The following is a 57671-nucleotide window of genomic DNA, read 5'->3' on the forward strand; positions in this document are numbered from 1 at the left end:
ACCCCTCCCCGCGGACCGCGCCTGGCAGCGTCTCACCGACTGGCCCCGGCACGCCGACGTCGTCCCGCTGACCCGCGTCACCATCCGCACGCCTCCCCCGACCGGTGAGGGCACGGTGTTCGTGGCCCGCAGCGGTGTCGGCCCGCTCGCCTTCGACGACCCGATGGAGGTCACGCTCTGGCAGCCGCCGGAGGGGGCGGCCGGTGGGAGGTGCCGGCTGGTCAAGCACGGTTCGTTCGTCACCGGGTGGGCCGAGATCGAGGTCCGTCCGCACGGCGCCGGCGCGTGCCGTGCGGTGTGGCGGGAGGACCTGCGGGTGCGCGGGCTGCCGGGCCTCTTCGACCGCCCGCTGGGGCTGGTGGCACGGCGGATGTTCGGGCGGGCGGTGGACGGGCTGCTCGCGTCCGGGGGTCGGCCGGGCTGAGCCTGCGACAGGGCGTCCGGCGACCGGTGTCACGGATCTCGGTCCCGACGTGCGTGTCAGACCCCCCGGCTACTGTCCCGGAGCATGAGCACACACCACCCGCACGCCACCCGGGCGTCGTACGACACGGTCGCCGCCGACTACGAGAGGTTACTGAGGGACGAGTTGGCGAACAGCCCGTTCGAGCGGGCGATGCTGGGCGTGTTCGCCGAGCGGGTGCTGGGCACCGGGGGCGGCCGCGTGGCGGACCTGGGGTGCGGCCCCGGTCGGGTCACCGGGCATCTGGCCTCGCTGGGGCTCGACATCTGCGGGATCGACCTCTCGCCGGAGATGATCACCGTGGCGCGCTGGGGCCATCCTCGGCTGCGCTTCGACGTGGGGACGATGGCCGCGCTCGACTTCGAGGACGGCTCGCTTGCGGGCGCCCTCGCCTGGTACTCGACGGTCCATACCCCGCTCGACGAACTCCCTCCCCTCTTCCGGGAGTTCCATCGCGTCCTCGCGCCAGGCGGCCTCCTCGCGCTGGCGTACAAGGTCGGGGACGAGTCCGTGCACCTCTCGCACGCGTACGGTCACCCCCTCGACCTCGACGTGCACCGGTTCCCGCCCGACCTGGTCGCGGAGCTGCTGACGGGCGCCGGGTTCGTGGAGTCCGCGCGGCTGGTGCGGGAGGCGGACGGGCCGGACACCACGGCGGCCACGCCCCAGGCGTACGTGCTGGCGCGCAAGCCGGGGTGAACCGCCGGGAGGGCTGCGGACCGGGGCCGGGGCCGGTCAGGACGCGCCCGGGTCGCCGTTCCGGCCGGCGGCCAGGCCGTCGCGGCGGTCTCGGTCGCCGTCGCCCGTGGTGGTGAGGAGGGTGTCGCAGATCTCGCGGAGCTTGTCGGTGGCCTGCTTGGAGAACAGTCCGCAGAGCCCGGCGATACCGGAGAAACCGTACGGGTTGGTGGCGCCGGTACCGGAACTGCCCGCGAACAGGCCGCCGCGCAGCAGGAGATACACGAGCAGGGCGAGGGCCACACCGATGCCGGCCCGCAGGAGGTACCACCACAGCCAGCTCGCGTAGAGCCGCCGGTTGCCGACGTAGGTCGCGAAGGAGGTGGCCGCGTGGACGAAGCTGCCGAGCGCGCTGCACACGACCACGGCGAGCAGCATCGCGGTGTCGGCGGTCAGGGCCCAGTCCCCGAGGCCGAAGGGCGACCAGCGCGCGGTGGCCGCCGGCTCGGCCCCGGGCTCGACCGTGGCCAGCACGGCGGGCCAGAGGGTCACGAGGGCTCCGCAGACGAAGACGACGTCGGCGAGGAGGAAGAGGCCGAGCAGGGTCGTCGAGAGGGTGGACAGCCGCCGCTCGTCGGGGGTGGCGTCGGGGTCAGGGACGGCCTCGGGGTCAGGAGTGGCGTTGTCGGCGGGGCCGGCCGGGTCTGCGCCAGGGGCTTCGCCCGATCCGGTGCCGGGGTCGTCGTCTCCGGATCCGGTGCCGGGGCCGTCTCCCGAGTCGGCGCCGTCCTCGTCCGAGTGGGTGCCGGAGCCCTCGTCCGCGCCGTCCTCGGCGGCGGAGGCCGCGTCGCGGTCGGCGGTGCTCTCGCCCGGGGGCCGGCCACCGCCGTTTCCGCTCGCGCCCGCGCTGCCGTCGCCCGCGTCCGCGCGCGGCGTGCCGTCCGGGCCCTGGTCCGCGCCCGCGGCCGGGCGTTCTTCGCCGCTCCCCGTACCCAACTGTCTGCCCCCGTAGTGCTGTTGTCGTACCGCAACGGTCCGCCCTGTCGCCCTGGGGGTCAAGTTGCGGAGCCGGGCCGGGGGTTGGAGGTCAGGAGACCCGCAGGCTCGGCAGCCGCGTGACGTCGGGTGAACCGTCGTGGTGGATCGGGGTGTGCGCGCCGGTCAGGGCGACGCCGCTGCCGCCGCGCCGGGCGGCGATGATCTCGGCGGCGATGGACAGAGCCGTCTCCTCCGGTGTGCGAGCCCCGAGGTCGAGGCCGATCGGGGACCTGAGCCGGGCCAACTCCAACTCGGTGACGCCTACTTGCCGGAGACGTTCGTTGCGGTCGAGGTGGGTGCGGCGGGAGCCCATCGCGCCGACGTAGGCGACGGGGAGCCGTAGGGCGAGCTGAAGGAGCGGGACGTCGAACTTGGCGTCGTGGGTGAGGACGCACAGGACGGTACGGGCGTCCACGGCCGTCCGCTCCAGATATCGGTGGGGCCAGTCGACGACGATCTCGTCCGCCTCCGGGAAGCGGTCACGGGTCGCGAACACGGGACGGGCGTCGCAGACGGTGACGTGATGCCCGAGGAACTTGCCGACACGGACCAGCGCCGACGCGAAGTCGATCGCACCGAAGACGATCATCCGGGGCGGTGGGACGGACGACTCGACGAGGACCGTGAGCGGTGCTCCGCACCGTGAGCCCTGCTCTCCGATCTCCAGGGTGCCCGTGCGGCCGGCGTCGAGGAAGGCGCGGGCCTCGGCGGCGACGGTGCGGTCCAGTTCGGGATGGGCGCCGTAGCCGCCGTCGTACGCGCCGTCCGGGCGGACCAGCAGGGCGCGGCCCCGCAGGTCCGCCGGGCCGGAGACGATCCGGGCCAGTGCCGCCGCCTCCCCGCTCGTGGCGGCGCAGAGCGCGGCGGCGACGACCGGGCGGACCGGGTCGCCGGCCCGCACCGGTGTGACGAGGATGTCGATGACGCCGCCGCAGGTCAGACCGACCGCGAAGGCGTCCTCGTCGCTGTAGCCGAAGCGTTCGAGCACAGGTTCGCCGTCCGCCAGCGCCTGTCGGCACAGCTCGTAGACGGCGCCCTCCACACAACCTCCGGAGACCGAGCCGATCGCGGTGCCCTCGGCGTCCACCGCGAGGGCGGCGCCCGGCTGCCGGGGAGCGCTGCCGCCGACGGCCACCACGGTGGCCACGGCGAAGTCGCGCCCCTGCTCGACCCACCGGTGCAGTTCTTCGGCGATGTCCAGCATGTTCGGTCTCCTTGAAGCGACGGGTGTGCGGACGGTACTCGGCGGCGGGGCCTAGTGCACGCCCAGCCAGCTCTCGATCGGGTCGAGGGCGAAGAAGACGAGGAAGACCGCCGTCAGGCCCCACATGAACGCGCCGATCTCCCGCGCCCGGCCCTGGGCCAGCTTGATGGCGACGTAGGAGACGACTCCGGCGGCGACGCCCGCGGTGATGGAATACGTGAACGGCATGATCACGACGGTCAGGAAGACGGGGATCGCGGTGGCGCGGTCGGACCAGTCGACGTGCCGGGCGTTCATCATCATCATGGCGCCGATGACGACGAGCGCGGCGGCCGCGACCTCGCCGGGCACGATCGCCGTGAGCGGGGTGAAGAAGAACAGGCAGGCCGCGAAGAACAGGCCGGTGACGACGGAGGAGAGCCCCGTGCGGGCGCCCTCGCCGACGCCGGTCGCCGACTCGACGAACACGGTCTGGCCCGAGCCACCGGCCACGCCGCCGATCGCGCCGCCGGCGCCGTCGATGAACAGTGCCTTGGACAGCCCCGGCATCCGGCCCTTGTCGTCGGCGAGCCCGGCCTCGGTCCCCACGCCGATGATGGTGGCCATGGCGTCGAAGAACCCGGCGAGCACGAGCGTGAAGACGATCATGCCGACCGTCATCGCGCCGACGTCGCCCCAGCCGCCGAACTCGACGTGCCCGAGGAGCGAGAAGTCCGGCATCGAGACCGCGGCGCCGTGCAACTCCGGTGCGCCACTGGCCCATTGCTTCGGGTCGACGACGTCGAGGGCGTTGAGGGCGACGGCGAGGACCGTGCCGCCGACGATGCCGAGCAGGATCGCCCCGGGCACGCCGCGGGCCTGGAGCATGAAGATCGCGAGGAGGGTGACCGCGAAGAGGAGGACCGGCCAGCCGGCGAGTTCGCCGGTGGGGCCGAGGCTGACCGGGGTCGCCTTGCCCTGGTGCACGAAGCCGGCCTTGTAGAAGCCGATCAGGGCGACGAAGAGGCCGATACCCATGGTGATGGCGTGCTTCAGCGCGAGCGGGATGGCGTTCATGATCAGCTCCCGGAGGCCGGTGACGACCAGAAGCATGATGATCACGCCGTAGATCACGCACATGCCCATCGCCTGCGGCCAGGTCATCCGGGGGACGACCTGCGAGGCGATGACACCGGAGACGGAGAGGCCGGCGGCGAGGGCGAGCGGCACGCGGCCGACGAAGCCCATGAGGAGGGTGGTGACGGCCGCCGCGAGCGCGGTCGCCGTGATCAGGGCCTTCTGGCCTAGGGTGGCGCCCGTGGCGTCCGGGCCGGACAGGATGAGCGGGTTGAGCAGAAGGATGTACGCCATCGCCATGAAGGTGGTGACGCCGCCGCGGACCTCTCGGGGGACGGTGGAGCCTCGGCGGGTGATGTGGAAGTACCGGTCGAGACGGGACCGGCCTGCCGGGTCGGCGGTGCCTTCGGCGGCCGTCCTCGGCTTCAGCGACTGTTGGGTCATGGGGCCTTCTCCCAAGGTTCACAGGGGCACCCGGCCGTTGCACTGGGCTTCGGCGGGATTTGGGAAGGTGCCCGACCCGGGGGACGGCCCGAGACGAACGTGGTGTGTGCTAATGGGGGTGCGTTGTCGGGTGCGGGTCCGGTGGGGCTTCTCGCGCAGTTCCCCGCGCCCCTGAAGACCACGGCCCTGCGGGCCTGAAAGACCACGGCCCTGCGGGCCTGAAAGACCACGGCCCTGCGGGCCTGAAAGCACGGGGCGCAGCCCCTGCTTTTCAGGGGCGCGGGGAACTGCGCGACCAGCCCCGACCGAACCCGCACCCGCCGACGTACCGAGCCGCCCGAGCGCATGGGCGCATGGGCGCATGGACGCACGGGCGACCCGGCGACCCGGCGACCCGGCGACTACGACGCCGTACCGGTCAGATGCTCCGGCCGTACCGGCGTCCGGTTCAGCTCCAGACCCGTCGCGTTCCGGATCGCCGCGAGGACGGCCGGGGTCGACGACAGGGTGGGGGCCTCGCCGACGCCGCGCAGCCCGTACGGCGCGTGGTCGTCGGCGAGTTCGAGCACGTCGACGGGGATGGTCGGCGTGTCGAGGATCGTGGGGATGAGGTAGTCCGTGAAGGACGGGTTACGGACCTTCGCGGTCTTCGGGTCGACGACGATCTCCTCCATCACCGCGATACCGAGACCCTGGGTCGTACCGCCCTGGATCTGGCCCACCACGGAGAGCGGGTTGAGCGCCTTGCCGACGTCCTGGGCGCAGGCCAGCTCGACGACCTTGACCATGCCCAGCTCGGTGTCGACCTCGACGACCGCGCGGTGTGCGGCGAAGGAGTACTGGACGTGCCCGAACCCCTGCCCGGTCCGCAGGTCGAAGGGTTCGGTCGGCCGGTGCCGCCACTCCGCCTCGACCTCGACGGCCTCGTCCCCGAGGACGTCCACCAGGTCGGCCAGCACCTCACCGGCGTCGGTGACGACCTTGCCGCCCTCCAGGAGGAGTTCGGCGGTGGCCCAGGCCGGGTGGTACGTGCCGAACCTGCGCCGGCCCAGCTCCAGCACCTGCTCCCGGACCAGCTCGCAGCTGTTCTTCACGGCGCCGCCCGTGACGTACGTCTGCCGGGACGCGGAGGTCGAGCCGGCCGAACCCACCCGCGTGTCCGCCGGGTTGATGGTCACCTGCGTGACGCCCAGTTCGGTGCGGGCGATCTGCGCGTGGACGGTGATGCCGCCCTGGCCGACCTCCGCCATGGCCGTGTGGACGGTGGCGACGGGTTCGCCGCCGACGACCTCCATCCGGACGCGGGCGGTCGAGTAGTCGTCGAAGCCCTCGGAGAAGCCCACGTTCTTGATGCCGACCGCGTAGCCGACGCCCCGGACGACGCCCTCGCCGTGCGTGGTGTTGGACAGGCCGCCCGGCAGCTGTCGTACGTCGGCCGCCTCGCCCGCCGCGAGCCACTGGCGCTCCGGCGGCAGGGGCATCGCCTTGACGCGGCGCAGGAGTTCGGCGACCGGCGCCGGGGAGTCGACCGGCTGACCCGTGGGCAGGAGCGTGCCCTGCTCCATGGCGTTGATCTGCCGGAGCTCGACCGGGTCCATACCGAGCTTCGCCGCCAGTTTGTCCATCTGCGCCTCGTAGGCGAAGCACGCCTGGACCGCTCCGAAGCCCCGCATCGCGCCGCAGGGCGGGTTGTTGGTGTAGAGGGCGACCGCCTCGATGTCGACGTCCTCGACGACGTACGGTCCGGCGCCGAGCGAGGCGGCGTTGCCGACCACGGCCGGGGAGGCGGAGGCGTAGGCGCCGCCGTCCAGGACGATGCGGGCCTTGAGGTGGGTGAGCCTGCCGTCGCGCGTCGCCCCGTGCTCGTAGTACAGCTTCGCGGGGTGGCGGTGGACGTGCCCGAAGAAGGATTCGAAGCGGTTGTAGACGATCTTCACCGGCTTGCCGGTGCGCAGGGCCAGCAGGCAGGCGTGGATCTGCATCGACAGGTCCTCGCGGCCGCCGAAGGCACCGCCGACCCCGGCCAGGGTCATCCGGACCTTGTCCTCGGGCAGCCCGAGCACGGGCGCGATCTGCCGCAGGTCGGAGTGGAGCCACTGGGTGGCGATGTAGAGGTCGACACCGCCGTCCTCGGCGGGTACGGCGAGGCCGGACTCGGGGCCGAGGAAGGCCTGGTCCTGCATGCCGAAGACGTACTCGCCCTCGACGATCACATCGGCGCGCGTCCGGGCCGCCGCCACGTCGCCGCGGACGATGGGCTGGCGGTGGAGGATGTTGGGGTGCGCGACATGGCCGATGTGGTGGTCGGTGCGGCCCTCGTGGATCAGGATCGCGTCCGGCGCGGTCGCGGAGGCCTCGTCGGTGACGACCGGCAGTTCGCGGTACTCCACCCTGATCTTGGCGGCGGCGCGGCGCGCGGTCTCCGGATGGTCGGCGGCGACGATCGCGACGGGCTCGCCGTGGTGGCGGACCTTGCCGTGGGCGAGGACCGGGGTGTCCTGGATCTCCAGGCCGTAGTGGCGTACCTCGGTCGGCAGGTCGTCGTAGGTCATGACGGCGTACACGCCGGGGGTGGCGAGGGCCTCGGCCGTGTCGATGGAGACGATCTCGGCGTGGGCGACCGTGGAGCGCAGGATCTGGCCCCAGAGCATGTCCTCGTGCCACATGTCGGACGAGTACGCGAACTCGCCGGTGACCTTGAGGGTGCCGTCCGGGCGGAGCGTGGACTCGCCGATGCCGCCCCTGGTGCGGGAGCCCTGGGTGAGGGTGGTGGGCAGGCCGGTGGTTCCCATGATCAGACCCCTTCGGACTGCCGGGCGGCCGCGAGGCGGACCGCGTCCATGATCTTCTCGTAGCCGGTGCAGCGGCACAGGTTGCCCGACAGCGCCTCGCGGATGTCCGCGTCGCTGGGGTTCGGGGTGCGCTCCAGCATCTCGTCGGCCGCGACGAGCAGACCCGGGGTGCAGAAGCCGCACTGCACGGCGCCGGCGTCGATGAACGCCTGCTGGACCGGGGAGAGTTCGACCCCTTCGCCGGTCTGCGAGTCGGTGCCCCGGGCGGCCCACCGCCGGGCCGAGTCGAGCGAGGTCCCGTCCGCGCCGGACGTACCGCACGCGTTCGTCCCGCAACCGCCGTGCTCGGCGCGCTGCCTGGCGAAGTCCGCCAGTCCCTCGACGGTGACGACCTCGCGGCCCTCCACCTGTCCGGCGGCGACCAGACACGAACACACCGGCACGCCGTCCAGCCGGACGGTGCAGGAGCCGCACTCGCCCTGCTCACAGGCGTTCTTGGAACCCGGGAGGCCCAGCCGCTCCCTCAGCACGTACAGCAGGGACTCGCCCTCCCACACGTCGTCGGCTTCCTGCGGACGGCCGTTGACCGTGAAATTGACGCGCATTACGCAGCTCCCTCGGTGGCGGCGGTGCCGCGGTACGACTCCCAGGTCCACATCAGCGTGCGGCGGGCCATGACGCCGACCGCGTGGCGGCGGTAGCTCGCGGTGCCGCGGACGTCGTCGATCGGGTTGCAGGCGCCGGCGCACAGGTCGGCGAACTGCTTGGCGACCGACGGGGTGATGATCCGGCCGTTGTCCCAGAAGCCGCCCTCGTCGAGCGCCGCGTTCAGGAACTCCTCGGCGGCCCTGGCCCGGACGGGGGTCGGCGCGGCCGAGCCGATACCGGTCCGGACGGTCCGTGAGGCCGGGTGGAGGGCGAACCCGAAGGCGCACACGGCGATGACCATGGCGTTGCGGGTGCCGACCTTGGAGTACTGCTGCGGGCCGTCCGCCTTGTCGATGTGGACGGCGCGGATCAGTTCGTCGGGCGCGAGCGCGTTGCGCTTGACGCCGGTGTAGAAGTCGTCGATGGGGATGAGGCGGGTGCCGCGTACGGACTCGGCCTCGACCTGGGCGCCCGCCGCGAGGAGGGCCGGGTGGGCGTCGCCGGCCGGGGAGGCGGTGCCGAGGTTGCCGCCGACGCCGCCGCGGTTGCGGATCTGTGGGGAGGCGACCGTGTGCGAGGCCAGGGCGAGGCCGGGCAGCTCGGTACGGAGGTTCTCCATGATCCGGGTGTAGGGGACGGACGCGCCGAGGCGGACCGTGTCCTCGCCGACCTCCCACTCGGAGAGTTCGCCGATGCGGTTCAGGTCGAGCAGATGCCCGGGCCGACGGTGGTCGAAGTTGATCTCGACCATCACGTCGGTGCCGCCGGCGATCGGCACAGCGGTGGGGTGCTCGGCCTTCGCGGCGAGCGCCTCCTCCCAGCTGGCGGGGCGAAGGAAGTCCATCTGAACGGCTCTCTTCTTCGTATGTGTCGTTCTCTTCGAGCCAGATCGTGTGCGGCGGGCCCGGCTCGTTCATGGGCTGTCCACGTGTCGTGGGTCTCAGTACACAGCGCCCGCCCGGCACCGGTCAGTCACGGAAAACATGAAGGAGTTGGCTGGCCAGGGGGCGCATCTTGTAGATTCGTATGAACGGAGGCCCTCGGCAACCTCTCCGTTCTCGGCTGGAAACATCCCGCACACACGCGGGGCCTTTGGCCTTCACGACCACCCTCCTCCGGAAGCCTCGGGCACGCTTCCCGGGTGAACCGAACGTTGTTTTCGAGACAGGAACGGCGGCGACGAGAATGCGGCTGCGCGCACTGCTGGACACCGACGCGCTGGGTCTGCGGCTGCTCGGCGGCGGGGACGAGCTGGACCGCACCGTGCGCGGTGTGATGACCACCGACCTCAGGGACCCCAGCCGCTACCTCTCCGGCGGTGAGCTGGTGCTCACGGGCCTGGCCTGGCGCCGGGACGCCGCCGACTCCGAGCCCTTCGTACGGCTCCTGGCAGGCGCCGGGGTCACCGCGCTGGCGGCCGGCGAGGCGGAGCTGGGCGACATCCCGGAGGACCTCGTCGTGGCCTGCGCCCGCCACCGGCTCCCGCTCTTCGCGGTCAACGAGTCGGTGGCCTTCGCGACGATCACCGAGCACGTCGTACGGCAGGTCTCCGGCGAGCGCGCCGGAGACCTGGCGGCCGTGGTGGACCGCCACCGCCGGATGATGACGTCCGGCCCGGCGGGCGGCGGCCCGGACGTGGTCCTGGACCTGCTCGGCTCGGACCTGGACCTGCGCGCCTGGGTGCTCTCCCCCGCCGGCCGGCTCGTCGCGGGCCCCGAGGACGCCGGGCCCGCCCTGCCCGCCGAACTGCGCGCGCGGCTGGCCGCCGAACATCTGGCGGCGACCCGCACCGGACGGCGCGGACCGCACCGCGTGACCGTCGGCACCACCACGTACTCGCTCTTCCCGATCGGCGGCGCGGGCCGCGGCACGGACCCCCTCGCGCGGGACGTGCGCGCGACCGTGCTGTCCGAGTGGCTCCTCGCGGTCGAGGCCGACGCCGGGGACTGGCCCGCCGAACGGCTCGACCTGCTGCAGGGCGTCACCCAGCTGATCGCGGTCGAGCGCGACCGACGCGACGCGGCCCGTACGGTACGGCGAAGACTCGCCCAGGAGGTCCTGGAACTGGTGCAGGCGGGGGCGGCCCCGGCCGAGATCGCGGCCCGGCTGCGGGTGGCCGCGCCGGTCCTGCTGCCCGGTCTCGGGTCGGCACCGCACTGGCAGATCGTCGTGGCCCGGGTCGAGTGGGACGGCGGCGAGACCGACAGCGGTCCGGTCACCCAGGCGCTTCTGGAGGAGATCCTCGTCGATCCCCTGGCGACGGGCCCGGAGCCCTCGGACCGGATCGCCGTAGCCCACGCGGGTGAGGAGGCCATCGCCCTCGTCCCCCTCCCCGCCGTCTCCTCGGGGCCCGACGGCCCGGAGCCGGGCATCCACGCCGACACGCTCCTCACCGCCGTACGGGACCCGCTGACCGCCGGACTCGACGACGACGGGCGGCTCACCCTCGGTGTCAGCGCCGCCGTGCACTCGGCGGAGGGCCTGCGCGGCGCGCTGGAGGAGGCCCGGCACGCCCGCCGGGTGGCCGCCGCCCGCTCCGGCCGGGTCTGCGCGGCGGGCCACCAGGAACTGGCCTCGCACGTGTTGCTCCTGCCCTTCGTCCCCGACGACGTGCGCCGCGCCTTCACGGCCCGGCTCCTGGACCCCCTGCGCGACTACGACCGCCGGCACCGCGCCGAGCTGATCCCCACCCTGGAGGCGTTCCTGGAGTGCGACGGCTCCTGGACGCGCTGCGCCGCCCGGCTTCACCTGCATGTCAACACGCTGCGCTACCGGGTGGGCCGCATCGAGCAGTTGACGAGCCGGGACCTCTCCCGGCTGGAGGACAAGCTGGACTTCTTCCTGGCCCTGCGCATGAGCTGAGGTCATGGGGTGGTGGGCGAAGATCCAAGTGCGCCGTCCGCACCCCATGACTTTGTGAATTCCTTCACCCACCCCCTTGGCCGGGCCACGGAATCCGTGCTGAGATGCGGCCACCACTCAAAGCTCAAGGGCGTGCTCGGGGAGGGCAACGTGGCGCACACCGCCATGTCCGGTAACGGAACGACCGCCGGTGACGATCCACTCCAGACCGCGGTATGGCGGCTGCGCTCACGCGCCTGCTGGGTCGACGCGGCAGCCCTGATCGAGCCCGACACCCCACAGGCCTCGCTGCAGCGGACCGCGCTGCTCGTCGAGCGCTGCCTCTACACCGAGCAGGGCTGGGAGGAGGCCGAGGACGCGCTGCGCACGGCCGAGGCGCAGGCCCGTACCGACGACGAGCGGGGCGCGGCGGCCTGCGAGCGCGGCCAACTGGCGTACGCGGCCACACTGCTCCATGTCCGGGACCGCGCCGACGAGGCGCGGGCCGCGCTCGGCCGGGCGGCGGCCCTGATCGCCCCCGGCGCGCCCGGCCGGGCCCTGCTCGACTTCCGGCGGGGGGTTCTCGCCGAGAACCTCGCGCGCTCCCCGCAGGCCGCGCGTGCCGCCTATCGGCGGGCCCACGCCGGGGCGACCGCGCACGACGACCTGCTCCTGCAGTCGTTCACCTGGCGTCATCTCGCCGGACTCGCCCTGCGGGACGGCGAGTTGGCCGAGGCGCGGCACGGCTTCGCCGAATCCCTGCGCATTCGCGAGGAGTTGGGCTACCTGGTCGGCACCGCCCCGGCTCTCGTCGCCCTCGCGGACACCGAGTCCGAACCGGAGGCGTCGCGGCTGCGCGAGGAGGCGGGGCGGCTGTTCCGGCTGCTGGGCGGTGTACCGACATGGCTGGCCCGGCAGTTGGCACCACCGCCTGCCGCGACGGCGTGACGGGGGCGTGAGTGAGGTCGCGTCGGCGACCTCACTCACGCCCCGAAGTGCTTCTCCACCAGACAGCACGCCGCTTCCAGGTCCTCGGCCAGCAACGCGTCCAGCAACGCGATGTGTTCCGCCGCGTCAGCCATCAGCTCCACGCGCCCCCCACTCCCGACATCCCCCAAGTGCCCGACCCCCAAGGGCAGTTGCGTACGCCGGTGCAGATCGTCCGCGATCTGCAGCAGCTGCTCGTTCCCCGCCAGCCCCAGCACCCCCCGGTGAAAGGCCCGGTCCGCGTCCCCGTACGTGGCCCGGCACCCGGTGGACGCCGCGCGAGCCGTCTCGTCGGCGAGCGGCCGCAGTTCGCCCCAGCGGTCAGCCGGCACCGTACGCGCGAGCCGCATGACCACCGGCACCTGGAGCAGCGCCCGCACCTCCGCCAGCTCGGCCAGCTCCCGGGCGCCCCGCCGTACGACACGGAAGCCCCGGTTGGGCACGACCTCGACCGCGCCCTCGATGGCCAGTTGCTGCATCGCCTCGCGCACGGGGGTCGCGGAGACCCCGAACCGCTCACCCAGCGCGGGCGCCGAGTACACCTCGCCCGGCGTCAGCTCCCCGCCCGCGAGCGCGGCCCGCAGCGCGTCGAGGATCTGCCCCCGTACGGAGGACCGCTGGAGGACGGGTCGCTCCGGCGTGCGCGGCAGTGGGATGGGCGTCTCGCTGTGCGTGTGCTCGCCCCGGACCGCGTCGGTGACGCCGCCGGTGTCGCCGCGCACCGCGGCCGGGCCGCCGCCGTCCACGGTGATACCCCGCGCCCGGTCGACGTCCGCGACTCCGGGCTGCGCGGGCACACGATAGGCCGACGCCGGACGGGCGGCGGCCTCCGGCGCACTCGCGGCGGCCTGACGCGAGCGCGGTCCGGCCTGCTCCACGGGTCCTCCTGCGAGCCGAGTCGTGTGTCGAGTGGGTCGAGCAGCGCGGCCGCCGGGGTACATGGGGGCGCTTAGGTCACTACTGGGGTTGTTACCGGTCGTAAAGCACCATAGGCGCACATGCCCTCAGTTCAAACCTCGACCACCTCGGGTAAGGTAAGCCTTACTTGGCCAGCGATGGTGAAACGGCGGTCCCCGCATGCCCCACTCAGCTCCGGCACCGGCCCTTTCCGCGCGCACGTCGCCCATGACGGCCGCGTACGCCCGCCTGACCGAGGTCCTGCCGATGGTGAGCGTGACGGAACTCTCCCCCATGGATCCGTTGCCCGACGGTGAGGGGTGGGTCCGCGCGGCCGGGCTCGCGGCGGCCGGAGCCGAACTCGACGCGTTCCTCGCCTGGGACGAGGCCCAGATACGGCGGGACCACGGCCGCGAGGGCCGGCCGGACGTGGTGGCGGCCTTCGGACTGCACCGGTACTCCTGGTACGCCTGCCTCCTCTTCACCGTCCCCTGGTTCCTGCAGCGCCGGGTGCCCCGGTTTCCCGCCGGACAGGTGGCGTTCCAGCGGGAGCGGAGCCGGCTGGCGGTGCGCGGCGAGACGTTCAGCTGCCTGCCCGGCGATCCGGCGGCCGCCGAGCCGGGCGCCCGGGTGGTCCCGGACGAGGAGGCGCTGCGGGCCGAGCTGCGGGCGGCCTTCGCCGAGCACATAGAACCGGTCCTCGGCGGCTTCGGCCCCCGGATGCGGCGGCGGGGGCGGGCGCTGTGGGGCATGGCGACCGACGAGATCGTCGAGGGGATCTGGTACGTCGCCGAACTCCTGGGCGCCGACGAGCAGGAGCGCTGCCGGCGCGAGCTGGAGCTGCTGCTGCCGGGCGCGACCCGGCCGTACGTGGGGACCGCGGGCTTCCGTGAACTGACCGGCCCCGGCGGCGAGTCGCTGCCCACCCGGGACCGGGCGAGCTGCTGCATGTTCTACACGCTGGCCCCGGAGGACACCTGCGTCACCTGCCCGCGCACCTGCGAGGCGGACCGGATCGGCAGACTGACGGCAGTCGTCGGCAGTTGACGGACCCTCGGGGGGACGAGGATGCTTCTCGCCCGGGCCACCCCCCGGCGATCGCCCGCGGCATGTGCCGTAAGATCAAATCCGGGTGGGAACCTCGTTTGATTACAGCTGGTTCACAAATTCCTCACTTGTCACAGGAACTTTCCGTGGAACCACTCGAACGGGTAATCTCACTCGCACTCTACTCCCGTCCCTCGCGCGGTAGTTCGAGCAGAATGCCGCCTGGCGTCACTCATTGCACTTCTTTGGCGGTCTCTTGCCCCGAAACCCCCTGAGGGCCGCGAGGATTGGGCCACTATGGCGGGCGTTACGCCCTATCCCAATGCAAGGGACCCCTGATGAGATTGACCGACATATCGCTGAACTGGCTGCTTCCGGGCGCCGTACTGCTCCTGGGGATGCTGGCGGCGGTTGCGGTGCTCGCGCGCGGCAAGCGCTCCGGGGAGCACGCGAAGACCGATGACTCGTGGGAACGCAGCGAGGAGCGCCGCAGGCGCAAGGAGGCCCTCTACGCCACGGCGTCCTACATCCTCCTCTTCTGCTGTGCCGCGGTCGCCGCCGCGCTCTCCTTCCGCGGCCTGGTCGGCTTCGGCGAGCAGAACCTGGGCCTCTCCAACGGGTGGCAGTACCTGGTTCCGTTCGGCCTGGACGGCGCCGCCATGTTCTGCTCGGTGCTCGCCGTGCGCGAGGCCAGCCACGGTGACGCGGCCCTCGGCTCACGGATACTCGTGTGGACGTTCGCCGGTGCGGCGGCCTGGTTCAACTGGGTGCACGCCCCCAGGGGTCTCGGCCACGACGGCGCCCCGCAGTTCTTCGCAGGCATGTCCATGTCCGCCGCGGTGCTGTTCGACCGCGCGCTCAAGCAGACCCGCCGCGCCGCACTGCGCGAGCAGGGCCTGGTACCGCGTCCGTTGCCGCAGATCCGTATCGTCCGCTGGCTGCGGGCCCCGCGCGAGACGTACAAGGCCTGGTCGCTGATGCTCCTGGAGGGCGTGCGCAGCCTGGACGAGGCCGTGGACGAGGTGCGCGAGGACAAGCGGATCAAGGAAGAGACCCGGACGCGCAAGCGGGAGCAGGAGCGTCTGGAGCGCGCCCACCTCAAGGCGATCAGCCGGGGCCACCGGGGTCTGCCCGGTCGTGGCGGCGGTGGCGGCGGTGGCGGGCGCCAGGTGGACACCACGGTGGAGCGCGTACCGGCGGCCCAGGTGGCCTCGGAGCCCGCCATATCGACGCCGGAGCAGCTGCCCGTGCGCTCGCGTCCCTCCCTGCAGCCCGTGCGCAACGCTGACAAGTCGCTCACCGTCGACCTCACCGCCGAGGACGACACCATGGCCCTGCCGCGACTCGACTCCCTGGAGCGCAAGCTCAAGGATCTGGAGCAGCAGTTCGGCTGAGGACGGCCGGCGGCTCGGACTGAGCCACACATCGGACAGGGGCGCGGCACGAGCCGCGCCCCTGTCCGTTTCACGTCGAGGGGGCCGCCAGACCGCCGTCGAGGTCGAACCAGACCGCCTTGCCCACCCCGTGCGGCCGTACCCCCCAGGCGTCGGCCAGGGCCTGCACGAGGAAGAGGCCGCGTCCGTTGGTGCTGTCGTCGGCGGTCTGCACCCTGGGTCTGGGCCTGCGTCCCACGAAGTCCCGGACCTCCACGTGGAGTCCGCGCGGTGAGACGGTCGCGGTCAGTACCGCGTCGTGGTCGGTGTGGATGAGCGCGTTGGTGACCAGCTCGCTCGTCAGCAGTTCCGCTATCTCCGATCGTTCCGGCCGCCCCCATTGCCGCAGCAGCTCCCGCAGGGCCCTGCGGGCCTCGGGCACCGCCTTCAGGTCCGCCCGCCCCAGTGTGCGTTCCAGCTGTTCCGCGTCGGCCCTGTCCGTCGGGTCGCCGACCGCTTCCTCCACCACCTCTGCCGAGGAGGCCCCTGTCGCCACGGGACCACTCCCTCGCGCCTGCCTCTTCATGACCCCCGCCCACGCGCCGATGACGATTCCCCCTGTTCCGAACACGTACACGGGGATCCATGCCCCGTCCGGATCGCGGCACTCATGTCGAATCGTCAACGACCCTCCGTACGCTTTCAAACGCACAGGGTCAAGCCAGCCGTCGCCACCGCGGGAGAGCGCTTCCCCTCCCCCGAAACCACCGCACGGCCCGCCGGACCCGTCCGCCCACCGCGCCCGCGGCACCCCCACCCCAGGCCGAGGACGGGCGCAACTGCGCATGCGGGGCCCCGGATCCGGCCACATCCCACCCGCGGACGGCCGTCCCGCGCGCACCGCGATCCCGGCCCGGGCCGGCGGCCCGGCTCGATGATGTTGATTGGCCGGAAACCTTCGCTGGTACAGGCCAACCCGCGGCTGATTGACGCCCTTGCGCGTCCTGTGGGGCGGGGTCTCAGGCCTCCCACACGGCGGCGGCCGTACGGTCGTCCGCGTAGCCCTTGACCCTGACCTGGGCATCGGCGAGGAAGGCGGCGAGACCGGGCGGCTCGCCGGCCCCCCAGCGCGACGCCAGATGCTCGGCGAGCGGGGCCTCCCCGCGCAGCGGTTCGGCCAGACCGCTGCTGCACAGGAGCAGGACGTCCTCCTCCCGAGCCACGGAGGCGCGGAAGCGGAAGGGTTCGCGGGGCGGCGCGGGGGCGGGTTCGTACGGGCTCGGGGGTGTCGCGATGTTGAGGTCCATGGTGAGACGGTCGCCGTCGGGGGTCTCGTGGGGCAGCGAGCCATAGCCGAGCACCGGTGCGCCGGCCGTGTCGGCGATCCGGGGCTCTATGTCCTGCCACTCCCCGTCCCGCAGCCGGAACAGTCCGCCGGCGCCCACCCCGAAGAAGACGCGTGTACGGCACCGGGGGTCGGCCGGGATCAGCAGGCAGCGCAGGCTCGCCGTGTACTCCTCCGGGTCGAGCCCCTGCTCGACCGCGCCGGCGCGCAGTTTGCCGAGGCTGCGGTCGGTGAGCCGGTGCAGCCCGGACTTGAGGTCGCCGCGCCGGGCCGCGCGGATGTCCTCCACCAGCCGTGCGTGGCTCAGCCCGACGGCCCGCCCGATCCACCGGCACGCCTCCGCCGCCGCGCGGTGTGCGCCCGGTGTGGCGCGGGCGCCGGTCGCCACGGCCACCAGCAGGAGCGCCTGTTCGCCGAGGCCGAAGCGGGCGGTGAGGAGCGCGTCGCGGCGCGGCTCGCCCCGGTAGCGCGCCGAGTCACCGCGCAGCGACGCGGCGCGCAGCGTGCACGCCCCGTAGCGCGCGCCGTCCAGCACCGTGTCCGCGACCAGGTCACCCAGATCCTCCGGGTCCGCCGGCGGCAGCGCGGTCGGTTCCGCGTCGTACGTGGGCGGCCCGGACCCCACGTACTCGACCCGCACTCGCCTGCTCCCGGTGACCAGGGTGACCTCCTGTGCCTGGAGCGTGGGGGGCGGGGCGTCGGACGGTTCGGTGGCCGGGGAGGGTGCGGGGGTGCCATCGCGGGACGGATCCCCGGGGTGCCCGCCGCCGCCCTCGGGCGGCACGTCCGCCGGGGGGCTCACGACGGGCACGCCACCCGGGGACCGCTGCGCGGGCGCACGCCGCCAGGGCGCGACCGCGCGGAAGCCGGGCGGGGTGGGCCCGGACGGAAAGGTCACCGGCCCGGACGCCTGGGCCACCGGCGGCTCCCAGGGCGCCCGCTGCGAAACGAGCCCGCGGCGGGGGTCCGCGGCGGGGCCGGGGGCGGGCGGAAGGGTGGGGGCCGGGGGCGGAGGGGCGTGGTCGGGCACCGGAGGGGTGCGGTCGGGGGGCGAGGACGGAGGGGTGTGGTCCGGCGGAGGCGGGATGCGGTCCGGCGGAGGAGGGGTGCGGTCGGATGCGGGCGGGGGGCCGTTGTACGGAGTGGTGCCGGTGGGCGGGGCGGGGGGCGCGGGGGGTACCGGCGGGTGACCCGGCCGGTCGCCAGCGTCGCTCTGCCGGGGGCCGCCGGGCGCGCCCTGCGGCGGCACCCTGTCCGTGTAGGGGCCCGGGGCGTGGCCGGGGGGCGGCGGCACCGCGTCGGTCGGCGGACTCGGCGGGTTCGGGCCGGTGCCCGTGCCGCCCCGTCGTCCGTCGGGCTCGCCCCGTGACGTGGCCCTGGTGGCCGATGTGCCCGGCACGGCCGCCCAGGCGCCGGAGGTGCCCGGTACGGCCCCCCAGGCGCCCGGCGGACTCGACGTCCTCGGCCGACTCGGCGTACTCGCCGGGACGGGCGCGTCCGGCGCGTTCGGCGCTTCCGGCGCGGTCGGCGCGGTCGGCGCTTCCGGCGCGGTCGGCACTTCCGGCGGATCCGGCGCATCCAGTCCGTCCGGCGCACTCGCCGGAGTCGTCCGCGGCTTCCCGACCGTGTCCGCCGCCGAGGCGAAGCGGTCGTCGAGGGAATCGGCCGCGACCGAGGGGCCCGTGTCCCCGTTGGTGTCGTCGTCGTACAACTGCCGCCACCAGTCGTCCTCGTGACCGGTGGGCCTCTCCCCCTGCTGGCTCATCCCCTAATTGTCCACCTCAGGAGCCGTATGAAAACGGGGCATCCGGAAAATCGGTCCGCAGAGCCGACGACGTCACGGCGTGTCGGACTACACGTCGAACTCCGGTGCGAGGCAAGGGAGTCGGGGAAAGTCGAGGGATCACAGGGATCCGGGCACGCGGCGGCGGGCGGGTGGCGGTCGGCCCGAGTGTGCGGCACGTTCCTGGGATCCCGCCGTGAGGCCTCGCCTCGTCGACCGCCCCGGCACGACACCCCGACCGCGGCCGGGAGGGGCCGGGCCGGCACGCGTACGAGCCGGCCCGTGTATCTGGACCGACATCTCTGACCTGCGCTTTCGCGCGCGGTCCTGCACCCTGGGCAGATGGGAGCGTGGGAACTCCTGCTGGTCGCGGTGGTGCTCCTGCTCGGCCTGTGCGGAGTGCTGGTGCCCGGCGTGCCGGGGTCCTGGCTGGTGTGGGCCGGGGTCATGTGGTGGGCTCTGGAGGATCCCCGGCCCGCCGCCTGGTGGGTGCTGGTCGGGGCCACCGTCGTGCTGCTCGTGTCCTGGGCGGTCCGCTGGGGCCTGCCACCCCGGCGCCTGACGGAGAGCGGCGCCACCCCCCGCATGGGCGTGTACGCGGGCTCCGGCGCCTTCCTCGGCTTCGTGCTGCTCCCCGTGCTCGGCGCGATCCCGGGCTTCGTCGGCGGTATCTACCTCTCCGAGCGGCTCCGCCTCGGCCGTCACGACGCGGCGAAGGCCGCCACCCGCACGGCGATGCGCTCGGGCGGGTCGAACGTGCTGGCGGAACTCTTCGCGTGCCTGCTGGTGGCGGGAGCGTGGGTGGGTGTGGTGTTCGGCGGCTGAGACCGGCCCACGCCGTCCGGCACCACCGCGCGCCCCCACGCCGCGCGCCCCCACGCCGCGCGCCCCCACGCCGCGCGCCCCCACATCGCGCGGCAGCACACCGCGAGGCAGTACACCGCGAGCCACGCGCTAGAGCACGCCCTCCAGGCCGAGGAGGAGACGCTTGCGGCCGAGGCCGCCGGCGTACCCCGTGAGGGTGCCGTTCGCGCCGATCACCCGGTGGCAGGGGCGGAGGATGAGGAGGGGGTTGGCGCCGATCGCCCCGCCCACGGCCCGTACGGCGGCCCGGGGCGCCCCGATACGGGCGGCGACGGCACCGTACGTCGTGGTCGCGCCGTAGGGGACGTCGTCGAGCGCGGCCCAGACCCGCCGCCGGAAGTCGGTGCCCTCGCCGCGCAACTCCAGCCGGAACTGCGTGAGTTCCCCGGCGAAGTAGGCGGCGAGCTGCTCCTCGGCCGCCCGGAACGGCCCCCGGTCGCGTACCCAGCCAGGCAGCGGGACCCGCCCGCCCTTCTGGTCCGGCACGGAGAGGGAGGTGAGGGCGCCGGAGCCGTCGGCGGTGAGGAGGAGTGGCCCGGTGGGGCTGTCGACGACGGTGTAGAGGGTGTCCTGCTCGGTGCTCACGACTGAACTCCTTGTCCCAGAGCCTTTTCCTGTGCCTGTGCCTGTGCCCGTGTCTTTCGTCGTGCCTGCGGCTTCGTCCGCGTCCGCGTCTGCCGCCGTGCGGCCGTGACCGGCTCCCGCTCGTCCGCCGAGCCGAGGTGCTGGAGGGCGTACGAGCGCCAGGGCCGCCAGGCGTCCGGCAGGGTCTCGTCCGGGGGTGCCGCGTCCGGGTCGCCGAGGGCGCGGGCGCGGATCGCCGCGACGGTACGGGCGCGCAGACCGGGCAGGGCGAGCAGGGCCGCCTCGGTGGCGTCCCGGTCCGCCCCCACGTCGAGGCGGACGGTGCCGTCGGCCAGGGCGGCGGCGAGGGCTCCGAGCGGGCCGGTCTCGCCGGTCAGTGCGGCCGGTTCGGGGAACAGGTGGGTCAGCGTCCCGTGCGGGGCGTCCAGGGTCTTGCCGTACGCCTGTACGAGGCGTGCCGCCTCCTCGCGGCCCACGAGCGCCCGTACCGCGAACTCCTCCGGATCGGCCGTGCCCGGCGAGCGCAGCCCCGGCCTCGCGGCGACGAGCGGGGCGAGGCGCGCGTCCTCGGCGAGACGCGCGTCCACGGCGTACGGGTCGGCGTCCAGATCGAACAGCCGCCGCAGCCGCTGCACGGCGGTGGTGAGGTCCCGGGGGTCGGTGAGACGCAGCCGGGCGTCGAGCCAGCCGCCGGGGTGCGGGGCCGCGGACGGGGCCGGGGGCGGCGGTGTGCGCGGCCGACCGCTCACCGGCCGTTCGCCTACCTCGGCGATGGCGGTGCCGTACGGGAGGCGGAGGGTGCGCCGGTAGGTGCGCCGGCCGCGTCCGCCGGTCATCTCCTCGACGCCGGTGACGGCCTCGGCGGCGAGGACGTCGAAGAGCGCGGTGGACTGGTACGGGCCCCGGTGAGCGAGCCGGAGCGGGATACCGGCGCTCGGCGAGGACGCGGAGCGCCGGGGTGCGCCGGCGCGAAGGCCACTGGGAGTCAGGGCGTACACGGCCCTGATCGTGTCGTTGAACTGGCGCACGCTGGCGAAACCGGACGCGAAGGCGATCTCGGTGACCGGCAGGGCGGTGGTCTGCAGGAGCACGCGGGCGGTGTGCGCCCGCTGGGCGCGGGCCAGGGCGACGGGCCCGGCGCCGACCTCGGCGGTGAGCTGGCGCTGGACCTGGCGCGCGCTGTATCCCAGCCGTACGGCCAGCCCGGCGACGCCCTCCCGGTCGACCACACCGTCCCCGATGAGCCGCATGGCCCGCCCCACGGCGTCCGCGCGGACGTTCCACTCGGCCGAGCCGGGGACGGCGTCCGGCCGGCACCGCCGGCAGGCACGGAAGCCCGCGCCCTGGGCGGCGGCGGCCGACGCGTAGAAGCGGACGTTCTCCCGTTTCGGCGTGACCGCCGGGCAGCTCGGCCGGCAGTAGATTCCGGTCGTCCCGACGGCGAAGAAGAACTCGCCGTCGAACCGCCCGTCCCTGCTGCGTACGGCCTCGTACCTGGTGTCCTCGTCCCTCATGACATCAAGTGTCGACGACGGCGACGAGCGGGGCTGGCGGGATTCGGACACGACGCTGAGTGCCCCGGGGGACCGGGAAGGGAAGCAGGGGCGCGCGGCCCCGCTCCCCCCGGGGTCGTGTCGCGCGGAACCACGCGACACGACCCCACCCGCGGGCGCCGGGATCAGCGCCGGCCGCCCCTCTTCGCCTCCATCGCCGCGCGGCCCTCCGCGCCGCGCCGCTTCCACTCCTTGCGGATCTCGGCCCGCACCCGCGCGTCGCTCTTGGCGACGATTCGCTGGTTCTCCCGGAGCAGCTTGCGGTAGCTGTCGAGGCGTCGCTCGGGCAGTTCACCGGACTCGACCGCGCCGAGGACCGCGCAGCCAGGCTCGGCGATGTGCGCGCAGTCGTGGAAACGGCAGTCGGCGGCGAGTGCCTCGATCTCCGCGAAGACCTGTCCGACCCCGCTCTCGGCGTCCCAGAGGCCGACGCCGCGCAGGCCCGGGGTGTCGATGAGGACCCCGCCGCCGGGCAGGGCGAGGAGGTTGCGGGTGGTCGTGGTGTGCCGTCCCTTGCCGTCCACGTCACGGATGGCCTGGACGTCCATCACGTCGTCGCCGAGCAGCGCGTTGGCGAGGGTCGACTTGCCGGCGCCGGACTGCCCGAGCAGTACGGAGGTGCCGCCGGAGAGCACCGCGGCGAGGACGTCGAGGCCCTCGCCGAGCGCGGAACTGACCGTCAGCACGGCGACGCCGGGCGCGACGGTCTCCACGTCCTGCACGAGATGCGCCAGTGTGGCGGCGTCCGGCACGAGGTCGGCCTTGGTGAGCACGACCACCGGTTGCGCCCCGGACTCCCAGGCCAGCGCGAGGAACCGTTCGACACGGCCGAGGTCGAGTTCCAGGGCGAGCGACACGGCGACGACCGCGTGATCGACGTTGGCCGCGAGGATCTGTCCCTCGGCGCGCTTGGAGGAGGTGGAGCGCACGAAGGCGCTGCGGCGGGGCAGGTAGGTGCGGACGTAGCGGGGGTCGCCCGCGGGTTCCACGGCCACCCAGTCGCCCGTGCACACCACCCGCAGCGGGTCGTGGGGGGTGACGAACGCGGTGTCGGCCCGCAGCAGGCCGTCCGAGGTGATGACGTCGCACTGGCCCCGGTCGACCCGGACGACACGGCCGGACAGGAGACCCTGCTCGGCGTGGACGGCGAACTCCGCTTCCCAGCCGTCGTCCCAGCCGTACACGGCGAGAGGGTGCGGGGAAGTCGAAGAGGCCGAAAGGGAAAGGAGGTTCAAGGGAAACCCTTCACAAGGGCGGCCCCGGCGGCACGCGAGTGCGCGCTGTGTGGGAAAGGTCAGCCGGAGGCCACGGAGGTGGAGTGGATGATCTTCTGGTTGCGGGCAGCGCCCATCACAGAGACAGCCATCGGTCACACCTCCCGTTTCTCCGTACGACTGACGTACTTCCGCGTACTGGTTCGTACTACCGACACACGACTGACAGCGGCAGCCCTGAGCCACCGCGTGAAGCCCCCTCAGGATAGGAACACCCGGCGGCGGACGCCAACCGATTTCTCACGGGCTTCGAACGGCTGCCGCACCCACAGAGTGGCGCGGAACCGACGCCCGGGTTCCCCCGGCCGTCGGTCCCGTACGGGTCACTTCCCGAGGAAGGCGAGGAGCGCGGTGTTGACCTCCTCCGCGTGGGTCCACAGCAGGCCGTGCGGGGCGCCCTCGATCTCGACGTAGTCGGCGGAGGGGAGCGCCTTGTGGAACGGGCGGGCGGTGCCCTCCACCGGCAGGATCCGGTCGCCCGTACCGTGCAGGATCAGGGCCGGCACGTCGATGGCCGGGATGTCCGCCCGGAAGTCGGTGTACCAGGTCGACGGCGCGGCGGCGGCGGCGAAGAACCCGCCGCCCGCCGCGACGTCCCAGCTGTGGCGGACCGCTTCCTCGCTGATCCTGGTGCCGAGGTTCTCGTCCAGGTTGTAGAAGTCCTTGTAGAAGTCGGTGTAGTAGGCGTACCGGTCCGCCTTCACGGCCGCGACGACGCCGTCGAAGAACTCCTTCGGGGCGACCCCGTCCGGGTTGTCGTCGGACTTCAGCAGGCAGGGCTCCAGCGACGCGAGGAACGCCACCTTGGCGACCCGCTCCGTGCCGTGGACGGACACGTACCGGGCGACCTCGCCCGTGCCCATCGAGAACCCGACCAGGACGGCGTCACGCAGGTCGAGGGTCTCCATCACCGTGTTCAGGTCGGCGGCGAAGGTGTCGTAGTCGTAGCCGGTCGTCGGCTGGCCGGACTGTCCGAAACCGCGGCGGTCGTACGTGATGACCCGGTACCCCGCCTCCAGGAGTACGGCGCTCTGCCGCTCCCAGAAGTGCCCGTCGAGCGGGAAGCCGTGGATGAGGACGACCGGCTGCCCGGTCCCGTGGTCCTCGTAGTAGAGGTCGATGGTGGTCGAGTTCTCCTGACCCACGGTGATGTACGGCATGGGGTTCGTTCCTTCGTTCGCGGATGACCGGCGTCCGGCTGAGCGGTACGCACGGCGGGAATGCGACGACCATAGAAACGATCATCCGCTGTCGATCGTCCACGAGTGCACCGGTTCTTGCCCGGCAGCGCAAGGGTGGAGCCGCGGTTCGCGTTCGCGGAGCCCCGCCGGCCGTCCGCGACGGTGCGCCGCGACGGGCGCCACCGCACGCGCCGCGGGGCAGGGCGCGCGCCCCGGGCGGGCTCTCGCCCTCCGGGACGCGGCGCGTTCACTTCCCCGTCGCGCAGGGACTCCCGTCGAGCGTGAACTTCACGGGGTCGGGGTTGTCGAAGCCCTGCCAGATGCCGAGGAAGCCGACGCCGAAGGTGCCGCCCGCGGTCACGGACTTGTTGTAGTCGGCGGCGGTGACGCTGACCTGCGAGCCCTCCTGGTCGAAGGTGCCGTCCCACATCTGGGTGACGCGCTGGTCGCCCGCGTAGGTCCAGCCGAGGCGCCAGCCGTCGAGGGCCTTCTTGGAGGTGACGGTGACGGTGGCCTGGAAGCCGCCGGGCCATTCGTTGACGAGCTGGTAGCGGACGTGGCAGGTGGCCTTGGGCGACTTGCCGGGGTCGACCGGCTTGTGGGAGACGCGGGCCGGCGACGAGGAGTCGCCCTGGGGCTCCTCGTTGCTGTTGCCGCCCTTGTCCTTGTCGTCGCCCTTGTCGTCCTTGTCGCCGGAACCGGTCGGCCCGGGCCGGGTCGTGCTCTGCAGTTCGGAGCCCTCCCCGGACGGGGCCGGGGACACCGGGAACCTCGGGTCCTGCTGGACCACCGGTGAGTCGTCGGCGGACGGGCCGCCCGCGACCGTGTCGTCCTCGCCGAAGGGCATGAGGGAGACAGCGAGCGCCAGCACGGAGACCAGGCCGGCGGCGACGAGCAGCCCGTTGCGGCCGAACCGGGGCCCCGGCTCCCGGCCCGGTGAGAGCCCGCGGTCGGCACCGGTGGCGTCGGCGCGCCCGGGGAGCAGCCCGGCGTCGGCCGCGCGGCGGCGGCGCTCCAGGTAGGCGAGTCCGCTCCAGCCGATCACGCCGCCGGCGAGCGCGGCGGGCAGACCCCCGCCGTGCAGGCCGAGACAGGCCGCGGCCTCGGCGCACTCCACGCAGGTGGCGAGGTGGCGCGAGAGGTCGTCGGGGGTGTCGGTGCCGGGCGAGCGGGTGACCGCGTCCAGCAGCCGGGCGTAGCTGCGGCAGTCGGGGTTCATGGGCGTGTCGAGCTGACTGCGGGCGCAGCGATCCCTGAACAGCGCACGCACCTGGTCGAGTTCGGACCGGGCGACCTCCGGGTCCAGGCCGAGGCGGCGGGCCACCGAGCCCAGCGGCAGCGACTCGACCTCGGCGAGCCACAGCAGGGCCGCGTCGGGTTCCTGCATGTCACGCAGGGCGCGCAGGGCGAGGGGGCGGTGCAGGGGCGGGCCGGTGTAACGGGCGGCCTTGTCCGAGTTGAGCCACAGGCGCAGGTCGGGGTCGAGCCGGTGGCCCTGGCCGCCCGTCTCCCAGGTCGCGGCGGTGGTCCTGACCCAGGTCAGGAGGAAGGGTATGCGTGGCAGCCGCAGGGCACGCCGTCCGGCACCGCGGTCGGCCCATATGTCGAACTCCAGGGCGCGGGCCTCGTGCATGCCGTGCGTGAAGGCGTCGGTGGCCAGTTGGGTCGCCGCCGTCGAACCGGACGTGCACAGGTCGGCGTACGACAGGACCGCGTCCCAGCACTCCGAGAACAGCGCGGCCTCGGCGGCGTCCTGGGGCTTCGGCAGGTCGGGCATGGGTCTCCTGCATCCACAGAGCGAGGGGGGAAGTTCGCAAAAGCGGTCAACTACCCTTTGCTTCAAGGGAGTTGGGGGGACCACCTTGCGGGTGGCCCAGAGCTTTTCACGGTTTCCGCACAACTGACAAGCCGCGTCTTCAAATGCCGTCACCAGCGGTCACGCTTGTGGAGTTGTACGTACGCCGGGCCCGATCGACTCAACCGTCACAGGAGTTACCGACTGGAAACCTCGTCGGCACTCTCCGTGTCGGCCCCCTTCTCCCCCCTCTAGCCCTTGGGCGTCTCCCCGGCCGCCTCCTTGGGCGCCCCTTCGGTCTCCTCGACGGCCGGGAGGCTGTCCATGAAGGAGCTGACGGAGAAGACGGCGTTACCGGGTCCGGGCGGGCCGTAGCCGGGCGGCGAGGACAGCCCGAACTCGTCCATCGTGGCGCGGTAGGCCTGCAGCAGCCGGATGTGGTACTCCAGCGGCGCGCCCTGCGGGTTGGCCTTGCCGAGCGGGGTCGTGGGCTCCGGGCACCAGGTGGTGAAGCGGGGCGTGATGCCGTGCGACATGAAGAAGCGCAGGCCCTCGGTGGTCGAGGCGATGGCCTCGTCGACCGTGGTGAACCCGAACGGCTCGGCCATCTCCACGCCCGCCACGAAGTTGGGGATCACGTTGCGCGCGCCGAAGACGCCCGCCGAGTCCAGGATCCGCTTGTGCCACTCGTCGCGGCCGACGTAGCGCTCCTTGCCGGGGCAGTACATCTTGAAGAGGTACTCGTCCCACACCTCGTAGTTGGGGTGGTAGATCTTGACGCCGTAGTCGTGGAAGCGCTTGACGTCGTCCAGCGGCAGCGCCTGGGCGACGACCTTGCCGATCCAGCGGTCGGGGAAGCGCTCCTCGATGGCCTTGGCGTAGTGGCCGTAGAAGTCGGCCTCGTCCCGGCCGGAGACCGTCTTGGTGATGGCGCCGCCGGTGAGCGTGTACGCGGTGGAGGTCTTCGCCGTGTCGTACCGGTCGATGATCTCCAGTGCCTCCAGGACCTCGTCGACGTCCTTCACACCGGTGTACGGCCGGCCCGCCGCCTTGTGCTGTCGCCAGTTGTGGTTGATGTCGCAGTACTGGCACTCCTCCTTCGCGCCGAAGTACTGGCAGACCCGGAAGACGGTGAGGTAGATCAGGTAGCCCCACTGGATGGTGGGGGCCACCTCCATCACGGACTTCCCGTTGGAGAGGGTGTGCCGGTAGTACTCGGGCATGGGCGGCACGCCGACGTCGGCGATGCGCCGGCCGTCGAGGTAGAGGCCGAGGAGGCCCTCCTCGTCGGAGGCCACCCGGTAGGGAGACGCGGGGTTGACCCGTACGGAGACGACCGTACGCCGCAGGTCGTACGGGCCGCCGGTGAGGATGATCTCCTCCGGCGGGCGGCGCAGCGCGGCCTCGCCCAGCTCGGGGAGGGTGCCGTGGTCGAAGGAGAAGATGAAGTACGACTTCGGCTTGACCTCGCCCTTCTCGTTGTCGCTCAGCGCGGAGGCGTCGAACGCCACTCCACCCCTGAGCAGGTCCTCCTTGAAGACGGCTTCCCGTGGCACGTGCGGGAACCTCTCCATCAGGTCCTCCACCAGTGCGGTGCGGCTGCCCATCCCGTTCTCCTCGCTCCCGACGTCACGCAAGAGGTCGTCCGTCGTCGTTGTTCGCCACCTCACGGTATGCCTCCGCGGGCGGGGAGGTGGGAGCGGGGGCCCTCGGCGGTGCGGGGGTGACGACGGTCACCGGTTTCCTCGTGCGCGCGCCGCGCGGGCACCGGCCGCCGGGAGCGGCCCGGGGGCAGCGGCTGCTCCCGGTGCCGGGGCCGGTCGATGTGTCCGGGCGCCTCGTGGCGTGGGCCGTCACGGCGGCGGTGCCGGGTTCACGCCATGCGTTCCAGCGTCGTGCGGTCCAGGGCGTGGGCCAGTTCCCGGCCCGTGGTGAGGCGTTCGGCCTCTTCCGTGACCGCGAGACCGAGGCGGGCGACCTCGTTTCCCTGGGAGCCGGCCAGGTGGGGGGTGACGAAGGCGTTCGGCAGGTCGAGGAGGGGGGAGTCGGCGGGCAGGGGTTCGGGGTCGGTGACGTCGAGGACCGCGGAGAGCCGGCCGGCGCGCAGCTCGTCGACGAGGGCGTCGTGGTCGACGAGGGCGCCGCGCGCGGTGTTGACCAGGACGGCCCCGTCGGGCATGAGGGCGAGTGCGCGGCGGTCGAGGAGCCGGTGGGTCTCGGGGGTGTCCGGGGCGTGCACGGTGACGATGTCGCAGGTGCGCAGCAGGTCGTCGAGCGGCAGCAGGGGTACGCCGAGGGCGGCGGCCCCGGACTCGTCGACGTAGGGGTCGGTGAGGCTCACCCGGAGGTCGAAGGGGCGCAGCAGTTCGATGACGCGGCGGCCGATGCGGGAGGCGCCGATGACACCGACGCGGCGGCCGTGGTTGCCGATGCCGGGGACGAAGCCCCAGCCCGGCGAGACGCGCTCGGTCCGCAGGCGTTCACGGCGGCCGAGGATGTCCTTGCCGGCGAGCAGGATCATGGCGAGCGTGTACTCGGCGACGGGCACGGCATTGGCGGCGGCGGCCGTGGAGACGGCGATCCCCCGCTCCCAGACGGCGGGGGTGACGAACCCCTTCACCGAGCCCGCCGAGTGCAGCACCGCCCGCAGCCGGGGCGCGGCGTCCAGGACCGCCCGGTCGATACGGGGGCAGCCCCAGCCCGTGACCAGCACCTCGGCCTCGGCCAGCACCTTCCGGACCCGAGGGTCGGCGAAGTCCTCGGCGACCAGGGCGGGATCGATCTCGACGGTCTCGCGCAGCCGGGACAGCACCTCCGGCGGAAAGACCTGCGGAACGTTCTCTGCCGTCATGGCGAACAGGGCGAGCGGACGCTCGGGCAAGGAAGGACCTTCCGACTGGGGAGACGGGCGACAGCAACCGCTCTCTACGGTAGGCAGGCGCCCGCCGGAGGGTCAATGAACGGGCGTGGGACCGGGGCGGAGAAGATGACCCTCGACAGCGACGGCTCATGGAGCGCGGAGGACATCCAGCATGACGGCGGAGACCCTGACCAACTGGGCCGGGAACATCACGTACAGCGTGCAGGAGCTGCACCGGCCGCGCACCGTCGACGCGCTGCGGGCCCTGGTCGCGGGCAGCGAGCGCGTGCGGGTGCTGGGCAGCGGGCACTCGTTCAACGAGATCGCGGAGCCCGGCCCCGAGGGCGTTCTGCTCTCCCTGACCGGCCTGCCACCGGCGATCGACGTGGACACGGCGGCCCGTACGGTCCGGGTCGGCGGCGGTGTCCGGTACGCGGAGCTGGCCCGCGCGGTGCACGCCCACGGTCTCGCCCTGCACAACATGGCCTCCCTCCCGCACATCTCCGTCGCCGGCTCGGTGGCCACCGGCACCCACGGCTCCGGCGACGGCAACGGTCCGCTCGCGGCGGCGGTGCGCGAGGTCGAGCTGGTCACGGCGGACGGGTCGGCGCTGACGCTCACGCGGGGCGACGACCGCTTCGGCGCGGCGGTCACCTCGCTCGGCGCCCTCGGCGTGGTCACCGCGCTCACCCTCGACCTGGAGCCCGCCTTCGAGGTGACCCAGCACGTCTTCGGTGAACTCCCCCTGGACGGGCTGGACTTCGACGCCGTGTCGGCGTCGGCGTACAGCGTGAGCCTCTTCACCCGCTGGCAGCACGCCGGCTTCGACCAGGTGTGGGTCAAGCGGCGTCGGGACCGGCCGACGACGGACTTCCCGTGGGCCGCGCCCGCGACCGAGGCGATGCATCCGGTGCCGGGGATGCCGGCGGTGAACTGCACCGAGCAGTTCGGGGTGCCCGGCCCCTGGCACGAGCGGCTGCCGCACTTCCGGGCGGAGTTCACGCCGAGCAGCGGGGAGGAGCTGCAGTCGGAGTATCTGCTGCCGCGCCCGTTCGCCCTGGACGCCCTGCGCGCGGTCGACGGGATCCGGCACGTCGTGGCACCGGTGCTGCAGGTCTGCGAGGTCCGGACGATGGCCGCCGACGAGCAGTGGATCGGCCCCGCCGAGGGCCGGGACACGGTCGCGCTGCACTTCACGTGGATCGCGGACGCGGCGCCGGTCCTGCCGGTGGTGCGACGGGTGGAGGAGGTGCTCGCGCCGTTCGAGGCCCGGCCGCACTGGGGCAAGGTGTTCACCGTGCCGGCGGCCGAACTGGGGCGGCTGTACCCCCGGCTGGGTGATTTCCGGCGGGTGGCCGACGGCCTGGACCCGGCGGGCAAGTTCCGCAACACCTTCGTACAGGAGGTCCTCGGCGCCTGAGCGCCCACGTCGTTCTCCGGCCACGGTCGGCGGTTCGCCGGCCGACTTCGTAAACCCCCTTTCCTAACCCCTTGTAGAAAGCCCCTTCGGCGCCATAGCCTTCGACCGCGCCGGGGCAACAGGCCTCGTCATGGCCTGGAGGGATCGAGGGGATCATGTCGTCGGTGAAGCGCACCTCACGCGACATTCGCACCGCGAACCGCTACGAAGTGCTCCGCCAGATCATCGCCAAGTCTCCCACCTCCCGGCAGGAGCTGGCGGCGGCGACCGGGCTGAGCCTGGCCACGGTCGCCACGCTCGTCGGCGAACTGCTCGACCTCCGCATGATCACCGAGGTCGGGTTCGAGGACTCGGCCGGGGGTCGCCCCCGGGGACTGGTGGCCGTCAACGCGTCGGGGGGCGCGTTGATCGGCGTCGACATCGCGGAGACGTACGTCCATGTCGAGCTGTTCGACCTGGCGCTGAACGTGCTGGCCCGGGCCGAGGAGGACGTCCGGCCCGGCGAGAATCTGCCCGAGCAGATGGTGGGGCACGTGGCCGCCGCCGTCGGCTCGGTGGTCGCGCAGGCCGGCATCGAGGGCGCGCGGGTGCTCGGCGTCGGGGTGAGCGTGCCGGGGCAGGTGGACCGCGCCACCGGCATCTCGGAGTACGCGCCGAACTGGGACTGGCACGACGTACCGCTGCTCGACCTGCTGACCGAGCACATCGCCTACCCCCTGTACCTGGACAATCCGCTGCGCGCCGTCGCGGTGGCCGAACTGTGGTTCGGGGCCGCGCGGGGGCGCGGTGACGCCGTGATCGTCAACCTCGGGACCGGCGTGGGAGCCGGGCTCGTCCTGGGCGGCGGGCTGCACCGGGGCGTGAGCAACAGCGCCGGGGAGTGGGGCCACACCACGATCGTGCTGGACGGCCGATTGTGCCACTGCGGCAACCACGGGTGCGTGGAGACGTATGTGGGCGCCCCGGGGATCATGCTGAACCTCCGGGAGCTGAGTCCGCGCAGCACGCTGCTGCATCCCGAGGACCAGACGGCCACCATCGCCGCGCTCGCGCGGGGGGTGGCCCGGCAGGACCCGGTGGCGGTCAAGGTGGTGCGGAACACCGCCCGCTATCTGGGTGCGGGCATCGCCGACCTGGTCAATCTCTTCAATCCCGAAGTGGTCGTGCTGAGCAGCTGGGTCGCGGCCGCCCTCGGCGAGCCCCTGGTCGCGGAGGTGCGCGAGGCCGTCGCCCGGCACGCGTTGCCGCGTCCGATGGCCGCCACCGACATCGTCCTCTCCCTGATCCCCACCGACCCGGCGTGCCTCGGCGCGGCGACGTTCGCGCTGGAGGGCGCGCTCCAGTCGGTCGGGCAGAAACCGGGCAGGCGCGCCGCCCCGGACAAGCCCGCCGTACGCCGTCGAGGGCGCCTCGACGAGCGCGAACGGCTACACCCACACCCCTGAGCCGAGGGCCGCCGGCCCCTGACCCGGCGGCCCTCACCCCCCACGTCAAAACCATTGCACCGCACGGACGTTCGGAACACCGAACCGAATACAACGCTTCGAACAGACTTCGTCCAACCCCTTGCCGAAGCCTTAGCCGAAGGTTAACGTCCCGCACCGCAAGCCTCTTTGAGCCACTGAGTCAACAGGCACTGAGCCGCAGAGCCTTCAGGCACAGCGCCACAGCCGTACTCGAGACAAGGACGTCAGCATGTCGGCAATGAGCAACAGCAACTTCGACCGCCGCTCCGTACTGCGGGCCGCCATGGGTCTGGCCGCCGCCGGCGGTCTGGCCGCATGCGGCAGCAACACCGGCCGGAGCAACGGCGGGGGGTCGGGCGCCGGTCTCACGCAGTACTTCCACGCGTACGGCGAGGCGGGCACCGAGCAGGCGATCAAGAAGTACGCGAAGGCCTACAAGGGCGGAAACGTCACCACGCAGTGGATCACCGGCTCCAACTTCGAGAGCAAGCTCTTCGCTTCGCTGCTCACGGACAAGGCCCCCGACTGCTTCGAGTTCCACCCGCAGCTGCAGATGATCGAGAGCGGTCAGGTCGCCGACCTCAGCGACCTGATCAACCCCGTCAAGGACGACTTCAACCCGGCCGACATCGCCTCGCACACGGTCGACGGGAAGATATACGGCATCCGGATGATCGACGACCCGCAGTTCTTCTTCTACCGCAAGTCGCTGTTCGAGAAGGCCGGTGTCGAGGTCCCGCAGACGCTGGAGGAGCTGGCCGAAGCCGCCGCCAAGCTGACCACCAGCAAGGTCAAGGGCGCCTACCTCGGCAACACCCTGCACTCGATGGTCAACCCGCTGATCTGGTCGGCCGGCGCGCAGCACCTCGACGACAAGAACCAGATCGCCTACCACACGGACGCTGTCGTCGACGGCTTCAAGCAGCTGCGCAAGCTGTTCACCAGCGGTGACCTGCTGCTCGACGCCCCGACCGACTTCTGGGACCCGTCGGCGCTCAACCAGGGCCTGACCGCCATGCAGTGGTGCGGCATGTGGGCGATGCCCCAGATGCAGGAAGCGCTCGGCGACGACCTCGGCATCTTCCCGTTCCCGAAGGTCGGCGACGCGGGCAAGCTCTCCGTCTACAACGGCGGCTGGTCGATGTTCATCAACGCCAAGGGCAAGAACGTCGACGAGACCAAGGAATACGTGAAGTGGCTGTGGATCGACCAGAAGGAGTACCAGGAGGACTGGGCGCTCTCGTACGGCTTCCACATCCCGCCGCGCACCTCCATCGCGCAGTCGGCCGAGAAGCTGAAGTCGGGTCTGCCGGCTGAGGGCGTCAAGCTCTTCACCGACTACGGCCACTTCGACAACATCGGCTGGACCCAGGCGAGCATCACCGCCCTGGAGGACGTCCTCGCCAACTCCGTGCGCAAGGGCGGCGACCCGGACAAGGAACTCACCAAGGCCGACGCGAAGGTCAACAAGGAGCTGAAGAAGCTCTTCGGATAGACCGGCGGACAGGTACTCACGACATGTCGACCATCACCAAGGACGGCGTCTCCAGCCCCGCCCCGGCCAAGGCCTCTCCGGCCAAGCCGCGGCGGGGGCTGCGGGGCTCCCCCACCTTCAACTTCTGGCTCTTCACCGGGCCGTTCCTGATCGGCCTGGCGATCTTCGTCTATCTGCCGATCCTGTGGAGCCTGTATCTGTCGTTCTTCGAGGCCCGCTTCACGGTCACCCCGAGCACGTTCGTCGGCGTCGACAACTACGTGACGATGCTGACCGACGAGGACTTCATAGGCTCTCTCGTCACCTTCACCGTCTTCGCCGTCTTCATCGTGCCGATCACCTGGGCGACCTCGCTGGGGCTGGCGCTCATGGTGAACCGGCTGCGGTTCATGCGGGCGTTCTTCCGGTCGGTGTTCTTCCTGCCCACGGCGGTCAGCTATGTCGCCGCCTCGCTGGTGTGGAAGATGTCCATCTTCAACGGTGTCCGCTTCGGTCTCGCGAACACCTTCCTGGGCCTGTTCGGCATCGACAACACCGCCTGGCTGGCCAGCCCCGACCCGCCGTGGTACTGGCTGGTCATCCTGAGCGTCCGACTCTGGCTCCAGGCCGGCTTCTACATGATCCTCTTCATCGCGGCCCTGCAGAACATCCCGCAGGAGCTGTACGAGGCCGCCTCGATCGACGGTGCGAAGCCCGGCTGGCAGACCTTCTGGCACATCACCCTGCCGCAGCTGCGGGCGACCTCCACCGCCGTGATCCTGCTGCTGCTCGTGGCGGCGTACCAGGCCTTCGACGAGTTCTTCAACCTGCTGTCGAAGACCACCTGGGGCAGGCCGCCCCTGGTCGAGCTGTACTACAAGGCGCTCGGTGACAGCCAGGACTACGGCGCGGGCAGTGCGGGCGCGCTGATCCTCACCGTACTGATCTGCCTGGTCACCCTGCTCCAGGGCAGGTTCATGGGATTCGGAAGGGGTGAGGAGTCCAAGTGACCACCACCACGACACCTCCGGCGGACCGGGTGGACGTATCGGCCAAGCCGCGTCGCGTCCGGACCGGCAGCGTGATCGGCTCGACCGGGCTGTACGTCGCCACCGGCTTCGCCGCGTTCCTCTTCCTGATCCCGTTCTATCTGATCCTCCGCAACGCGCTGATGACGGACCCGGAGATCACGGGCGAGGAATGGAAGTGGTTCCCCACCGACATCCAGTGGGGCAACATCAGCGAGCCGTTCGACGATCCGTCGGTCGACTTCGCGCGCTCGCTGTGGAACTCGGCGGTCGTCGGCGTCCTGCACACCGTGGGTACGCTGCTCGTCTGCTCGCTGGCCGGCTACGGTCTGGCCCGCATCCCGTACAAGCACGCCAACAAGATCTTCTACGCGGTCCTGGGCACCCTGATGGTCCCCACCGCCGTGACCTTCGTGCCCAGCTTCGTGCTGGTGTCCTCCCTCGGCTGGATCGACACCTACCGGGGCCTCATCATTCCGGGCCTCTTCAGTGGTTTCACCTGCTTCCTGTTCCGGCAGTACTTCCTGGGGTTCCCCAAGGAACTGGAGGAGGCGGCACGTGTGGACGGGCTCGGTTACATGGGCGCGTACTGGCGGGTCGTCGTACCCAACTCGCTGAACTTCTTCGCCGCGATGGCGACGATCACGTTCATCAGCGGGTGGAACTCCTTCCTGTGGCCCCTGGTCATCGGTCAGGACCCGAGCGCGTGGACCGTCCAGGTCGCGCTCTCGAACTACATGACCGGCCAGACCGTCAACTTCCACCTGATCTTCATGGCCACAGCCATCTCCATCCTGCCCCTGGTGTTCGTCTTCCTCTTCCTCCAGCGCTGGCTGGTTCAGGGCATCGCGCAGACTGGGATCAAGGGCTAGGGAAAACCAGCAAGGAGACCGATGTCTTTCCGCACCACCGGCACCACCGCCACCACCTCCTCCACCGGCACATCCGTCGACTACGTCGAGGACGTCTCGCCGGGCAGCGGGGCCCTGCCGCCCCGTGCCTGGTACGCGTCCTCCGACGCCCGGTCGCTGTCGCTCAACGGGAGCTGGCGCTTCCGCCTCTCCCCCACCGCCGACGCCGAGGACGACTCGTTCGCGGCGCAGGGGTACGACGCCGGGGGCTGGGCGGAGGTGGCGGTGCCGGGTCACTGGGTGCTGCAGGGGGACGGGGCCTTCGGGGCGCCGATCTACACCAACCACCTGTACCCCTTCCCGGTGGACCCGCCGCGGGTGCCGACGGAGAACCCGACCGGCGACCACCTGCGGTTCTTCGACCTGCCGCAGGAGTGGCCCGCTCTCGACGAGGGCGGGGCGGTGCTGCGGTTCGACGGTGTGGAGTCCTGTGCCCGGGTGTGGCTGAACGGCACGGACATCGGTGAGTTCAAGGGGTCCCGGCTGCCGCACGAGTTCGCGGTCGGGCACCTGCTGAAGCCTGCGGGGAACGTGCTCGCCGTCCGGGTCCACCAGTGGTCGGCGGGCTCCTACCTGGAGGACCAGGACCAGTGGTGGCTGCCCGGCATCTTCCGGGACGTCACCCTGCTGCATCGCCCGGCGGGCAGCGCCCTCGACTTCTTCGTACACGCCTCCTACGACCATGTGGGCGGCATCGGGACCCTGCGGGTCGACTCCGACGTCGACGGCCGGGTCCTCGTGCCCGCCCTCGACATCGATGTCGCGACCGGCGAGCCGGTGACGGTCCCGGTCGAGCCGTGGACCGCCGAGACCCCGAAGCTGTACGACGGTGAGCTTGTCACCGAGGGCGAGCGCGTCCCGCTGCGGATCGGCTTCCGCACGGTCGTGCTGGAGGACGGCCTGCTCAAGGTCAACGGGAAGGCGATCCTCTTCAAGGGCGTCAACCGGCACGAGTGGCACCCGCGGACGGGCCGCGCCCTGGACCTGGAGACGATGCGCGAGGACGTGCTGCTGATGAAGCGGCACAACCTCAACGCGGTCCGCACCTCGCACTACCCGCCGCACCCGGCCTTCCTCGACCTCTGCGACGAGTACGGCCTCTGGGTGATCGACGAGTGCGACCTGGAGACCCACGGCTTCACCGAGCAGAACTGGCGGGACAACCCCGTCGACGACGACCGCTGGACCCCGGCCCTCCTGGACCGCGCGGCCAGGATGGTCGAGCGCGACAAGAACCACCCCTCGGTGGTCATCTGGTCGCTCGGCAACGAGGCCGGCACCGGCCGCGGCCTCACCGCCATGGCCGAGTGGATCCACGGCCGCGACGGCTCCCGTCTCGTGCACTACGAGGGCGACTGGGACTGCCGCGACACCGACATCTACTCCCGGATGTACGCCGACCACGCCGAGACCGAGCGCATCGGCCAGGGTCTGGACGGCGGCACCCACAAGCGCCGCGGGCTCCCCTTCATCCAGTGCGAGTACGGCCACGCCATGGGCAACGGCCCCGGCGGCATCGCCGACTACCAGCGCCTCTTCGAGGCCCACGACCGCATCCAGGGCGGCTTCATCTGGGAGTGGATCGACCACGGCGTCACCCACCCGGAGCTGGGCTACGCCTACGGCGGCGACTTCGGCGAGGAGCTGCACGACGCCAACTTCGTCTGCGACGGCCTGATCTTCCCCGACCGGACGCCGTCCCCGGGCCTGATCGAGTTCAAGAAGGTCATCGAGCCGGTCCGTATCGACGGCGACGGTACGGCCGGGACGGTCCGGGTGCGCAACGCGTTCGACTTCGCGGATCTGTCGGAGCTGGCCTTCGAGTGGGCGTACGAGGTCGACGGGAAGACGGTGGAGGCGGGCACCCTGGCGGTGCCGGGCCTGCAGCCCGGCGAGTCGGCCGAGGTGAAGCTGCCGCAGCCGCCGTCCGGCGGACCGGCGGGCGAGGCGCTGTGGACCGTACGGGCGCTGCTGGCCGAGGACACCGCCTGGGGCAGGAAGGACCACCAGGTCGCATGGGCCCAACTGCCCGCCGTCGAGCGGCCGTTGCCGTCCGTCGCGCCGAGCGACCGGCCCACGGCGAGCGAGCGGCTGATCCACCTCGGCCCGGCCTCCTTCGACGTCCGCACGGGCGCGCTGAAGACCATCGGCGAAGTCGACGTGACCGGGCTGCGCCTGGACGTGTGGCGGGCGCCGACGGACAACGACGCCGCCGATCCCTGGCACCCGGTCCCGCCGTACGCCCGGCTGTGGCGCAAGTTGGGCCTCCACCGGATGCGCCACCGCCTCGACGGGGTGGAGTTGGGCGAGGACGCGCTGACCGTGCGGACGCGGGTGGCGCCGGCCGCCGCGGAGGTCGGCCTGCGCACGGCCTATCGGTGGACCTCCGACGGCACCCGGCTGAAGCTGACCGTGTCGGTGGCCCCGGAGGGCGACTGGACCGTCCCGCTCCCGAGGCTCGGCATCCGCTTCGGCCTGCCGTCGGCGAACGCGGTGACGTGGTACGGCGGCGGCCCCGGTGAGGGCTACCCCGACACCAGGTCGGCGTCCATGGTGAGCCGTCACCACTCCACGGTCGATGAGCTGCAGACCCCGTACCTGCGCCCGCAGGAGAACGGCGCCCGTCCCGATGTCCGCTGGGCGGAGCTGGGCGGTCTGCGCATTGACGGCGACCCGGAGTTCTGGTTCACGGCCCGCCGCTGGACCACCGAACAGCTGGACGCCGCCGAGCACCTCACCGACCTGCGGGCCGGTGACACGGTGTGGGTCAACCTCGACCACGGCCAGATGGGTATCGGCTCCCAGTCCTGCGGTCCGGGCCCCCTGCCGCAGCACCAGTTGCTCGCCGGACCGGCGGAGTTCTCGTTCGTGTTCTCGACGACGAGGTCGTGAGGAGCAGGGAGTAGGTTCGGCGCGGAACGGCCGGTCGGCGATCAAGCCGACCGGCCGCTCTCGCGTACGGCCTCACGGGCGGGGGCCGGGGGGCGTCGGGTCACGGGCAGCTGACGCGCGTGTCCCCGGGGTCCGTGGTGCAGGTGTCGGTGCCCGTACCGCCGTTGGCGGTGTCGTTGGCGGAGACGTTGTCGACGGTGTTGAGGCGGTCGTTGCCCGCGTTGCCGATCAGGTTGTCGCTGCCGGGGCCGCCGTGGAGGGTGTCGTTGCCGCCGGCGCCGTCGACGCGGTCGTTGCCGAAGTCGCCGTAGGCGGTGTCCGTGCCGAGGCCGGCGTTGACGGTGTCGGCACCGCCGAGGCCGCAGATGACGTCGTTGCCGCTGGTGCCGGTCAGGGTGTCGTCGCCGCTGGTGCCGATGCGGGTGCAGCCCCGGGCGTTGTCGACCGCGGTGGTGGCCGTGGCGGTGTTGTCGCCCGGGTCCGGGTCGGTCTGGGCCGCGCTCACGGTGGCGCGGTCGGTGAGGGTGCCCGTGGCCCTGGGTTCGACGACGATCGTCACCGTGGTGCTCGCGCCGGCGGCGAGGGTGCCGAGGGCGCAGGTCGCGCCGGTGGCCGAGGTGGTGCAGGTGCCCTGGCCCGGGGTGGCCGAGACGACGGTGGCGGCGGGGCCGGTGACGGTGTCGGTGAGGCCGATGCCGGTGGCCGAGGTCGTGGCGGCGGTGTTGGTGACCGTCACGGTGTAGGTGGCGCGGTCGCCGATGCTCACGGTGCCGGTGCCGGTCTTGGTGACGGCCAGGTCGACGCCGGTGGGCTGCGGGGCGCCCTCGCCGCCGAGGTAGCGGGCCAGACCGCGCACGCCGTCGGCGTTGCTGCCGAAGGCGACGGTTTTGCCGTCGGGCTGGAGGGCGAGGCCGTACGCGCTGTCGCCGGTGCCGAAGTCGGTGGTGGTGCGGCCGTTGGTGCCGAAGCCGGTGTCGAGGGTGCCGTTCGCGTGGAAGCGGGCCAGCGCGAAGTCGCCGCCCGCGGTGCCGCCGGCCACGATCCGGTCGTCGGGCTGGACCACGAGGTCGTTCACGGCTGAGCCGGTGCCGAAGTCGGTGGTCGCCACGCCGGCGGTGCCGAAGCCGCTGTCGAGGCTCCCGTCGAGGTGGTAGCGCACGAGCGTGAAGCGACCCCCGGTCCATCCGGAGGCGACGATCTTCCCGCTCGACTGCACGACCACCGCCTCGCCCCAGTTGTATCCGCCCAGGTCCGTGGTGACCTTGCCGTCGCCGCCGAAGGTGGTGTCGAGGCTGCCGTCGGGGTTGTAGCGGGCCAGGGCGAAGTCGAAGGAGGTCTGGCCCACGTCGCCGATCATGACGATCTTGCCGTTGGGCTGGAGCGCCAGGTCGCGCGGGGTCGCGCCGACGTCGGGCGCGTCGGAGACGGCGGTGGTGACCACGCCGTCACCGCCGCCGAAGGCGGTGTCGGGGCTGCCGTCGGGCAGGTACTGGACGAGCCCGAACAGGCCCCCGGCCCGGGCACCGGCGACGATCCTGCCGTCGGGCCGCACCGCGACCCCGGCCGCGTCCTCGGCGCCGCCGGCCAGGCCGGGGCTGACCCAGCCGTCGCCGCCGCCGAAGGTGGTGTCGAGGCTGCCGCCGGCGGTGTAGCGGGCCACCGTGAACCAGCAGCAGCCCGCGAACTCGTCGTCGGTCTCCTGGTGGCGGCCGACCACGACGATCTTGCCGTCGGGCTGTACGGCCACCCCCTGGGCCACGTCGTCGCCGCCCTCGAAGTCGGTCAGCACCTCGCCGCCGGCTCCTCCGCCGGTACCGCCGAAGGATGTGTCGACACTGCCGTCGGCGTTGTGCCGCAGCACGGCGAACTCGGCGTCCTGGTTGACCGGGTCCTGTTCGAAACCGACCGAGACGATCTTGCCGTCGGCCTGGACCGCCACGTCCCGGCCGTCGGCGAAGGAGGGAGTGGAGACAGTGACTTTTCCGCCGGTGCCGAACGTGGTGTCCAGGTCACCGGGTGCGGCGAAGGCGCCGTGGGGCACGGCGACGACACACGCCAGTGCCGTGGCCAGGACGGACACGGCACGCAGGGGTCCCCGTAGGGAAGCAAGGATGGACATGCCGTCAGCGTCCGGACGTGCCCTCGGCACCCGGGGACGGCTGGCCAGCGGATCGGCTCACTGGGCCGCAGAGTTCCACCTGCCGGGTGAACGATCTGCCGGTGCGCGCCCCCGCCCCGCGCCCCCGACGGGAGGACGGGACGGGCACGGTGTCAGTGGTCCGCGCAGCACGGTGTCGGTTCGGGGACCTCGAAGGGGACGAGGGTGCCGCCGACGGCCGGCATGGCGGTGAGGACCAGTTCGCCCTCGTGCCAGTACGGCCGAACATGGTCGCAGGTCACCAGCGGTGTGTCCGGCGACGGCCGGCCGGGTGGGCCGAGGACGCTCACGCGGGAGATCGCGGAGCGGTCGAGTACGTCCGCGATCGTCAGCGTGCCGGTCAGGGCCGTGACGCCGGGATAGATCACGGCCCGGCCCATGGCGTCCGGGATGCCGGGCGCCCCCTTGAGGTCACGGGCCGCGAGCCGCTCCTGGACGGTGCTCAGAAGCGGCTCGGACGGCACCGCGAGGGACAGGGCGACCCGGGGCCGGTCACCCCGCACCAGATGGGTGCAGCCGAACGCGCCCTCGGGGAGGGCGAGTTCGGCGGCGAGCGTGTGGAGGAGCCGATCGGCGGCGCGCAGGTCCCTGACCTCGGCGTCCACGGTGAGCGCGTACATCGTCACGCTCATGAGGGAAGGACCCGCACCGGGTCGTCGCCGGCGCGCCGAGGGAGGTGCAAGGGGCGGCCGGCCCCGCGTCCGTGCCCATGGTCGTGGTGGTGACGGCCGTGCCCATGCCCATGCCCGTGCCCCATGAAGCGCCTCCCGGTTGCCGTTGCCGTCCGCGGTGCCTCCGCGGCACGACCGCGCCCGCCTGTGGAGGATCGAGGGGGCACGTGAACGTCGAACAATCATGGGATGTCCGCCGGGTGCCATGGATACGACGGATCACCTCGTCCCTCACTGTTTCCTCAACTGACCTTGCACGTCACACTGATTGCGTCAAATCTGAGCACCGCTCATCTTCCCCACGCCCCCGGAGAGCCCCCATGATTTCCACGAACCCCCCGCGCCCGATGCGAAGACTGCTCGGCACCCTCGCCGCCGGCGCGCTGGCCGTCACCGGTCTCGCCACCACCGGCGCGACCCCCGCGGCGGCCGCCACCAGCGGCACGTTCAACGTGCTGACGTACAACGTCGCCGGTCTGCCGGAAGGACTCAGCTCGGGCAAGCCCGCGACGAACACCCCGCTGATCTCGCCGCGTATCGGGGCGTACGACATCGTCAACGTGCAGGAGGACTTCAACTACCACGCGGCCCTGTACGCGGGCGACAACCACCCCTACCGCACGGCGACCAGCGGCGGGGTGCCCTTCGGCGACGGCCTCAACACCCTCTCGGACTACGCGTTCGACGACTTCGAGCGGGTGAAGTGGAACACCTGCACCGGCACCAACTGCCTCACCCCGAAGGGCTTCTCACTCGCCCGTGTGCGGCTCGACGAAGGGGTCTACGTCGACCTCTACAACGTGCACACGAACGCCGACTCCGACGACGCCGCCCTGGCCGCGCGCCGCGCCAACGTCACCCAGCTCTCGGAGTTCATCAAGGCGAACTCGGCGGGCAACGCGGTGATCGTCATGGGCGACACCAACACCCGCTACACACGCACCGGCGACAACATCCGCAGCCTGGCCGGCGAGAACGGCCTCACCGACCCCTGGGTGCAGCTGGTCAAGGGCGGAGTCGCCCCCGCCCTGGGCAGTGACGCGCTGGTCTGCCCGACCACGGCCCCGACCAACGACTGCGAGGTCGTCGACAAGGTCTTCTACCGGGACAGCAACGTGGTCGACCTGACCGCGAGCCGCTACAACAACGAGTGGGCGAAATTCCTCGACTCGGCGGGCGGCAACCTCTCCGACCACTTCCCGCACACGGTCGACTTCTCCTGGAAGCTCAACCCGCGCCTGCGGGCCAGCGACTTCGCCGGCGGCCCGCACGGCACCGCGTTCACCGACGCGGACAACCTGCCCTCGACGGTCTCGCCCCGCACCCTGACCCTGCGCGGCGCCGCCCGCCTCGACGGGCTCTCGCTCACGCACGACGGCGGTACGACCCTGACCCACGGCGGTACGGGCGGCACGGCGACCTCCCTCACCCTGGCCGCCGGCGAGCACCTCACCTCGGTCAAGCTGACGCAGGGCCAGAAGGACGGCCGTACCCGGATCTTCTCCGCCGCCTTCGGCACGGACAAGGGCCGCACCCTCGCCTCCGGCACGGCCACCTCCGACGCCAGGACCTTCACCGCCCCCGCCGGCTGGCAGATCGCCGGCTTCACCGGCCGCGCGGGCGACGAGATCGACAAGCTGGGCGTGCTGTACGCACCGATCGGCTGAGCACCCGACGGAACGACACCGCTCCCCTGACTGCGAGCCCCACCCCGACCACCACGGGGTGGGGCCGGCGGGTGGGGCCGGCCGGCGGGGTCCGGGTCGCAGAGGTCGCCGCCGACGCGTCCGGGTACGGCGCAGGGGCGGGCGGACCTTAACCTAGGGCCCCTAGGTTCCCGTCCCGTCCAGAGGTGGCCCATGCCCCGAGCCGGTCTCACCCCCGACCGCGTCACCGCGGCCGCCGCCGATCTCGCCGACGAGGTCGGCTTCGAGAACGTGTCGCTGTCCGCCCTGGCCCGCCACTTCGGGGTCAAGGACGCGAGCCTGTACTCGCACGTGCGGAACCTCCAGGACCTGCGCGGCCGAATGGCCCTGCTGGCCGGTGGCGAGATGATCGACCAGATCGCGGCGGCCGTCGCCGGACGGGCCGGCAAGGACGCGCTCGCCGCCTTCGCCGGGGCCTATCGCGAGTACGCCCTGCGGCACCCCGGCCGGTACGCGGCCACCCAGCTCCCGCTCGACCAGATCCCCGTCACCGACTCCCCCGCCCTGCGCCGCACCACCGAGATCACCTACGGCATGCTCCGCGCCTACGGCCTCGACGAACCCGATTCCACGGACGCCGTACGGCTGTTGCGCAGCACCTTCCACGGTTTCTGCGCCCTGGAGGCCGGCGGCGGCTTCGGCGCGCCCCGCGACGTACGCAGGTCCTGGGACCGGTGCGTCGAGGCGCTGCACCTGGCACTCACGCACTGGCCCCGCGAGAACCCCGAGAGGGCGTGATCCGGCCGGAGCCGCCCGTGCGGTCCTGTGGTCCCACGCAATCTCCGGCCAGGCGGCGGCAACCTTCCACCGCCCCGGGGACGACCACAGGACATGACACCTGCAACACCCTCCCCCTCCGCCCCGCCCCGCCACCGCCGTCGCCACCTCTCGCGGGGGCCGGTCATCGGCTCGCTCGTGGCCGCGTCCGTGCTGGCGGGCGCCTGGTACGCGACCGCCGGGGCGGCGCCCTCGGCCCCCGCCGCGGCCGGTGGTCCCACCGTCACGAACACGACCGTGACCCTGCCGGCGAAGTTCCCCTACCTCTCGGCGGGCTACAACAACAGCCGCGAGTGGACGCGGACGGCGACGGCCGCGGCGCCGAACGGCACGCTGCGGGTCGCCTGGCCCGCGTCGGACGGCATCCATGTCACCCCGCTGACGGCGGCCGGGAAGCGGTCGGGCGCCGACACGGTCGTCAAGGGCACGAAGGAGGTCGGCGGGCTCGTCGCGCACAACGACGGGTTCGCGCTGCTGACCCGCGTCGCCGACACCAACAAATGGAAGGAGACGGCCGCCGCGCTCATCCGCTACCAGAACGGCAAGCAGACCTGGCGGACCAAGCTCACCGGCACCTCCTCCCACGACACGGCCCCGCTGCTCGACGGCCAACTCGCCTGGAACGGCAAGAAGTACGGGGCCTACTTCGTCGTGCACGGGGCGGGCGGCTTCGCCGACGGCCACTTCGGCGACAAGCTGTCCTATGTGGGCCCGAAGGGCAAGAGGCTCGGCGGCGGCTGGGGCTGGGGCTGCTCCCACAACGAGGGCATAGCCCTGCGCGCCGAGACCAGCGGCGACTTCGCCTCCCTCTGCTTCGACGACTGGCGCTCCGGCCTGTTCGTCTCCACCGGCATCGCCGCCCCGGACGACGCGCCGGTCGTGCAGCGCGAGCAGTGCTGGGCCGGCTACTGCGGCGGCACCTTCGCGGGCCGCACCGGCGACCTGGTGAAGTCCTCCACCGGCCGCTACGCCACCGCCTTCGCCTCGCGCGGCGCCGCCTCCGCCAAGAAGAACCCGGACGACTCCAGCGGCCGGGGCTGGACGGTCGAGCCGAGGACGAGCACGCACCAGGTCGCCCTGGCCTTCCTCAAGAACCGCACCACGCCCGCGGGCAAGCCGGTGTACCTCACCTCCGCCAAGGGCACCGAGCACGTCAACGTGCGCGTCGCCCCGTACGGCAAGGACCGGCTCCTCGTCTCCTACGAGACCCTGAAGAACGCCACGTGCGCGAGCGGCACCTGCACCGGCACCTTCACGGGCACCCACATCCGCCTCGTCGACTGGAACGGGAAGCTCCAGGGAGCCGACAAGGTCGTGAAGGCCCGCATCTCCGGGGACATCGCGGTCCTGAAGGACGGGACCCTGACCTGGGCCTACGCCCCCGTCACCCCGTCCTACGCGACCGCCCTCAACGGGGCGTCACCGACCACGAAGACGCTGAAGGTAGCCCGTCTGACGCCGTGAACACGAACTGGGCCCGCTCACCGTGGGCCCAGTGCACGGACACCTCGTACGCGCCCCCCACCTCCACCGAGACCAGCTCCGGCAGGGGCTGGGGGTCGGCGTCGGCGGTGAGGCGGGCGAGGGCGACGAAGAGGGTCGCGTCCGCGTGGGCCGTCTCACCGGTCAGGCCCGGCCCGGCGACGGCGCCCGACAGGCCGTACGCGGGGTGGAGTGCGCACCGCACGCCCTCCGCCTCGGCCCAGCCCGTCACCCGCACCGGCGTACCGGGGGCCGCGCCCGCCACCAGATGGGCGCGGACCTCCACCGCCCCCCGGGCCGCCACCAGGCTCGTGACCCGGACACCGCCCTCGCCGACCGTGTGCCGGGAGGCCGCCCAGCCCTCGCCCACCCCCAGCGGCTCGATGTCCGTGCGGCTCGCGTCGCCGCCGACGATCACGCTGTTGTCGTACGACTCGGCGGGCTCCGCCAGGGGTACGGGCCGCGTCACCGTCGAGTAGGCGAGACGGGTGTAGAAGGGGTCGTAGCGGACGTCCTCGCTGCCGTGGTTGTGGAGGCGGACCAGGCCGTCCGAACGCGTGGACTGCAGCAGCCAGTTGGGCGGGCCGACGGGACGCAGCTCGTCCTCGCTCTCCACCGGGCCCGGCTCCTCCGTCGCGGTCCACACCTCGTGGTCCGGGGGCAGCAGGAGGCCGAGGAAGCCCTTGCTGGCCCAGTACGGGGAGGCGGGGCCCGAGTAGCCCTGCAGGACGGTGGAGTCGGGGCCGTGCCAACCGAGGGACAGCAGGCCGTGCTCGTCGACCGCGCCCCGGTCGAGGAAGTACTTCAGCGCGCCCGACGCCAGCCGCCGTGTCTGCCCCGGCGACAGCGGCGTACGGCCCGTGAGGGCGCCCAGCCACAGCGGAACGGTCGTCGCGAAGCGGTACGTGAGGGAGCGGCCCTGGTGCAGGGGGGCGCCGTCGCCGCCGAACAGCCGGGCGTAGTCGTCGAGATGGGTCGAGAGGCGGTCGCCGTAGTGGGCGAGGAGGCGGTCGTCCTGGGCGAGCCAGGCGTGCAGGACCGGGTAGAGGTGCATGGCCCAGCCGTTGTAGTAGTCGAACTTGCGGCCGTCGCCGTCGGTGTACCAGCCGTCGCCGAGGTACCACTGTTCGATGCGGTCGAGGCGCTGGTCGATGACACGGCGGGCCGTCTCCGGTTCGTGGCCGATCTCTTCGAGGAAGCCGCCGACCGTCACCGGGAACAACTCCCAGTTGCAGGGCCAGGGTTCGGCGGTGAGCGCGTCGCCGAGCCAGGCGGCCGCGCGTTGCTGGACGGCGTCGTCGAGGCGGTCCCAGAGCAGGTCCCGGGTCACCCGCAGGGCGAAGGCGATCGACGCGGCCTCGACGAGGGGCTGTGTGCGGTCCTCGATGCGGGGCCAGACGCCCGCGACTCCGGCCGCGAGGCCGTCCGCGTAGCGCGCGAGCGCCTTCTCGTCCCGGCGGAAGGCGGCGAGCAGGAGGGTACGGGCGTATCCCTCCAGCCCGTCGGAGAGCCGGCCCGTCCAGCTGGCCCGGTCGCCGGGCAGCTGGTAGAGCGCGCCGTCAGCACTCGCGTACGGCTCCACGGAGGCCAGCAGCGCGTCGGCGGCGGCCTCCCAGTGGGCGCGGGTGTAGCCGGTGTACGGGCTGAGGGTGTGGTCTTCCTGCGGCTGGGAGGGCATGTGACGTGCGCTTTCTGACGGGGGCCGGGACGGGGCGGTTCGGGGTGGCGGGTGCGTCGACGGGTGCGGGTGAGTGGGGCTTCTCGCGCAGTTCCCCGCGCCCCTAAGAGATCAGGCCCTACGGGCCTTGCTGGGGGCGTAGCCCCTGTTTCCAGGGGCGCGGGGAACCGCGCGGGACGCTTCGGGCGGCCGTGGTCGTCGGCGTACGCCACGCCACCCGCCCCCTCTCGCGCGCGGACCTGAGGCGCCCCGGTTCCGGTCGGGACGCCCCAGGGGTCTTATCCCACCCTGGTCTTACCCTCGGGCACCAGACCCTGGGCGACCAGTTCGTCACGGACGAGGCCGGCGTAGACGGTCGCACCGTGCGTCGACGTGTGGGTGTTGTCCCGCTTCTCGTTGTAGAGGTACAGGGCCTTGGAGCCTTCCGTGCCCAACGACTCCACCAGCGCCTTCGTCTTCGCGGTGAGGTCGATCAGGGGCACACCGTGGGCGGCGGCGACCGCGCGGGTGACCGCCGGATGGTCGACGCCGAGGCCGTTGACCAGCAGGGCGGTGCCGTTGTTGAGGGTGCCGTCGGAGTTGAACCAGCGGCGCACGATCGGGGTGACCAGCACCGGCTTCCCGCCCTTCTCGCGGACGCCCGCGACCAGGCTTTCCAGGTTGGCCCGGTAGGTGGCCTCGTCGGTCTGCTTGTCGTTGTGGGCCAGCTGGATCAGCACCAGGTCGCCCCGCCCGATCCGCGGCTGGACGGTGGCCCACAGCCGCGGGTCGGCGAGGTAGGACACCGTGCTCTCCCCGGAGTCGGCGTAGTTGGCGACCGACAGCCGCTTCGTCAGGTACTGCGGGAGCTGTTGCCCCCAGCCGGAGTACGGCTCGCCCGGCTGGTCGCAGACCGTGGAGTCGCCGACGAGGAAGATCTGGCGGGCCCGCTTGGCGGGGGTCACCCGGATGTCGGCGAGGGCCGGCGCCGAACCACCGATGACGAGGTCGAGGCCGGGGCTGCCCTCGGGCCCGGTCGGCTCGCCCTCCGGGGTGCGGACGTCGACGGTGAAGCTGCGCCGGACCGTCGCACCGGCGCCGGTGGCCGTCTCCGCCAGGAGTGTGCGGCGCGTCTCGCCGGTGATCTTCGTGCTGGCCGCCGTGTCACCGCCCAGCCGGACCCGCACGTCGTAGGTGCCGGCGGGGACGTCGAAGTGGCAGACGTTCGCGGCGCAGCTCTCCGGACCCAGCACGGGCCGGCCCTGGTGCGCCTCGGCCGGTACGGCCGTCACGGCGGCGCCCAGGGTCGTCGCCACCGTCAGCGCGGCGATGGTGAAACGTCTCATTGCGGTTCCTCCGAGGAGTGACAAGGCCCGGCGGCTGGACGGTACATCGTTCGACAAGCGCTTTCTAGAGCTGTGCCAGCATTCACATGATTGCCAACTTCCACCCCGTGAAAGCCCTTTCGCGAAAACGATTCAACTGTCACCCTTCCGAATCACCGCACTCCCCCCACAGCACCCGAGGAGGATCCCCATGTCCGAATCCACGCCCGCGGCCACGTCCGCGGCGGCCTCCGACACACCACCCACCCCGTCCGGCCCGAGCCGCCGCGCCCTCGTCGTCGGCGCCGCCGCCACGGCGGCCGGTGCCGCGCTCGCCGGACCGCTGGCCGGCACCGCCCGCGCCGCCGCCTTCGGCTACACCGACGACGGCACCCACTACGTGATCGACACCGGCGCGAACCTCGTGTTCAAGGTCCGCAAGAGCAACGGCGACCTGACCTCGCTCGTGTACCGGGGCACGGAGTACCAGGGCTACGGCGGCATGAACTCGCACATCGAGTCCGGCCTCGGCAGCTCGACCGTCACCATCACCCAGTCCGGCTCGACGATCCTCGTCTCCGTCACCTACGGCACGCTGAAGCACTACTACGCGGCCCGCAGCGGCGAGAACAACGTCTACCTGTGGACCAACAAGGCCGACACCTCGGTCTCGGCGACCCGCTACATCCTGCGCGTGAAGGCGGGCCTGTTCCTCAACGACGAGCCCGACTCGTACACCTACACGAACAGCACCATCGAGGCCTCGGACGTGTTCCGGAAGTCCGACGGCCAGACCCGCTCCAAGCACTACTCCAAACTCCGCGTGACGGACTACGACTACATCGGCTGGAAGACCGGCAGCGTCGGCCTGTGGATGGTCCGCAGCAACCACGAGAAGGCCTCCGGCGGCCCCTTCTACCGCTCCCTGCTGCGCCACCAGAGCGCGGACGGCGGCGGCCTCTACGAGATCCTGTACTACGGCCAGAACCAGACCGAGGAGCAGCGGTTCGGTCTCCAGGGCCCGTACGTCATCGCGTTCACGGACGGCGGGGCCCCCTCCTCGTCGCTGTTCCCGGGCACCCTGAGCACGCCGTGGGCGGACTCGCTCGGCCTGTCCGGGTACGTCCCCGCGAGCGGCCGGGGCCGGGTCGCGGGTGTCGGCATCACCGGCCGGAACACGTCGTACGCCTACACGGTCGGGCTCGCCAACTCGGCGGCACAGTACTGGGGTTCGGCTCGGGCCTCGGACGGCTACTTCTCCGTCCCGGGCGTGCTGCCGGGGACGTACACGCTGACGGTCTTCAAGGGTGAGCTGGCGGTGTACACCACCTCGGTGTCGGTCACCGCGGGCGGGACGACGACGCTGAACTCGATCGCGATCCCGTCCACCAACGACCCGTCCAACGCGGGCGCGATCTGGCGGATCAACGACTGGAACGGCACGCCGAGCGGCTTCAAGAACGCCGACCTGATGACGTACGCGCATCCGTCGGACGTCCGGGCCGCCGCCTGGACCGGCAACGTGGTCGTCGGAAGCGGCACCGAGACCTCGGGCTTCCCCTGCTACCTCTGGAAGGACGTCAACAGCGGTCTGCTCGTGTACTTCCGGCTGACCGCCGCGCAGGCCGCCGCCGCCCACACCCTGCGCATCGGCGTGACGACGGCCTACGCGAACGGCCGGCCGCAGGTCGTCGTCAACGACACCTGGACCTCGGCGATCCCCTCACCGCCCACCCAGCCGAACACCCGGTCGCTGACGAACGGGTCCTACCGGGGCAACAACCACACGTTCACCTACAGCGTCCCGGCGTCGGCCTGGCAGACCGACACGAGTCAGTACAACGTGCTGCGGATCAACGTGGTGAGCGGGTCGGGGACGACCTCCTACCTCAGTGCGGGGACGTCGGTCGACGCGATCGACCTGTTGAACTGACGTCTCGTCATGTCCCGCGCGTCCACTGCTGGTTGGTGCCGCTGCCGCACGCGTACGTGATGATGGCGGCACCGTCGGCGGTGGACGCGCCGCTGACGTCCAGGCACTTGCCGGTCGCGCGGGACTTGACGTTCACATAGGAGCCGGTGGTGGTCAGCGACCACTGCTGGGCCGTGGACGAGGAGTCGCAGTTCTCCTGGGTGACCGTGCCGGCGTTCTCCCGCACGCACAGGGAGCTGTGCCGGGTCGTCAGCTGGTAGTAGCCGCTGCCGACGGACTTGAACCAGTACTTCTGGTTGTTGCCGCCGTTGCAGGTGTACTGCTTGATCTGGGCTCCCGGCCACTGCGACTGGCTGGTAACGTCGGCGCACTTGGACGAGTGGCGGGCGATCAGCGTGTTGTACGTGGCGCTGGTGCCGCTGACCGTGCCGGTGGCCGTGTCGATCGTCAGCTCGGGCGTCCACGACATGGACATCGTGGTGGAGGTCGGGAAGGTCAGCGGCAGCCAGACGTAGCGGGAGTCGTTGACCGTGCCGCCGATGGAGTTGCCCCAGCGGTCGCCCAGGTACAGGTACGACGTGGTCGAGGTGCCCTGCACGGGCAGCACGTACGCGGTCTGCGAGCCGAAGGTCGTGGCGTCGCCGACGTTGGTCATGGCGGTCCAGGGGCCCGCGATGCTGGTGGCGGTCGCGTACTGCTGCTGGTTGGGGTTCCAGCCCGTGGCGCCCGAGGTGAGCATGAAGTAGACGCCGTTGCGCTTGAACAGGGCCGGGGCCTCACGGTGGCCGCCGTGCCAGGGGTCGGCGACGAGGGCGGCGATGCCGGTGTAGTCGGCGGTGAGCCGGTAGATCTGCAGGTCGTAGTTCTCGCGGGCAGCCGAGATCATGTAACCGGTGCCGTCGGTGTCCACGAAGACGGTGATGTCACGGGACATGTGGGTGCCGAGCGGGCGGAAGCTGCCCTGCCAGGTGTAGTTGCCGTCGACGGTGTCGGAGACGGCGACGGCCGCGCGGGCCTCGCCGTAGTCCGTGCCGTTCTCCTTGTGCATCCACATCACGAACTTGCCGGTGGCCGCGTTGTACATGACCTTGGGCCGCTCGATATTGGCGGTCGCCAGTTCCGGGGCGGTGGACTGGGTCAGGACGTTGTTGCGGAACTCCCAGTTCTTCAGGTCCGTCGAGCGGTACGCCGAGACGTACTTGAAGGTGTTGTCGGCGTTGCGGTTCTCGCCGAACCAGTAGTAGTAGGTGCCGACCTTGATGACCCCGCCGCCGTGGGCGTGCAGGGGGTTGCCCGAAGTGTCCTTGAACTGGACACCGTTGGGAATCGTCTGCGGCGCCGCCTGGGCGGGGCCGGCCGTGACGAGGGCGCCTGCCAGCGCCAGACAGAGCGCGAGGAGTGTCGCGTACGCACGTCTCATCTCAGCTGTCCTTACCGGGTGCTCGGGGTGGGTGCATCGGCGACGGGGACGCCGAAGTCGGGGGTGCCGTCGGGCTTCCAGCGCAGGCGCTGGACGCGGGTGTGCCGGTTGGGGTCGTTGAGCGGGTCGCCGACGATGTCCTTGTACTGGCGTGCGTGGTAGACGAGGACGTCGGTGCGTCCGTCCTCGGCGACGGTGAAGCTGTTGTGGCCCGGCCCGTACTGTTTGGTGGTGTCGTTGCTGGTGAAGACCGGCGTCGGGGACTTCGACCAGTTGGCGGGGTCCATGAGGTCGGCGTCCGCGTCGACGGTCAGCAGGCCCATGCAGTAGTTGAAGTCGGTCGCGCTCGCCGAGTACGTCATGAAGAGACGGCCGTTGCGCGTGATGACCGACGGCCCCTCGTTGACCTTGAAGCCGATGACCTCCCAGTCCAACTCCGGTGTCGTCAGCCGTACCTGAGGTCCCGTCAGGGTCAGGGGGTCGGCCATCCTCGAGAGCCAGACAGCGGTGTTGTTGTTCATGCCGGGCTCGTGCTGCGCCCACGCCAGGTAGCGGGAGCCCCGGTGGGTGAAGGTGGTGGCGTCCAGGGAGAAGGTCTCCCAGGCCGTCTTCAGCTGCCCGCGCTCGACCCAGGTGCCCTTGAACGGGTCTCGATGGGAGTTCTCCAGGACCCAGATGCGGATCGCCCAGATGTCCTCGGCCGGCGCGGAGGCGAAGTAGATGTACCACTTGCCGTCGATCCGGTGGATCTCGGGCGCCCAGATGTGCGCGCCCATCGCACCCGACTCGTGCTTGCGCCAGATCACGGACTCGGCGGCCGTCGACAGCCCGCGCAGGGTGCGGGATCTGCGCAGGATGATCCGGTCGTACTCGGGTGCGGTCGCGGTGAAGTAGTAGAAGCCGTCGGTGTGCCGATTGATGTGCGGGTCGGCGCGGTTGCGGACCAGCGGATTGACGTACGCCGGTCGGGAGGTGGCCGCCGGGGGCGTGGCCGCCCGGGCGGTGGTGGCGGGCAGGGCGGTCAGGGCGCCGGCGGCCAGGGCGCCCTTGAGGAGCAGCCTGCGGTCGGGGGGATCGGGGAGTTCGTGCTCGCGGCTCATGCGGTCCGCCTCTCTGCGGGGTTCTGCACGTGGGGGGGAGGTTGGGGGGCAGGAGGAGCAAGGGAGGGACACAAAAGAGAACAGATTCGTTCGACATTTCGCACAAGATCAGTCATGGCGAACGGCGAAAAGGTAAGGGCGTGTTACGTCCAGGTCAACGGGTCGGGCGAGACGAACACATGAGCACAGGAACGAACCGATGCGCGGAAGCCGGACTTCACGAAGTTTCTGTTATCGGGGTGAGCCCCGGACCGTCTCCGACGTCGTGCACAGCCAAACCCACAAGACAGCGGCCGCCGCCGGAGCCCTGGCGGTCACCGCCCTGATGCTCGGCGCCCCCACCGCGACCGCCGCCGGCCCCCGCGACGCGACCTCCGAGGTGCTGGCCGGGCGCGATGTCACGCTCGCCGGGGACACGGTGGTGACCGTGCCGTCGGGGACGACCACGTACGGCGGTGTGTTCAGCGGCACCGGCACGCTCACCGTGCGCGGCACCGGAACACTGATCCTCACCAGGGACAGCGACTTCACCCTGCCGAAGTCCCGGCAGCGGCAGAGCGTACGGATCCTCGGCGGCAACCACCCCTACGTCACCGTCACCCGCCCGGACCCGCCGGCCGTGACCGTCGAGCGGGGCGCGACCCTCCAGTACGGCGACAGCGGCTCGACCGGCGTGATCGGCCACTACCCGTACGGCACCCCGGCGTTCCGGCTCAACCAGAACAACATCCGGGTCGACGGCACCCTGCGGCTCGCCCTGAAGGACGTGGCGTACAACCTGGGGACCATCAGCGGCTCCGGGCTGGTCAGCCAGCCGCGGTTCCTGTGGGCCACCTGGGACCTGTCGGGCACCCATCCCTTCAGCGGTGTGATCGACAACGGCACCCAGGTGAACGCCGGACGCCCGGAGTACGCGACCTCCCTGCCGAACGCGCGCAAGGTCCTCAACCAGGGCACCTGGACCGTGGACACCCCGCTCGGCCGGACCGTCACCCAGGGCATGGACTTCTACCAGCGCGAGTACGGCAGCGACATCAACGTGCAGTCGCGGCCCGGCGGCAAGGTGATCCTCACCGGGCAGTACAGCTGGTCCGACCGGGGCGGCGACACCGACCCCTCGCTCAGCGACCCCGCCCTGAACTGGACACCCGCGCGCAAACACGTCAACAAGCGCGGCACCAACATCAAGGGTGCCGACGTCCAGTGGGGCGACGGCACCACGAACAGGATCTTCATGCCGGGCACCGCCGAGACGGTCTACATCAACCTTCTCGCCGCCCGCTCCCGTTCCCGGCTCACCTTCGACTACGACGGGCCGGTGACCCTGGGCGCCCCCATCGGCGGCGGCCGCTTCCACGACACGCTCTCCGCGCCCGGCGCCGGGGACATCGTCGTCAAGGGGACCAAGGGCAACGACGTCACCTTCGCCGCCGTCCAGTACTACAACGGGTCGACGACGGTCGAGAAGGGCGCGGTGCTGCGGCTGGGCAGTGGCAGGTCCGGCGGCGACGGCGGACTGTACACCGAGGGCGACCTCTCCGAGGTGGTCGACAACGGCTCGCTGATCGTCCGCAACACCGCCAGGCCCGTGACACTGTCGCGGATCGGCGGCAGCGGCTCGCTCACCCAGTCGGGTGCGGCCACCACCACGCTGACCGGCGGTGCGGTGACGTACACCGGGCCGACGACCGTCACCAAGGGCACGCTGGCCCTGCGTTCGGGGGCGACCCTGGCCCACAGCCGTACCGTCCGGCTCACCACGGCCGGGGCCACGCTCGACGTGGGCACGGCAGGGCTGACGGTGACCAGGTCGCTGTCCGGCAGGGGCACGGTGAAGGGAGCGGTGACCAACGCGGGCGCGGTCGTGACCGGTCTCACGGTGACGGGCGGCTACACCCAGACGAAGAAGGGCCAACTGGTCCTGCGTGCCAAGCCGTTGAAGGTCACCGGCGCGGTGAGGCTGGCCGGCGGTCTGGACCTCGCGGCACCGGCCGCCGCCGGCGGGCCCGGCGCGAAGGTCACCGTGATCGACCACCGGGGCAAGGGCCGGAACACCGGGTCGTTCACCGGGCTCCGCGAGGGCGCCGAGGTGAAGCTGGCCGACCACACGTACCGGATCACCTACCGGGGCGGCGACGGCAACGACGTCGTCCTCACCCGGGCGAAGGCGAACCGTTCACCGGCGGTGAAGGCCGCCGCGGGCTCCGGCTCCGGTGCCCCGGAGACCCGTACGCGGAACGCGAGTGCCTCCGCCGACACCGGCTTCGGCTGGTGGCCGTACGCGCTCTTCGTCGGCTGCCTCTCCGGGCTGCTGGTGCCGGTGACCCGAAGCCGCAGGAACAAGCGCCACCGCGGCGGCGGCCGCCACGCGGCCACGGGCTGAGCCGCGGATGGGGGCCGGATGATCGGGCCGGCCCCCGCGGTACGGCGCGCGCGGTCGTACCGTGCGGCTCAGACCCCGGCCCCGGCGACCGCGTCCGCCTCGTCCTGGGCGCCCTCCTGCCGGCCCCGCAGCCACACGTAGACCGGGATGCCCGCGAACAGGAACAGGGCGCCCTGGTAGACGGCCGCGTAGCCGGCTCCGGCGATCAGCCAGAAGGAGAAGGCGAAGGAGAGGGCGGCGACGATCAGGTCGCGGACCAGGCCGGCGGGGCGGACCCGCTCGCGGGTGCCCCTGGCCAGCCAGTACAGCTGGGCCGCGGCGGACAGCAGGTACGGGACGCAGCCGGTGAACGTGGTGACGAGGACGAGGACGCGGAAGGCGGTGTCCGGGTCGTCCGCGTAGTTGACGACGATGAGGAGCGTGCCGAGGACGGCGGTGGCGAGGACGCCGAAGCCGGGCACACCGCCCTTGCCGAGCCGGGCGAAGGGCTTCGGGAAGAGGCCGTCGCGGGCGGCGGCGTACGGCATCTGCGCGCTGAGCAGGACCCAGCCGTTGAGGCAGCCGACGATCGAGGCGACGGCGACCAGTGCGATCACCGTGCCGCCCCAGCTGCCGCCGGCCATCGCGTTCACCGCGTCGGCGAACGGCGCCCCGGACTCCACCAGTTCCTTGTGCGGGACCAGGCCGAACACCGCGACCGTGCCGAGGATGTAGACCAGCGCGGAGGCGAGCGTGCCGAGGACGCTGGCCCGGCCCACGGTGCGCTCGGGGTCCTTGACCTCGCCCGCGCTGACGGCGGCCGACTCGACGCCCAGGAAGCTGTAGAGAAGGAGTGCCGCGGCGGCGGCGATGGCGCCGGGCGTGCTCTCGCCGGAGGCGTTGAAGGGACCGTAGTTGTCGGTGTCGACGTAGAACAGACCGATGGTGGCGACCAGCAGCAGTGGCACGAACTTCAGCACGGTGGAGACGACCTGCACCGCGCCCACGTAGCGGGTGCCCGCGAAGTTCGCGGCGGCCGGCAGCCACAGGGCGGCCAGGGCCACCAGCGCCGGGACGGCCTTGCCGTCGCCCAGGGGTATCAGCACGTCCACGTAACCGACCACGCCGACGGCGAGCGCGGCGATGCTGACCCAGCACATCGTCCAGTACGACCAGGCCGACAGGAAACCCGCGAAGGGGCCGAAGGCGTCGCGCGGGTAGACGTAGAGGCCACCGGTGACCGGGCTGCGCCGGGCCAGCTTCCCGAAGAGCAGCGCCAGCAGGACGGCGGCCACGGAGAGGATGCCGAAGGCGAGCAGACTGACCGTGCCGTACGGGGCGACGGCGGCGGGGAGCGTGAAGATGCCGCCGCCGATGATGTTGCCCATGACGAGGGCGGTGGCCGCGACGACGCCGAACTTGCGGCCCGGGGCGGTCGCGCCCGCGCCGGGTCCGGCGGCCGGGGTCGCCCCGGCGTCGCCGGCCGGGCTCGGTTCGGGCTCGGTGGCCTCGGGGGTGCTGGTGGTGGTCATGGCGGTTCCCGGGGGAGGGGGTGGGGACGGGGGAGGGCGTGATCGTACCCCGCAGTCCACATGGTGGTCGATCTGTTCACAGACTGGACATACTCGGGAGTCCGCCCTCGGGGCTCGGTTACCGTCGTCGGCATGACCAGCAACGCACCCGGCAGCCTCTCCCCCTCCCCCGGCCCTCCCGTCGGCCCCTTCGCCGCGGCCCTCGCCGCCGATGTACTCGTCCTCGACGGCGGTATGTCCAACCAGCTGGAGTCCGCCGGGCACGACCTGAGCGACGAGCTGTGGTCGGCGCGGCTGCTCGCGGAGCAGCCCGAGGCGCTCACCGAGGCCCATCTCGCCTACTTCGAGGCGGGCGCCGACGTGGCGATCACGGCCAGCTACCAGGCCACCTTCGAGGGCTTCGCCAAGCGCGGCATCGACGGCGACCGGGCGGCCGAACTCATGGCCCTGAGCGTCGAGTCGGCCGTGGACGCGGCGGTGGAGGCGAAGACACGGGGCCGCTCGGGCCCGCTGCTGGTGGCCGCCTCGGTCGGCCCGTACGGGGCCATGCTCGCGGACGGTTCCGAGTACCGGGGCCTGTACGGGCTGAGCGTGGCGGAGCTGGAACGGTTCCACCGGCCCCGGCTGGAGGTGCTGGCCGCCGCCCGTCCCGACGTCCTGGCCCTGGAGACGATCCCGGACACCGACGAGGCCGAGGCCCTGCTGCGGGCGGTCCGCGGTCTGGGCGTGCCCGCCTGGCTGTCGTACACCGTCGCCGGCGACCGCACGCGCGCCGGGCAGCCGCTGGAGGAGGCCTTCGCCCTCGCCGCCGACTCCGAGGAGGTCGTCGCCGTCGGCGTGAACTGCTGCGCCTCCGACGACGTGGACGGCGCGATCGAGACAGCCGTCAGGGTCACCGGCAAACCGGTCGTCGTGTACCCGAACAGCGGGGAGACCTGGGACGCGTCGGCCCGGGCCTGGACCGGGCGGTCCACGTTCACCACCGAGCAGGTGGAGGGGTGGCGGGCGGCCGGGGCCCGGCTCGTCGGCGGATGCTGCCGGGTGGGACCGGAGGCCATCGCGGCCATCGCGCGGACACTGGGCTGAGGACCCGCCACGCGACCGGCGCTTGCCCGCGTGGCCGATCGCGACAGGTCCCCGCGCCCCTTGCGGGGCCCGGGGACCTGAGTCGCGGATCCGGTGGTCACGGCGTCACTTCGGGTCGCTGTTGAACCTGGCGGCCGACCAGAAGTAGCCGAGTACCGCGAGGCCCAGGCACCAGGCGAGGGCGAGCCAGCCGTTGTGGCCGATCTCGGTGCCGAGGAGCAGACCGCGCAGGGTCTCGATGGCCGGGGTGAAGGGCTGGTACTCGGCGATCGGCTGGAACCAGCCCGGCATGGTGTCGGCCGGGATGAAGGCGCTGGAGACGAGCGGCAGGAGGACCAGCGGCTGTGCGCTGTTGGCGGCCGCCTCGGCGTTGGGGCTGACCAGGCCCATGCCGACCGCGATCCAGGTGAGCGCCAGCGAGAACAGGGCGAGCAGCCCGAACGCGGCCAGCCATTCCAGGGGGGTGGCGTCGACGGAGCGGAAGCCGATGGCCACACCGACCGCGCCGACGAGGACCACACTGGCGACACATTGCAGCACGCTGCCGACGACGTGCCCGATGA

General features: G+C 72.1%; 44 protein-coding genes (2 of these 44 cut by a window edge). 20 read left to right on the top strand and 24 right to left on the bottom strand.

Features of this window, described 5'->3' with window-relative positions:
- Positions 1-424: the 3' portion of an SRPBCC family protein gene (locus ACWCRJ_RS07325; RefSeq protein WP_450938374.1), read on the top strand. The gene continues 29 nt to the left of window position 1, outside the view; only the last 424 of its 453 coding nucleotides appear in the window; its start codon lies off the left edge, out of view; the stop codon is at positions 422-424.
- A gap of 84 nt (positions 425-508) precedes the next feature.
- Positions 509-1162 carry a class I SAM-dependent DNA methyltransferase gene (locus ACWCRJ_RS07330; protein ID WP_450938375.1) on the top strand — a complete coding sequence of 218 codons (654 nt, stop codon included), beginning with the start codon at positions 509-511 and terminating at the stop codon, positions 1160-1162.
- 36 nt (positions 1163-1198) lie between these two features.
- Here the strand turns inward: ACWCRJ_RS07330 and ACWCRJ_RS07335 are convergent, their stop codons facing one another.
- The 6 genes from ACWCRJ_RS07335 to ACWCRJ_RS07360 form a co-directional block, all read right to left on the bottom strand.
- The gene (locus tag ACWCRJ_RS07335; RefSeq protein ID WP_450938376.1) at positions 1199-2137 is read right to left on the bottom strand and encodes a hypothetical protein; all 939 of its coding nucleotides are present in this window, start codon (positions 2135-2137) and stop codon (positions 1199-1201) included.
- A gap of 91 nt (positions 2138-2228) precedes the next feature.
- Entirely contained in the window at positions 2229-3383 is a 1155-nt protein-coding gene (locus ACWCRJ_RS07340) for an XdhC family protein (protein ID WP_450938377.1), read from the bottom strand.
- Positions 3384-3434: 51 nt separating this feature from the next.
- On the bottom strand, positions 3435-4883 hold the full coding sequence (locus ACWCRJ_RS07345) for an NCS2 family permease (protein WP_450938378.1): 1449 nt from the start codon (positions 4881-4883) through the stop codon (positions 3435-3437).
- A gap of 401 nt (positions 4884-5284) precedes the next feature.
- Positions 5285-7675: a xanthine dehydrogenase family protein molybdopterin-binding subunit gene (locus ACWCRJ_RS07350; RefSeq protein WP_450938379.1), complete on the bottom strand. Its 2391-nt coding sequence runs from the start codon at positions 7673-7675 to the stop codon at positions 5285-5287.
- A 2-nt stretch (positions 7676-7677) separates the two neighbouring features.
- Positions 7678-8280 (bottom strand): (2Fe-2S)-binding protein, encoded by a 603-nt coding sequence (locus ACWCRJ_RS07355; protein WP_450938380.1) that lies wholly within the window; start codon positions 8278-8280, stop codon positions 7678-7680.
- Positions 8280-9167, bottom strand: a complete 888-nt coding sequence (locus tag ACWCRJ_RS07360; protein WP_450938381.1) for an FAD binding domain-containing protein — start codon at positions 9165-9167, stop codon at positions 8280-8282. Before ACWCRJ_RS07360 ends, ACWCRJ_RS07355 begins: the two co-directional genes overlap by 1 nt.
- A gap of 341 nt (positions 9168-9508) precedes the next feature.
- On the opposite strand from ACWCRJ_RS07360, the gene ACWCRJ_RS07365 reads away from it, so the two are divergent.
- Together ACWCRJ_RS07365 and ACWCRJ_RS07370 are read left to right on the top strand one after the other, a co-directional pair.
- Positions 9509-11185, top strand: a complete 1677-nt coding sequence (locus ACWCRJ_RS07365) for a PucR family transcriptional regulator (RefSeq protein WP_450938382.1) — start codon at positions 9509-9511, stop codon at positions 11183-11185.
- 150 nt (positions 11186-11335) lie between these two features.
- Positions 11336-12112, top strand: coding sequence for a hypothetical protein (locus ACWCRJ_RS07370; RefSeq protein WP_450938383.1), 777 nt, complete (start codon positions 11336-11338; stop codon positions 12110-12112).
- A gap of 35 nt (positions 12113-12147) precedes the next feature.
- Here ACWCRJ_RS07370 and ACWCRJ_RS07375 read toward each other — a convergent pair whose 3' ends face one another.
- Entirely contained in the window at positions 12148-13029 is an 882-nt protein-coding gene (locus tag ACWCRJ_RS07375) for a GntR family transcriptional regulator (protein WP_450938384.1), read from the bottom strand.
- Positions 13030-13228: 199 nt separating this feature from the next.
- Here ACWCRJ_RS07375 and ACWCRJ_RS07380 point away from each other — a divergent pair, with 199 nt between their 5' ends.
- Together ACWCRJ_RS07380 and ACWCRJ_RS07385 are read left to right on the top strand one after the other, a co-directional pair.
- Positions 13229-14095 (top strand): (2Fe-2S)-binding protein, encoded by an 867-nt coding sequence (locus ACWCRJ_RS07380; RefSeq protein ID WP_450938385.1) that lies wholly within the window; start codon positions 13229-13231, stop codon positions 14093-14095.
- A 338-nt stretch (positions 14096-14433) separates the two neighbouring features.
- Positions 14434-15489, top strand: a complete 1056-nt coding sequence (locus ACWCRJ_RS07385) for a DUF2637 domain-containing protein (RefSeq protein ID WP_028796597.1) — start codon at positions 14434-14436, stop codon at positions 15487-15489.
- A gap of 70 nt (positions 15490-15559) precedes the next feature.
- On the opposite strand, the gene ACWCRJ_RS07390 is transcribed toward ACWCRJ_RS07385, so the two are convergent.
- Both ACWCRJ_RS07390 and ACWCRJ_RS07395 read right to left on the bottom strand, forming a co-directional pair.
- Entirely contained in the window at positions 15560-16054 is a 495-nt protein-coding gene (locus ACWCRJ_RS07390; RefSeq protein WP_450938427.1) for an ATP-binding protein, read from the bottom strand.
- A 433-nt stretch (positions 16055-16487) separates the two neighbouring features.
- Positions 16488-18212 carry a protein phosphatase 2C domain-containing protein gene (locus ACWCRJ_RS07395; protein WP_450938386.1) on the bottom strand — a complete coding sequence of 575 codons (1725 nt, stop codon included), beginning with the start codon at positions 18210-18212 and terminating at the stop codon, positions 16488-16490.
- On the opposite strand from ACWCRJ_RS07395, the gene ACWCRJ_RS07400 reads away from it, so the two are divergent.
- Both ACWCRJ_RS07400 and ACWCRJ_RS07405 read left to right on the top strand, forming a co-directional pair.
- Positions 18193-18549, top strand: coding sequence for a hypothetical protein (locus tag ACWCRJ_RS07400; RefSeq protein WP_450938387.1), 357 nt, complete (start codon positions 18193-18195; stop codon positions 18547-18549). The genes ACWCRJ_RS07395 and ACWCRJ_RS07400 overlap by 20 nt on opposite strands.
- Before the next feature lie 389 nt (positions 18550-18938).
- A complete protein-coding gene (locus ACWCRJ_RS07405; protein WP_450938388.1) occupies positions 18939-19421 on the top strand; it encodes a DUF456 domain-containing protein in 483 nt (160 codons plus the stop codon).
- 129 nt (positions 19422-19550) lie between these two features.
- On the opposite strand, the gene ACWCRJ_RS07410 is transcribed toward ACWCRJ_RS07405, so the two are convergent.
- The 7 genes from ACWCRJ_RS07410 to ACWCRJ_RS07440 all read right to left on the bottom strand — a co-directional run bounded on the left by ACWCRJ_RS07410 (position 19551) and on the right by ACWCRJ_RS07440 (position 28729).
- Positions 19551-20045 carry a methylated-DNA--[protein]-cysteine S-methyltransferase gene (locus ACWCRJ_RS07410; protein WP_450938389.1) on the bottom strand — a complete coding sequence of 165 codons (495 nt, stop codon included), beginning with the start codon at positions 20043-20045 and terminating at the stop codon, positions 19551-19553.
- On the bottom strand, positions 20042-21559 hold the full coding sequence (locus tag ACWCRJ_RS07415) for an AlkA N-terminal domain-containing protein (protein WP_450938390.1): 1518 nt from the start codon (positions 21557-21559) through the stop codon (positions 20042-20044). Before ACWCRJ_RS07415 ends, ACWCRJ_RS07410 begins: the two co-directional genes overlap by 4 nt.
- A 164-nt stretch (positions 21560-21723) precedes the next feature.
- The gene (gene rsgA / locus ACWCRJ_RS07420; RefSeq protein ID WP_450938391.1) at positions 21724-22833 is read right to left on the bottom strand and encodes a ribosome small subunit-dependent GTPase A; all 1110 of its coding nucleotides are present in this window, start codon (positions 22831-22833) and stop codon (positions 21724-21726) included.
- A 362-nt stretch (positions 22834-23195) separates the two neighbouring features.
- Positions 23196-24032, bottom strand: a complete 837-nt coding sequence (locus ACWCRJ_RS07425; protein ID WP_450938392.1) for an alpha/beta fold hydrolase — start codon at positions 24030-24032, stop codon at positions 23196-23198.
- A gap of 268 nt (positions 24033-24300) precedes the next feature.
- Positions 24301-25830, bottom strand: a complete 1530-nt coding sequence (locus tag ACWCRJ_RS07430; protein WP_450938393.1) for a cellulose binding domain-containing protein — start codon at positions 25828-25830, stop codon at positions 24301-24303.
- Between the two features lie 269 nt (positions 25831-26099).
- On the bottom strand, positions 26100-27455 hold the full coding sequence (locus tag ACWCRJ_RS07435; protein WP_450938394.1) for a radical SAM protein: 1356 nt from the start codon (positions 27453-27455) through the stop codon (positions 26100-26102).
- A 266-nt stretch (positions 27456-27721) separates the two neighbouring features.
- Positions 27722-28729 (bottom strand): hydroxyacid dehydrogenase, encoded by a 1008-nt coding sequence (locus ACWCRJ_RS07440; protein ID WP_450938395.1) that lies wholly within the window; start codon positions 28727-28729, stop codon positions 27722-27724.
- A 151-nt stretch (positions 28730-28880) separates the two neighbouring features.
- On the opposite strand from ACWCRJ_RS07440, the gene ACWCRJ_RS07445 reads away from it, so the two are divergent.
- The 6 genes from ACWCRJ_RS07445 to ACWCRJ_RS07470 all read left to right on the top strand — a co-directional run bounded on the left by ACWCRJ_RS07445 (position 28881) and on the right by ACWCRJ_RS07470 (position 37899).
- Complete coding sequence (locus ACWCRJ_RS07445) at positions 28881-30128, top strand: FAD-binding protein (protein ID WP_450938396.1); 1248 nt, start codon at positions 28881-28883, stop codon at positions 30126-30128.
- Between the two features lie 155 nt (positions 30129-30283).
- The gene (locus ACWCRJ_RS07450) at positions 30284-31573 is read left to right on the top strand and encodes an ROK family transcriptional regulator (protein WP_450938397.1); all 1290 of its coding nucleotides are present in this window, start codon (positions 30284-30286) and stop codon (positions 31571-31573) included.
- Between the two features lie 250 nt (positions 31574-31823).
- Positions 31824-33089, top strand: a complete 1266-nt coding sequence (locus tag ACWCRJ_RS07455; RefSeq protein ID WP_450938398.1) for an ABC transporter substrate-binding protein — start codon at positions 31824-31826, stop codon at positions 33087-33089.
- A 23-nt stretch (positions 33090-33112) separates the two neighbouring features.
- A complete protein-coding gene (locus tag ACWCRJ_RS07460) occupies positions 33113-34078 on the top strand; it encodes a carbohydrate ABC transporter permease (protein WP_450938399.1) in 966 nt (321 codons plus the stop codon).
- Positions 34075-34968 (top strand): carbohydrate ABC transporter permease, encoded by an 894-nt coding sequence (locus ACWCRJ_RS07465; protein ID WP_450938400.1) that lies wholly within the window; start codon positions 34075-34077, stop codon positions 34966-34968. The genes ACWCRJ_RS07460 and ACWCRJ_RS07465 overlap by 4 nt, the downstream gene beginning before the upstream one ends.
- A 21-nt stretch (positions 34969-34989) precedes the next feature.
- The gene (locus ACWCRJ_RS07470; RefSeq protein ID WP_450938401.1) at positions 34990-37899 is read left to right on the top strand and encodes a glycoside hydrolase family 2 TIM barrel-domain containing protein; all 2910 of its coding nucleotides are present in this window, start codon (positions 34990-34992) and stop codon (positions 37897-37899) included.
- 100 nt (positions 37900-37999) lie between these two features.
- Here the strand turns inward: ACWCRJ_RS07470 and ACWCRJ_RS07475 are convergent, their stop codons facing one another.
- The gene (locus tag ACWCRJ_RS07475; protein WP_450938402.1) at positions 38000-40018 is read right to left on the bottom strand and encodes a calcium-binding protein; all 2019 of its coding nucleotides are present in this window, start codon (positions 40016-40018) and stop codon (positions 38000-38002) included.
- A gap of 152 nt (positions 40019-40170) precedes the next feature.
- A complete protein-coding gene (locus tag ACWCRJ_RS07480; RefSeq protein WP_450938403.1) occupies positions 40171-40689 on the bottom strand; it encodes a hypothetical protein in 519 nt (172 codons plus the stop codon).
- Between the two features lie 386 nt (positions 40690-41075).
- Between ACWCRJ_RS07480 and ACWCRJ_RS07485 the strand changes: the two genes are divergently transcribed.
- The 3 genes from ACWCRJ_RS07485 (at position 41076) to ACWCRJ_RS07495 (ending at position 44675) form a co-directional block, all read left to right on the top strand.
- Entirely contained in the window at positions 41076-42395 is a 1320-nt protein-coding gene (locus ACWCRJ_RS07485) for a jacalin-like lectin (RefSeq protein WP_450938428.1), read from the top strand.
- A 192-nt stretch (positions 42396-42587) separates the two neighbouring features.
- Positions 42588-43172: a TetR/AcrR family transcriptional regulator gene (locus ACWCRJ_RS07490; RefSeq protein WP_450938404.1), complete on the top strand. Its 585-nt coding sequence runs from the start codon at positions 42588-42590 to the stop codon at positions 43170-43172.
- 93 nt (positions 43173-43265) lie between these two features.
- Positions 43266-44675, top strand: a complete 1410-nt coding sequence (locus ACWCRJ_RS07495) for a hypothetical protein (RefSeq protein WP_450938405.1) — start codon at positions 43266-43268, stop codon at positions 44673-44675.
- Here the strand turns inward: ACWCRJ_RS07495 and ACWCRJ_RS07500 are convergent.
- Positions 44620-46371, bottom strand: a complete 1752-nt coding sequence (locus ACWCRJ_RS07500) for a DUF2264 domain-containing protein (RefSeq protein ID WP_450938406.1) — start codon at positions 46369-46371, stop codon at positions 44620-44622. The two genes, ACWCRJ_RS07495 and ACWCRJ_RS07500, sit on opposite strands and share 56 nt — an antisense overlap.
- A 278-nt stretch (positions 46372-46649) precedes the next feature.
- Positions 46650-47696, bottom strand: a complete 1047-nt coding sequence (locus ACWCRJ_RS07505; protein ID WP_450938407.1) for a rhamnogalacturonan acetylesterase — start codon at positions 47694-47696, stop codon at positions 46650-46652.
- Between the two features lie 190 nt (positions 47697-47886).
- Between ACWCRJ_RS07505 and ACWCRJ_RS07510 the strand changes: the two genes are divergently transcribed.
- Positions 47887-49608: a rhamnogalacturonan lyase B N-terminal domain-containing protein gene (locus tag ACWCRJ_RS07510; RefSeq protein WP_450938408.1), complete on the top strand. Its 1722-nt coding sequence runs from the start codon at positions 47887-47889 to the stop codon at positions 49606-49608.
- 7 nt (positions 49609-49615) lie between these two features.
- Here the strand turns inward: ACWCRJ_RS07510 and ACWCRJ_RS07515 are convergent, their stop codons facing one another.
- Complete coding sequence (locus ACWCRJ_RS07515) at positions 49616-51028, bottom strand: RICIN domain-containing protein (RefSeq protein WP_450938409.1); 1413 nt, start codon at positions 51026-51028, stop codon at positions 49616-49618.
- Between the two features lie 11 nt (positions 51029-51039).
- Positions 51040-52128, bottom strand: a complete 1089-nt coding sequence (locus ACWCRJ_RS07520; RefSeq protein WP_450938410.1) for a glycoside hydrolase family 43 protein — start codon at positions 52126-52128, stop codon at positions 51040-51042.
- A gap of 265 nt (positions 52129-52393) precedes the next feature.
- Here ACWCRJ_RS07520 and ACWCRJ_RS07525 point away from each other — a divergent pair, with 265 nt between their 5' ends.
- Positions 52394-54511: an autotransporter gene (locus ACWCRJ_RS07525; RefSeq protein ID WP_450938411.1), complete on the top strand. Its 2118-nt coding sequence runs from the start codon at positions 52394-52396 to the stop codon at positions 54509-54511.
- Positions 54512-54579: 68 nt separating this feature from the next.
- Here the strand turns inward: ACWCRJ_RS07525 and ACWCRJ_RS07530 are convergent, their stop codons facing one another.
- Positions 54580-56022, bottom strand: a complete 1443-nt coding sequence (locus ACWCRJ_RS07530; RefSeq protein WP_450938412.1) for an amino acid permease — start codon at positions 56020-56022, stop codon at positions 54580-54582.
- 132 nt (positions 56023-56154) lie between these two features.
- On the opposite strand from ACWCRJ_RS07530, the gene mmuM reads away from it, so the two are divergent.
- On the top strand, positions 56155-57108 hold the full coding sequence (mmuM, locus tag ACWCRJ_RS07535; RefSeq protein WP_450938413.1) for a homocysteine S-methyltransferase: 954 nt from the start codon (positions 56155-56157) through the stop codon (positions 57106-57108).
- 105 nt (positions 57109-57213) lie between these two features.
- Here mmuM and ACWCRJ_RS07540 read toward each other — a convergent pair whose 3' ends face one another.
- Positions 57214-57671, bottom strand: partial view of an ABC transporter permease gene (locus tag ACWCRJ_RS07540; RefSeq protein ID WP_334660169.1) — the 3' portion only. Its footprint extends 328 nt past the window's final position; 458 of the gene's 786 nt are visible here — the last part of the coding sequence; its start codon lies off the right edge, out of view — the gene reads right to left on this strand; its stop codon occupies positions 57214-57216.

The organism is Streptomyces sp. NPDC002324 (assembly GCF_053593335.1).

Bases quoted from the DNA above. Each gene is read 5' to 3' on its own strand.
- ACWCRJ_RS07365 (WP_450938382.1), top strand. From the start codon at position 9,509: ATGCGGCTGCGCGCACTGCTGGACACCGACGCGCTGGGTCTGCGGCTG.
- ACWCRJ_RS07480 (WP_450938403.1), bottom strand. From the start codon at position 40,689: ATGAGCGTGACGATGTACGCGCTCACCGTGGACGCCGAGGTCAGGGAC.
- ACWCRJ_RS07425 (WP_450938392.1), bottom strand. From the start codon at position 24,032: ATGCCGTACATCACCGTGGGTCAGGAGAACTCGACCACCATCGACCTC.
- ACWCRJ_RS07415 (WP_450938390.1), bottom strand. From the start codon at position 21,559: ATGAGGGACGAGGACACCAGGTACGAGGCCGTACGCAGCAGGGACGGG.
- ACWCRJ_RS07475 (WP_450938402.1), bottom strand. From the start codon at position 40,018: ATGTCCATCCTTGCTTCCCTACGGGGACCCCTGCGTGCCGTGTCCGTC.
- ACWCRJ_RS07435 (WP_450938394.1), bottom strand. From the start codon at position 27,455: ATGGGCAGCCGCACCGCACTGGTGGAGGACCTGATGGAGAGGTTCCCG.
- ACWCRJ_RS07360 (WP_450938381.1), bottom strand. From the start codon at position 9,167: ATGGACTTCCTTCGCCCCGCCAGCTGGGAGGAGGCGCTCGCCGCGAAG.
- ACWCRJ_RS07510 (WP_450938408.1), top strand. From the start codon at position 47,887: ATGTCCGAATCCACGCCCGCGGCCACGTCCGCGGCGGCCTCCGACACA.
- ACWCRJ_RS07505 (WP_450938407.1), bottom strand. From the start codon at position 47,696: ATGAGACGTTTCACCATCGCCGCGCTGACGGTGGCGACGACCCTGGGC.
- ACWCRJ_RS07460 (WP_450938399.1), top strand. From the start codon at position 33,113: ATGTCGACCATCACCAAGGACGGCGTCTCCAGCCCCGCCCCGGCCAAG.
- ACWCRJ_RS07385 (WP_028796597.1), top strand. From the start codon at position 14,434: ATGAGATTGACCGACATATCGCTGAACTGGCTGCTTCCGGGCGCCGTA.
- ACWCRJ_RS07390 (WP_450938427.1), bottom strand. From the start codon at position 16,054: ATGAAGAGGCAGGCGCGAGGGAGTGGTCCCGTGGCGACAGGGGCCTCC.
- mmuM (WP_450938413.1), top strand. From the start codon at position 56,155: ATGACCAGCAACGCACCCGGCAGCCTCTCCCCCTCCCCCGGCCCTCCC.
- ACWCRJ_RS07445 (WP_450938396.1), top strand. From the start codon at position 28,881: ATGACGGCGGAGACCCTGACCAACTGGGCCGGGAACATCACGTACAGC.
- ACWCRJ_RS07350 (WP_450938379.1), bottom strand. From the start codon at position 7,675: ATGGGAACCACCGGCCTGCCCACCACCCTCACCCAGGGCTCCCGCACC.
- ACWCRJ_RS07330 (WP_450938375.1), top strand. From the start codon at position 509: ATGAGCACACACCACCCGCACGCCACCCGGGCGTCGTACGACACGGTC.
- ACWCRJ_RS07495 (WP_450938405.1), top strand. From the start codon at position 43,266: ATGACACCTGCAACACCCTCCCCCTCCGCCCCGCCCCGCCACCGCCGT.
- ACWCRJ_RS07485 (WP_450938428.1), top strand. From the start codon at position 41,076: ATGCGAAGACTGCTCGGCACCCTCGCCGCCGGCGCGCTGGCCGTCACC.
- ACWCRJ_RS07455 (WP_450938398.1), top strand. From the start codon at position 31,824: ATGTCGGCAATGAGCAACAGCAACTTCGACCGCCGCTCCGTACTGCGG.
- ACWCRJ_RS07405 (WP_450938388.1), top strand. From the start codon at position 18,939: ATGGGAGCGTGGGAACTCCTGCTGGTCGCGGTGGTGCTCCTGCTCGGC.
- ACWCRJ_RS07355 (WP_450938380.1), bottom strand. From the start codon at position 8,280: ATGCGCGTCAATTTCACGGTCAACGGCCGTCCGCAGGAAGCCGACGAC.
- ACWCRJ_RS07500 (WP_450938406.1), bottom strand. From the start codon at position 46,371: ATGCCCTCCCAGCCGCAGGAAGACCACACCCTCAGCCCGTACACCGGC.
- ACWCRJ_RS07450 (WP_450938397.1), top strand. From the start codon at position 30,284: ATGTCGTCGGTGAAGCGCACCTCACGCGACATTCGCACCGCGAACCGC.
- ACWCRJ_RS07530 (WP_450938412.1), bottom strand. From the start codon at position 56,022: ATGACCACCACCAGCACCCCCGAGGCCACCGAGCCCGAACCGAGCCCG.
- ACWCRJ_RS07380 (WP_450938385.1), top strand. From the start codon at position 13,229: ATGCCCCACTCAGCTCCGGCACCGGCCCTTTCCGCGCGCACGTCGCCC.
- ACWCRJ_RS07515 (WP_450938409.1), bottom strand. From the start codon at position 51,028: ATGAGACGTGCGTACGCGACACTCCTCGCGCTCTGTCTGGCGCTGGCA.
- ACWCRJ_RS07490 (WP_450938404.1), top strand. From the start codon at position 42,588: ATGCCCCGAGCCGGTCTCACCCCCGACCGCGTCACCGCGGCCGCCGCC.
- ACWCRJ_RS07345 (WP_450938378.1), bottom strand. From the start codon at position 4,883: ATGACCCAACAGTCGCTGAAGCCGAGGACGGCCGCCGAAGGCACCGCC.
- ACWCRJ_RS07430 (WP_450938393.1), bottom strand. From the start codon at position 25,830: ATGCCCGACCTGCCGAAGCCCCAGGACGCCGCCGAGGCCGCGCTGTTC.
- ACWCRJ_RS07520 (WP_450938410.1), bottom strand. From the start codon at position 52,128: ATGAGCCGCGAGCACGAACTCCCCGATCCCCCCGACCGCAGGCTGCTC.
- ACWCRJ_RS07470 (WP_450938401.1), top strand. From the start codon at position 34,990: ATGTCTTTCCGCACCACCGGCACCACCGCCACCACCTCCTCCACCGGC.
- ACWCRJ_RS07340 (WP_450938377.1), bottom strand. From the start codon at position 3,383: ATGCTGGACATCGCCGAAGAACTGCACCGGTGGGTCGAGCAGGGGCGC.